The following is a 57671-nucleotide window of genomic DNA, read 5'->3' on the forward strand; positions in this document are numbered from 1 at the left end:
TTCATGGCTTATGGAGCTGGTTCTTTCTACATCAAACCTTTGCAGCGGGTGGATAAATGGATGTATCAGGAATCTCAGGAGCGGCAATTGGTGCCATCGAGCAGGATAGAGAACGTTGTGCAGTATGCCCCAATGGTGCTTACCTACGGCTTAAATTTGGCGGGCGTGCATGGCAAACACACTTTTGTAGATCGGACGTTGATATTGGTACTTGCGCAAGGTTTTACGCAAGGCGTGACCTCTTTTGCCAAACATCGCACTTACCGCGAACGCCCCGACGGCCGCGATAACCTTTCTTTCCCTTCAGGCCATACCAGCAACGCCTTTGCCGGCGCCGAGTTTATGGCGCAGGAGTTGGGCGATGTATCGCCCTGGTACACCGTGTTAGGTTACAGCTGCGCCACCTTTACGGCCATGAGCCGCATTACACACCGCGACCATTGGTTCAGCGATGTGATCGCGGGTGCCGGGGTCGGCATCTTTTGTACCAAGGGTGCTTACCTGCTTTATCCTTACCTGCGCAACGCGCTAACTAAAAAAGAAAAGACGAGCGATAAAATGGGGTTTATCCCGGCTGAAATAAAAGAAAGGCCGATCAAGAACAAAGTCCTTTTACCGACCTACCAAAGCGGGACATTTGGGTTGGCTTTTGTGGCGCAGTTGTAGACACTACACCGCCATGCTAAATAATTGCGTAGACGGCCTGTCCGCCCAAAGCCTCGCGTCCAGTGCCATGCATATATTCCTAAGGAAGTGTTGACCCAACTCAGTCACCTGTAACCCGTGGGAATTTAATTCTACCAGACCATCTTGCTCCAATGCTTCTAAACGTTCAATGCCGTCGAACATCGCTTCTGATGGTTCGGTATGGTGGTTCCAACCGGTCTTGTTACGGCACATGATATTGAGGATATGTTTGCGGATGATCAGGTCGTCCGTCGTTAAAACGTGCCCTTTAAATACAGGCAACTCACCGGCGTTGATCATCTGCAGGTATTCTTCTACGGTCTTAACGTTCTGCGCAAAGCCGTACCAAGCATCGCCGATCGACGATACCCCAAGGCCGATCAGTAATTGTGTATGCTGATGCGTGTAGCCCATAAAGTTGCGGTGCAAGGTGCCGTTCTGCTGTGCCACCAATAGTTTATCGCCGGGCATGGCGAAGTGATCCATCCCGATCTCTTCATAACCAAAACTGCGCAACAGACTGCGTCCTATCTCGTGCAGTTTGCTTTTCAAATGTGGTTCAGGCAGGTCAAGTTCGGTAAATTTACGCTGACCGGGTTTTATCCAGGGTACATGGGCATAACTGTAAAAAGCTATGCGATCGGGTTTTAGTCCGGCAACAAATTTCATGGTATTGATCAGGCCATCCATAGTTTGCAGTGGCAGGCCGTAGATCAGGTCGTAATTGATGGAGGTGTAGCCGACCAACCGTGCTTTTAGCGTAATATCCAACACCTGCTCAAAACTTTGCTGGCGGTTTATGATATGCTGCACCTTCGGGTCAAAATCCTGTATACCTAAGCTGAGGCGTTTAAATCCAAGGTTATATAAGGTTTGCAAATGTTCGGCCGTGGTATTGGCAGGATGCGCTTCAAAACTGAACTCCGCATCCGGATGAACGATGACATCCGCCAATAAGCCCTGTATCAGCATCTGCAGATTTTCGGCTTTAAAAAAAGTCGGTGTACCACCACCTAAATGTATCTCTCGGATGTTCGGTTTCCGCCCTAAGATCTTGCGGTACGTCCCCCACTCTTTCAGCACAGCCTCAATGTAAGGTATCTCTACGCCATGGTTCTTGGTGATGCGGGTATTGCAACCACAATAGGTGCAAAGGCTCTCGCAAAAGGGCAAGTGAACATACAGACTGACGCCTTCCTCATTATTGCTCTCGTTGAATGAGCGGGCGGTCAGCATTTCCCATTTATCGCGACTGAAAGTCGACTGATCCCAGTACGGCATAGTGGGGTAACTGGTATAGCGCGGCGCGGCCACGTTATATTTTTGTGCAAGATGCGGATGGCGATACATAGCTTACAAAGTTTGGTTGTCGACTTTAACGGGGACAGCGGCACGACAAGCATTGGCGCAGGCGCAGGTATCGCCCACACATTTCTTTTGCTGATACATGTCCAGATTGCGGATGGTCTGATCAGCCATGGCTTGCGGTTCGGTGCTGAGCACGTTGGCTAATTTGATACCGTAGCGACCTGCAGCGGGTCTGTCGAGGTGATCGGTATCTATCGACTGTGTAACGATAAATCGCACATTCAGCAAAGCTAATTGCTCTATCACCTGTGCCGAAACATCGTCGGCGTTGGATACGATGACCGCATCCTTACCCGAGGCATAGGCCACCGTCTCCACACTCAGTGGATTGGCTATGATGGTGATATCGTGTTTTTTTTGATTGGCTTTGGCCAGATACTCCTTCTCTGACGGCTTTATGCTATAAGCGACAACTTTCATCCGATGCGATCTTTATGAGCTACAAAAATATCGGACAGTAGACAAGCGCGGCGTGAGGGTGGTCAGCAGAGAAAGTGATCTTGGTCAGTTTTTCATTTTGGCCAAGCGGATCAGGTCCAGGATGGTGATCGTGCTTCCTTTTTTATCGATCAGGTGTTCATCTTTAAAATCGGTCAGCGTACGGCTCACGGTCTCGGTAGCCATGCCGGCCATAGCGGCCAGATCCTCGCGAGTAGCTTTAAAATTACCGGCCTCATCGTATTGGCGGTGTAATTTTAGCAAAGCCTCGGCCATGCGTTTGCGGACGGAGTTATAGGCCAACTGTAGCAGCTGATCTTCCTTTTCGCGGATATCGTTAGCCAGAAGTTTGATAAATTCACGGGCAACTTCGGGGTGCGCATTTAGCAATAGATCTAACTGATCTTTGGGGATCATCACCAGCTGACTATCCTCTAAAGCGGTAGCTGTGTCCGAATAGACCTCGTTAGATAACATGGCCTGCACACCTAAGTACTGATCGGCATTATAGATCCCGGTCATTAACTCACGTCCATCCTCGGCCAATTTGATGGTCTTTATCCGGCCTGACATCACCACGTACAAGCCATTGCCTTTGTCGCCCTCGTAATACACCACCTGATTCTTTTTGAACTGACGGCTTTTACGCTCGCCGATGATCTTTTTAAGTTCAGCCAGGCCTGAATTTTTGGATATCAGCGAACTAAGGCGGTCTAAAGAATTGCTGTAATAGCTTTGCTGTTGCTCCTTCTTTTTCAAGCGGGTCTCTATGGCGTTCAGTAATTCCATATCGTCGAACGGCTTGGTCAGGTAATCATCTGCGCCCATTTCCATGCCTTTGCGCAGGTCTAAACGTTCGGCTTTGGCGGTAAGGAAGATGAAGGGTATCGATGCGGTTTCGGGATTTTTATGCAGCAGATACAACACGCCGTAGCCATCCAACTCGGGCATCATGATATCGCACAGGATCACATCAGGCAGGTTCTTTTGGGCAAGTTCCACGCCGGTTTTGCCGTTATTGGCTTCAAAAACTTCGTAATTGGCTAAGCCTAATATCTCAACGATATTTTCGCGGATATCGTTATTATCTTCAATGATCAGTACTTTTTTGCTCATGACAGCGGGATCGAAATGGTAAATATGGTTCCGTGGTTGACGTCGCTTTTAAAATCAATGCGCCCACTCATCAGGCTCGCGTATCGGGCTACAATGTTAAGTCCGAGGCCTGTGCCCGGGATATTACCGGTATTGTGCGCGCGGAAGAATGCCTCAAATAAATGCTTCTGATCCGTCTCAGGTATGCCGATACCGTTATCCTGAACGGTGATCGTACACATCCCCTTGCTCACCTCGGTATTAAACTGGATAAAAGTATTCTCGCCCGAATATTTGATGGCGTTACCTACCAGATTGATCACGCAATTCTTTAACAGATTAGGATCTAACCGCACCATGCTTTCGGTGCCGGTATGCTGATAAATGATGTTTTGGTCTTGTTTAGCGATAAGTTGCATCTCCTCGGTGATCTCTTCGGACAGCTTTACCAGATCAAATTGTTGGAACGACGCCTCTACCTTACCTGCCTCCAGTTTCTCTAAAGACAAGAAATCATTTAGGATGCCCGTCAGGTTGGCTACCGAGTTTTTGATCTTAGCTACGTGCTTGGTAATATTCGGGTTGTCAAATGGTGCAGCATATTTATCGATCAGCGAAGCTGACAATTGCACAGCACTCAATGGTGTGCGGAACTCGTGCGATGCCATCGATACAAAGCGGCTCTTTAATAGACCCAACTCTTTTTCTTTCTCTAACGACTGACTTACCTCTTCTTTAGCCGAGCGCAATTCATCAACCATGTGTTTCAGCGAAATTGTCCGCTGCTCTACCAGTTCTTCTAACTGACTCGCATATTCTTTTAGTGTTTCCTCAGCTTGCTTCTCGCGGCTGAGATCATGGATGAAACCGGTATAGATCTTACGTCCGGAATATTGCACTTCGCTAACTCCCAAGCGAAAAGGAAATTTGGTGCCATCTTTTTTTAGTCCCATCACTTCCCGGCCAATACCGATGATATGTGCGTGACCTGTCTTTTGGTAACGACCGATATATTCATCATGATGCCCCCTATCCGGTTGCGGCATCAGCATAGATATATTATTGCCGATCACCTCCTCGGGCTCGTACTGGAACAATTTACAAGCGGCTGGATTGATGGATTCCACACGAGCGCGCTCATCAATAGTGATAATTCCGTCGATAGCGTTGGCGATGATGGCTTTCAGTAACAGGGCGTTCTCCATAAAATTATGATCCTTATCACAAATATGAATATTGCCGCCGAGACTAAAAGTAATTTCCTTCAGCTAAAAAAGTAACGATGGTCATATTTTGAGACACTACACCGACCTTGCAATATCGCCACCATCCACATCCAGCCTGCGCTTAGGCAAACTTTGTGGGTAATTATCTTTAAGGTACGCAACCATATTTTCGCGCACGTAACAACGCAGGTCGAATGCCTGAGATGAGTTACGCGCACTCATTAGGCAGCGTATCTCTATAACGGTCTCCTTAGTGTCGGTCACTTGTAGTACGCCTACCCGCTTGTCCCAAAGCGGAGACGCATTCAGCAGGCGCATTAGCTCCTCGCGCATTTTATCTGCCGGCGCGGTGTGGTCAACATATAAAAATACAGTTCCCAATATCTCCGATGTGGTGCGGGTCCAGTTCTGGAAAGGTTTTTCGATAAAATAATTGATAGGTAAGATCAGGCGGCGCTGATCCCAGATGTTGAGCACTACGTAGGTCAACGTGATATCCTCTACCCTGCCCCATTCACCTTCCACCACCAACACGTCATCTATCCTAATGGGTTGTGTGAACGCGATCTGGAAACCGGCCAGCAGATTCCCCAGCGACTTTTGTGCCGCGAAACCGATGATCACACCGCCTATGCCCACGCCCGTCAGCAAACCTGTACCCAGTTTCCTTACACTCTCAAAGCTTAATAAGATAATAGATACAGCGATCAAAATGATCATCACTATCGTCAGCCTTCGGATGAATTGTAATTGCGTACGGACCTTGCGCTCTTTTAAATTATCATCCTTATTAAGGTCATATTTGTGGTAGACATAATCCTCCAATATTTTGATACTGCTGATGAGTACGCTGGTAAACGATATCACCAATAAGATCCCCAACACGCGTTCTATCTTGGTCTCGTAAACATCTTTCAGCGTCAGGAAAGGAAGCACAAGCGATAGTGTTAGCAAGGGTACAAAATGGTTGAAAGGTCGGTTAAGATGGCATACGATAGACCGGATCACCGAATAGTCGGTTTGCCTTTTGTAGTGGCGCAGCAAGCGGGCAATGATCATTTTGCCAATGAAGCCTAATATCAGTACCAAACCGATCACCGCTGTGTTCCAGGCCCAGGCAGGCATCCGTGTCGACCAACTCTCTATCAGTTCGTTCATCTTTAAGTTCTTTTTTTGCTGATCAAAACCACCTGTTTAACCGCTATGTAAATAAATTGTTGTGTCTTATCAAACCCATCCTTATCTATACAAGTATCAATTTACGTATGAACATCAACAATTTATCTCTTTAAATGGGATCATTCTAAATTAAATCTTTCAATGTAGCTTAACATGGCGTTCAAATTTGGGAAACATTGCGGCTTTAGTTTTGCAAGAAATAGGAACGATACCCATGAACAAACATTTATCAACCAAAAGAACTTTAGCGACCGCTGTAGTCCTTTTTGTGGCATCGGCAGTAGCTATCACTGCTTGTAAAAAGAACAAGACCGAGGACACCCCGGTAACCCCTGCCCCGGTAGCGCAATTGCAGAACTTTTCAGTTAACCCATCGCTTCTGAAAGCAATGCCTGGTTTCGAAACATTGGCGATCACTACGCTGATCAGCTCTGACGATGTGTTGGCAGGTTCGCCAAACTTCGTATTCGGCGCACAGCCTGATGGTGCCGGTATCATTAAAGATCCTGCAAGCGACGGCTTTATCATGATCAATAACCACGAAATATTGCAATCAGTATCACGCGTATATCTGGACAAGAACTTTAAACCTACCAAAGGCGAGTACATTGTTGACTCGGACGGCGGCATGACCCGTTTGTGCTCGGCCACTATGGCTACGCCGGAAGAGCATGGTTTTGCTAAGCCGGTGTTCCTGACCGCAGGCGAAAGTGGTGTAGAATCAATGATCCACGCTATTGATCCATTGGCAACTGCCGATAAAAAGAACAATCAACGTACTGTTGCTGCCCTGGGTCGCTGGAGCGCAGAGAACGCTGTACCACTGCCAAAAGGCAGCTACCCGGGAAAAAGCGTTATACTGATCGGCGAGGACGAGAGCGATGGCCAGTTAGCCATGTACGTATCTAATACCCAAGGCGACCTGCAAAATGGCAAACTGTACGTAATGAAACGTACCAACAACGACCCTGTTGAGACCAGCATGAGCAAAGGCACATCTTACGATGTGGAATTTGTGGAACTGGATAATGTAAAAACCAGCACCGGTGCGCAATTACAACAACAAACCGTTGACAAAAAAGCCCTAATGCTTGCCCGTGTAGAGGATATAGACTACCGCAAAGGCAGCGCTGCGAACGGTCGCGAGGTTTATTTTACAGCTACCGGCGTTAGCCAGGCTGATAAGGTTACGCCGGTAAGCGGCAAAACCATGTGGGGCCGCGTTTACAAATTAGTTTTGGATGCTAACGACCCTTTAAAAGGTAAATTAGAAGTTGCAGTTGACGGCAACGACAACCCGGGTAACAGCATTGTAAACCCGGATAACTTGTGCGTAACCGAGAACTTTGTTTACATTCAGGAGGATGGTGACTCTTTCTACACCAACAACAAGCACGACGGCACCATTTGGCAATTCGGCATGGCTGATAAGTCGTTAAAAGCGATGTTGCAAATGAACCACCGCCGTACAGAGACCGCGTTCAACACAAAGTATAACGTAACCAACGACCAACGTTTAAGCACCTGGGAGTATGGCGCGATGTACGATATATCGAACCTGACCGGTATCCCTAACACTTTTGTGGTTAACCTGCACCCACACACGTGGACCGATGCTAAATACCGTAACATTGACGGTGGCACCACCCGTTTGACCAACAATAGCGAAGGTGGCCAGGTTGTCATTGTTCGCGGTGTAGCTAAATAATATTCACTTACCGTTTTATTCATCCCGGTGCGCGATCGCGCACCGGGATATTTTTGTTTAAAAACACTCCCCAAGCTATGCTTGCTAAGAACCGGCTATTTGCCATTATAACTGCATTTGTGCTGATCACTTTTTGCTTTTACTGCAAAAACGATAAGACCGATGCATCCGTCAATATCAAAAAGAATTTTGATCAGGAACTGATCCGATTACAGTCCATCGTCGACCAAAAATTATTTACCGCTGTACAAAAAGGTGATCAGGGGCAGATCAAGTCGGCCTTCTTAGATGCCCGCCGTCAGTATAAAACGATCGAATACTATATCGAATACTATTTCCCAAGCACCGCGGTAATGCTGAACGGCGCCCCCGTTGATGAAATAGAATTAGGCGAGAATCTCGTCGAAAACCCTACCGGTTTCCAGGTGATGGAAGCGATCATTTATGGCGATGAGCTTGCCGCGCAAAAAGATGACCTGCTGAACGAGGTAAAAAAGATGCAGCTGAACCTGAAACGCGTAGCCCGCTTCAACGAGCAATACCAGATCACTGACGCGCAACTGTTCGACGCGATCAGATTAGAGATGTTCCGCATAACCGGATTGGGAATCACCGGATTTGATACCCCGGATGCTCTGCAGTCGCTACCCGAGGCCGCTTCGGCTTTGGAAGGAATAGGTTACGTGTTGTCGAATTATGGAGACATGGAGCAGGATAAAGAAGTTAAGGCTGCTATAACTTATCTGAACGAGCACCTCAACTATGATAAATTTGACCGACTGACATTTATCACCGAATATCTTGATCCGTTAAGTAAGCGCATTGCTGAGGTTCGCAACAAGCTAAAGATCCCTGCCACTGCCAGCGGTTCGGCATTGCATGATGATGCTGTTACACTATTCCAACCCAATGCCTTTAACCCCGACCGCTTTGTTGGCAACGCTACCGAATTTATAAGCGATGATAAGATCGCTTTAGGCAAAACTTTATTCAGCGACGCGATCCTATCCAACAACGGCGACCGTAGTTGTATGACCTGCCACAACCCCGTATTGGCCTTTACCGACGGCCTGACCAAAGGTGCAGCCATCGGCAAAAACAAAACTTTGTTGCGCAACACCCCTACCCTAACCTATGCGGGCTTACAACGCGCTTTTTTTTATGACCTGAAAGCCGGAAGTTTAGAGGACCAGGCTTTAGACGTGGTACATCATAGAGACGAAATGAATGGCTCTTTAGAGTTGGCCTCCAAGCGCATCAACACCGATAAGCGGTACCGTTCGTTATTTAAAAAAGCATATAAAGATAGCATAGGCAAAGCCGATGCCTGGAAGATACAGCACGCGCTGGCCGCTTACATCCGCTCCTTAACGTTATTTAACTCGCGCCTGGATCAGTATATGCGTGGCGATAGAGGCAAATTGAACAATGAAGAAAAACTGGGCTTCAACCTGTTTATGGGTAAGGCCAAATGCGGTGCCTGCCATTTTGCACCGGTGTTTAACGGAACGGCACCTGCTTTATTCAACAAAAGCGAGGCCGAAGTGCTGGGCGTTCCGGCCACGTCAGACACACTGAATGCCACTTTAGATGCCGATCTTGGGCGTTACGCGCTGTCGCCTTACCCGCAGTACAAGCATGCTTTTAAGATACCGACACTACGGAACATCAGCAAAACGGCGCCCTATATGCATAATGGTGTTTTTCGCACATTGGAAGAAGTGGTTGAATTTTACAACCGGGGCGGTGGCATTGGACTGGGTATCGACGTAGCGAACCAGACCCTATCGCCCGATCCGCTTAAGCTTACCAAGGCCGAAATGAAGGCTATAGTGGCCTTCTTGAAAACTTTGGATGATCAATAAATAGCAACCGGCAGGTTACTCAAATTGCAGTTCCAACTCGTCATTACCAGCGTCTACAATACGGAAAATACGTTTTTCGGCATGACGGTCGCTGTCTGATGATTCGAGGCGAACGATGTCATGGTCGTGAAATTGGTTAGTATTAGGCACCATAATGGCGGTAAGCGTGGCCGGATCGCCGGGTACTGTTAGCGTTTTCATATCGTTTCGTTTTCTTTCTAAAACAGGTGCGGTGTGAATAAGTTTAACTTACTTTTTAGAAAAATGAACGGAAATGACTAACGCTTTCTGATTTTTTTACTTATATTTGCAGGACTACGACGGCTCAGTCCGTCTATTGTGATAAGGTTTAGGTTGAAAGTCCCCGGCGGCGAGCGCTTAGGGGACTTTTTTTGTACATATGAACCTCACACACTATTTAATCCCACATCGTCCCCGCCAAACCCAATATCAAAGACATCCACATACCGATCAGGTATCCAAGCACGCTTAGCACATAAAACATTTTTCCTACCCAACCTTCTATCTTCCGTAACGGCTCGGTAACGTCATAGCACAAACCTACGATCGCTCCTAAAAACGGGGTCAGTAATAAGGGTTTAATGCGCCAATACGGTCCCCATTGCGGATCGCCTGCTCCTGCACCGATCACAAAAACGCTGATGGCGACCAATCCAATGCCTGCGCCAAACAGTATCCTGTTGCGTAATTGACCTGTAAAATTAGGTTTGTTTGTTAGTTGTTCTGTTGTTGTCATATAGTTATAAATTAAAAGCACTTTGAATTACAAAGTTATTTGTAAAAACAACAACTCCAAATATTTTCGAGAAAATTATTCCTGTTGATGACTATCCGCCCAAACTAAAAAGTCGCGATGCACTTTTCGTACATCGCGACTTTTTGATCGTTATATATGTAAATTTATTCGTTACAGCACCCACTCCGGCCGCTCGTAATGGCAGGTGTACCCGTACGGATTTTTTTGCAGGTAATCCTGATGGTCTTCTTCGGCATTCCAAAAATCTCCGGCAGGTTCAACGGCGGTCACCACTTTGCCCGGCCATTTGCCCGATGCGTCAACATCGGCAATAACCTGCTTGGCCACATTGCGCTGCTCGTCGCTCAGGTAATAAATAGCCGAACGATATGATGTACCGATATCATTCCCTTGGCGGTTAAGTGTGGTGGGGTTATGTATCTGGAAAAAATATTCCAGCAATTTACGGTACGATATCACCGAAGGATCAAAATCTATCTCTATGCCCTCGGCATGAGTACCATGGTTACGGTAGGTAGCATTAGGCACATCGCCGCCGGTATAACCAACAACGGTATTTATAACGCCGGGTTGCTGGCGGAACAATTCTTCCACGCCCCAAAAACAGCCTCCGGCCAGTATCGCTTTTTCAGTATCCATAAAAATGTATTTTAAAAATATATTCAACTATCATACCACCGACCATTTGTCAGCTTATCCGGCAAGTATCAATAGCCTCGACCCATTCATCCTGACCGCACCTGCTACACTTACCGCCAATATGGCGTTCCTCTACATTTGCGCAACAAGTACAAGCATACTGCCCTTTTTTACTGATCGTCTTAGAACGCTCGCCGTAAGGTTTCGGCAGCACCGGCAAACCCGGTCTTACATCATCGTCCGAATAATAATAGAAACTCACCTGTCCATTGGTTTCCAGCACGGCTATGCGGATCTGCCCAACATGCTCGATACTCTTGGCGCGCATCTCGGCAAAAAATTCGTCCTTAGCAAATGTGTTATCATGCTCTTCTTCCATAGTGAACATGCCATCCTCGATAATGTACAGCGGGTCGCCTTCAAGCACGCTTTCAAACTTTTCGCTTTTGGCGGCCATGTAAGTGATCAGCCGGTAGATCCCAAGTATGATCGCAAATACCAATAAAGACGGCAATATCGCCGTGTCCTTATTGAACATCGGGTCGCCGGCTGCCGAACCTAAGGCTATAATGATGGCTACCTCAAATATCGTCAATTGCCTTACACCTTTTTTACCTGACATTCGGAGCAATAACAATACGAACCCGAACATCAGTACTGTACGCAACAGTATCTCTAACGCGTACATTGGGTCAAGGTCGTTTATAAAAATGGTATGCCAATCAAATTTCATATTGCGCAGCTGTGTATGGGACAGTTCCACAACAAGCTTATGTGGCAAATTGTTAGTTACAACAATGATCATTTTTCAGGAGAGGCACATCCATCCTAACCCGATATGTTAAAGCATGTTAAATAGTTTTGGCCTAAGCTATTAGCATTTAATTTAGCCGGCGCATCAGCAAAACCTGCCATCATGAAAATATTATCCACCATCAGTAACGTAGCCTGCCTTATCTTGCTTTCAGCCGCCTTGTTCACCTCGTGTAAACAAACGTCGGACACTAAGACAACCAATACCGTAAAAGATAGCACCAACTTTAAACTATACTCCAAAAATGTGCAGGATAGTTTCTTCATCTCGGTGCAGTTACCCTTAGCATATCCAGAGCAACCTAAAAAGAAATACCCGGTGGTAGTGCTTACCGATGCCAATTTCTATTACCCTATGCTTGCCCCGGTACTTCAACAGTACGAACAAGGTGGCCTGCTGCCGCCAATGATCTTGGTGGGAATAGGCTACAAGTCATTTCAGGCGATGGACTCACTTCGCCAGCGCGACTATCTGTATCCGAAAGCCATCCCATCCGATGAAATGAAAGCACCCGGCGGCGGTCAAAATTTTTACCGCTTTATTACCGGCGAACTGCTGCCGTATATCAATAAGAATTATCCTACCATGAGCACCGAACGGACCTTACTCGGTCATTCCTTTGGCGGATATTTTACGCTGTATAGCCTGCTGGAGCAATTGAATACCAAACGCGCCGACTTCAGTGGTTTCGTTGCCGCCAGTCCGTCGCTATGGTATAATAACTTCTATCTGTCCCGCATCCCAGAGCAACTGAAAACATCAGCAGTCACAGATACATTGAGCCTCCACCTCACGGTTGGCCAATTAGAAGACCCAAAATGGTCGGTCGCTCCGGTGAATGATCTGTCGTCAATGCTGAAAACCGACAAACGTTTAAAATTCAGTTCGACTATTTATACCGACCTCGACCACATGGATGTCGGTTTGATATCCTACATCCGCGGATTGCAAAAGATCTATAACAAATAACACCTAAAGCATATCACTAATTTCAGATCCCCAAGATCAGCAGTAAACAACAAAGCCGCCTTGCAAATTGGTACAAGGCGGCATTTTTTTATTATTTCTTTATAATGATATTGATCTGTCCGCCCGGAATCATCAGGCATTTAAAGCTTCACCACCTCACCCGTTTTTACCGACTCATCACAAGCAAAAGCGATTCGGAGACTATTGATCGCGTCTTCGGTAGGGTCCGTCAGATCCAGGTCCTCGTGAATAGCTTTAAGGAAGAAACGCTGTTCACGGTTGCAAAGCTCCTGGTGGTCGGGTTCATCTTGCAGGTTGATAAACTCGTCTTGTTTAGCGAATTCATCTTTGCCATCCAAAGCGGCATGGTGTATTTTGATCGATTCGGTCTGTGTATGCAGGTCAACAGAATCGGACATGCCGGCTTGCGATGCTTCTTTAGCTACGATCGATACAGCCCCTTTCGGACCAAATACGTCCTTGATAAAGAACGCCGTCTCGCTCACCATCGGCCCCCAACCGGCCTCGTACCAACCGATAGAGCCATCCTCAAAACGGATCTGTAGCTGACCGTAATTATAATTCCAATCCGGGATATCGTCGGTCAGGCGCGCGCCGATGGCGGTTACCTGAGTGGGTTTAGAACGTGTCATTTGGCACATCACATCAATGTAATGCACGGCACAATCTACAATGGGGCTGAGGCTTTTCATCAGGTTGCGGTGAACCGTCCACATATTGCCATGGCTTTGCTGGTTCAGGTTCATACGCATTACCAGGGGTTTACCTACGGTCTGCGCCAGTTCGATGAATTTCTCCCATGACGGATGGTACCTCAGGATATACCCTACCACCAACTTTTTACCGGCCTTCTCAGCTGCTTCCGCTACCCGGACGGCTCCCTCAACCGTATCGGCCAAAGGTTTTTCGATGAATACGTGCGCACCTTTTTCAAAAGCGGCGATGGCAAATGCCTCGTGCGTATCAGGGTAAGTGGATATACAAACCGCATCGGGGTTTGTAGCCTCCAAAGCTTCGTAATAATCGCTATACAGCGCATAACCGCCGCCCAATTTCTCGTTCAGTACTACTTTACTGTTACCCGTAGTTACGATACCACAGATCTCGAACCCATCCATATTGTGGTAGGCAGTCGCGTGCGATGCACCCATATTGCCGGCACCTACTACCAGTACTTTTATTTTCTTTTCAGACATATTTTTAGTGATCGGTGACTGGTGACCGGTGATCAGTAACCGTTGTTTGTCAACTGGTCACTGGTCACCGATCACTATTTTTCCTTGGTTCTTGATTCTTGACTCTTATTTCTTCCCCGCCAGATCTTTGATCCTGATATTCTTAAATTTCACTACCGAGCCATGGCCTAAAAAGCCGATGTGGCCGCTGTCGCGTTTAAGGCCGGGGTGGTCTTTGCCATCGGCAGCACCTTTGGCGCGGGCCTCGGTGATATCGGCATCCAGGATCACTTTGCCGTTGAGCGTTACTTTGATCTTCGGTCCGCGCACTTCAACCTCCTGGTAATTCCATTTGCCGGTAGGTTTTAAAAAGCCGCGTTTGGCGGGGATAGTACCGTAGATAGAGCCATGATATTGATACACATGCAGATCCTTATACATCGGGGCTTCGTTATCCAATATCTGTAATTCCATGCCGGTGTAGGCCGCATCGCCCTCCAACGGTGCGCGGATACCCAAGCCATTATTAGCGCCCGGTGTCAATTGGAACTCAAATCGGAAAATAAAATCGCTGTACTCATCTTTAGTGTACAGGTTACCGCCCGAACCTTTGCCGGGTTTAGGGTGGATGGCCAGTGTGCCGCTGTCCAAAGTATAGTCGACCATGTTGCCCGTCCAGTTGAACATATTCGTTCCGTCGAACAATACTTTGTAGCCTTCCTTCACCTCTTTCTTGCTCAACTCAAATGGTTTTTCAGACGGTATCTCGCGAATATAAATATCGCGATAAGCCACCGGCGATCCGTGGGCCTGCAGTTCTATTTGTTCTTCGGCAAAGATCGGGATCTTGCGATTCCAGTAGTTCTCCAGGATCACATTGTCGGTCACCAGTTCACCATTCAGGTAAACGGTCACACGGTCGCCTGTCATTAGTATGCGGAAAGTGTTCCACTCATCCAATTTATTATCAGCTACTTTTAGCGGCTTGCTTGGCTGCACCTGATTGTTATACAAACCACCCGAGCCAACCTGCGCGCCTACATTGGTACGGGCAAGATCCCACATTTGCACCTGCGGCGAACCACGCAGATAGATGCCTGCATCACCCTCCCCTTTCTTATCGTCGATGATCTTCCAATCAACAAACACCTCTACATCGCGGTACTTTTTCACGGTAGCCAGGTTATTACCTTTCGACATAAAGTGCAGCTCGCCATTCATCACCTTCCAGCTTTCTTTGGCTTCTGCATCCGCTTTGGCTTGCGCGTCGGCTAAGGTTTTGGCATCCATAGCGGCACGTTTGATCGGGTCGGCAACCAGGCCTTTCCACCCGGTCAGGTCAGTCCCGTTAAATACCTGTACCAGGCCTTCGCCACCTTTCATATCGGCCAGATATTTTTCGGCTATCTCTTTTTGTTTAGCATCTGCGTTAGCCATCGGCAGGGCCTTGCTGAATAAACCTTTAATGAGGTCACCGCTGTAATTACCTGCCAAAACCGACGCTACCACCGCGTTAGCGGCATTAGCTTTCAGATCGGCGTCGTCCAGATATTTACCTGCAAAGATGAGCGTGTTGAAGCACGGCGCTTTGATCATTTCTTTCATGATCTGCTGTTTTTGCTCGGCCGATCTGGCCAACGCAAACCCTTCACGCAGTTTTAAAAACTTATTCTCGGGAGTGGTTTTATCTTGCTTAATAGCTTGAAGATATTTTTCGATAGCCAGCTGGTTTACCGCAGCATCGTTTGATCTCGCCAACGTTAACAACCCTTGCTTGGGATCATTACCCGGACCGGTGTACAAGAATACCAATGCATCCTGAACAGCAGCCCGCTCTTCTTCTTTACCCTCTTTAAGCAAAGTGAACAATTGCTTGGCATTGTCTTTGGTAGCGATGTGACCAAGCACACCGTAGGCCGCCGCTTTGGTACGTTTATTCGGGCTGTTCAATAACGACCAAACAACAGGCCATTGCGCGTTGTCCTTACGCGAGTCGATGATATCGATCAGCGCTACCTGCATCCTTTCCGGAGCGGTCGGCAGCACTTTGCCAATGCGCTGGTTGATGCCATCGCCCTTCATGTGGGTGATCCCGGCGGCCAGCATATCTACATCGTCAGCCGTGCCGGTAGCCATCATTTTAAAGAACTCGTCGAGCACCTGGTCGTTACCGATATCGACAGCCGCATTAATAGCCGCTTGTTTCACCGCATCGTTCTTGCTTTTAGCCAAGCCGAGTATCGTGGGCAGCGTACTCTTTTGCCCGGACTGACCTAACATGAACAGGATATCTACCTTAGCTTCATCGCTTACGGTCGATAGCTTTTTTACCCATGCGCCAACGTTTGCAGCCGTGACGTAAGGCAAGGCGTAGCGCAAAGCGGCCGCGCGATAGACCGGATCTGCATCACCGGCGGCAGTTAACAAGATCGGCTGACTACCTTTGGTAGCATCCACCGACAATTTTAAGGCGGACGCACGGGCTCCTACCACGGCTTTACCTTTAGTAGACAGATCGGCTGATATTTTTTGTGCGATAGCTTTGTGACCCTTTTTAAGGACTGTTTCGGCATAACGCACGTACATGGCCATGGCGTTGGTCGGCTCGTATTTGTAGCCGGCTTTTGAGGCGGCGGACGACAATACGGTTTGTGATGATGGATCAGCAATGTTAGCTAAAGCATATAAAGCCGACTTTGCTTCTTCGGTATTCCCGCTCGCGGCTATTTTATTTAGTGCTGATACCGCAGGCTGATATTTTGCGTCGCCTAAAGCATCTATGATCAGTTGTTTGGGTTTTCCGGTAGCGGTCGGCAAGGCACTTAGTAATGCCTTGTTAGATGACGCGGTATTGATCTTCACTAAAGCACGAGTAGCCGCATCAACAAGGTCAGCATCAGTTAGATAACCTTGTAAAGCAGGTACAGCCTCATCGGTCCCGACAATATCGAACTGACTGATGATGAATTGCTTATTCTGTTTATCGCTAAGCTTTTGGAGAGCTTTGATGTAAGCCCCTACCGCCAACTCGCGGGCAGCCTCGTTACCGGGCTTGGTGGCATATGCCGAAAAACCGCCTACGGTATATTCTATTTCAGCTTTTTTAACCTTTCGGGGGTCATTTAAAGCACTAATGAGCATCACATAACCATCTTTGCTCATAGTGGCCACTTTAGCCATACTATTATTAAATGTTACAGCATTTTTTGCCGGCAATTGCGTTAACAAGGAGATGATCGCATGTTCGTCGTCATGACTAACCTGTGCCGACGCAACGTTTTGCAGGCAAGCCGCTGCGATCAGTAAAAAGCTTAATTCTTTTATCTTCATAACGGTGAAAGACTTAAATAGTGTAAGGTGCGCGCATTACGGGGTTGATCAAACGATCAGCGGCCTCGTCGCCAATAAACTCCATTTTTACAGGGTCGAATTTCAACGAACGGTTCAACTTCAGGGCGATCAATCCCATGTTGACCAGGTTGCAAGATCGCAGACCATTCTCCTCGTTCAGCGTAAACTTTTGGCGCGACTTTACCGAATCGCTAAAGATGATGTTTTGCGGCGCAGGATCAGGGAAGGTAGCCAGCTTACGCTCCAGATCCGGAATGTCCGACTTAAAGCCCGGGTACAATTTTCCTTTCGGGCCTTCAATATAAGCGGCCTTATCGTCGGTGCCTTCGCCATCTAAAATGATCTGGCAGCCATCGGTATATGTATAAGTAATGCGTCGCCAGGTGCCTACCGCGTCGGTATGTTGCTGCGGGGCATCCACCTCTACCGATATGGGATTGGTATCGTCCTTACCCAAAAAATATTGTACAGGATCCAGGTAATGCTGGCCCATATCACTTAAACCGCCGCCATCGTAATCCCAATATCCGCGAAAGGTTTGGTGCACTCGATGTGCATTGTAAGGCTTGTATTGCGCCGGACCAAGCCACATTTCGTAATCCAGTTCGGGTGGTACGGGTTGCGGCTCCAGGTTGTCTTTGCCTACCCAGTAAAATTTCCAATCGTAGCCGGTGTGTTTGCCAACCGTCACCTTTAAAGGCCATCCTAACAAGCCGCTCTCTACCAATTTCTTGATCGGTTTAACGGGTGTACCCATGCCGTAAAACACATCCTTGAAACGGAACCAGGTATTCAGGCGGAACATGCTGCCATTCTGCTGAACAGCTTCCAGTACGCGCTTGCCTTCGCCAATGGTGTGCGTCATGGGCTTTTCGCACCAGATGTCCTTACCCGCGTTAGCCGCGTCGACAGCGATGATGCCGTGCCAGTGCGGCGGGGTAGCGATGTGAACGATATCGACCTCGGATAAGGCTAGAACCTCGCGATAATCGGTAAAGGTTTTAGCATTTCCTTTTAACATGGCTGATGCTTCGGACAAGTGCTTTTTGTCGACGTCGCAAATAGCCACGGTAGGTGTGCCCTCGTAAGAGAAATGGCCGCGGCCCATACCGCCAACGCCTATTACAGCCTTGGTCAGTTTATCGCTCGGGGCCAAAAAACCGTTGCCGCCCAGTACAAAACGGGGCACAATGGTAAATGCGGCAATGCCGGTAGCAGCTTTCTTAACAAAATCGCGGCGGGAGTTACGGGTCTGATCTTTATCGGATTCCATTTTTCGGTATTGGTGACGTATGGCCTGCCTAACAGGCCTAACAAGGTACAATTATTATTTTAACGGATCATCTGCCTGCCAAAATTCCTGATAGCTACCACTTTTTTTTAGGTAGCCCCACAGCTATAGCTGTTCAGGTCTTATTGTAAAAGAATGTCCGAATGCAAATTGGTTAGCTCTAAATTAAGAGGATGTACACCAGCAGCCAAACATTTTTAAAAATATTTTTAAAATAGATCATCTTTTATAAAATATTTAAATAAGTTTACAAAACATGTCTTAATAGTTCTCAATTCAAGTGGTCAACTTTACATGGATGATATACAACCTTCTGCTGCGGTAATCTTAGACAAGGGCAAACTGACCAAAGACGAGCTTAATACCCTTGGGCTGATATTTGAACTTGGCCAGGCTACCAATGCCCAGATCTGTGACCGCCTGAACTTGAGTTTACCCAGCGTTAACAAGATCCTGAAACAACTGCAAACCGCTAAGCTGATCCAACCCGGCGAACAGCAGGGATCATCGGGCGGGCGGCGACCGTCGACGGTTAAGCTTTGCCCGGGGCTGTTCTACATTGTGGCGGTGGACATTGAGGTTTTCGGGACCAGGGTGGCGGTTTACGATAATAATCTTATGCTGCAATGCCAAGCCGAGATCCCTTTTACGCTTACGAAATCGCGCGATGGCTTACCCCGGCTGGCCGATCAGATCAATGCGTTCATATCCATTAATAACTATCAGCGGCGGCAACTCATCGGCATAAGCTTTAGTATAGTCGGCCTGATAGACGAAAAGAACGGCGAAAGCTGCTTTTACCTACGCGACGAGGCGGACGGAGTGCCGATCAGGGACTATCTGCAGGATCTATTCTCCCTGCCGGTCACCATCCATAATGACGTTAACGCCGCTGCACAGGCCGAACTGATGTTCGGCGAAGCCAAAGGTAAAACCGACGCGCTGGTATTATCAATGGATATTGGCGTAGGCCTGGGTATTATCCTTGACGGGGCTGTCCGTAAAGGGGCCAAAGGTTTTTCGGGCGAGATAGGGCACATCCCCATGGCGCAGGAAGGCGAACTTTGCTATTGCGGCAAGCAGGGCTGTTTAGAAACCGTAGCCTCAGGTTCATCGCTGATCAAAAATGCCAAACAGGCCATAGCGGCAGGGCAAAACACCATGTTATCCCAACTGTGCGGCCACAACCCCGACCATTTGCAGATAGCCATGGTAATAGAAGCGGCCAACAAAGGCGACCTGTTCGCTATCGAATTGCTATCGCAAGTGGGCAGCACCATGGGGCGGGCCATATCTACCATGATCCAGATATTTAACCCCGAGATCGTGATCCTTGGCGGCAAGATCGCTAATGCAGGCCAATACATGACGCTCCCCATGCTGCAAGCCCTCAACACCTATTGCATGATCCAGATCCGCGAGCAAACCCAGATCACCGTATCTAAATTAGGTGATAATGCCAAACTGCTGGGTGTGGCTTACTGGGGGGTAAAAAACTTTTTGAGATAACAAGTCAGATCTCTAAGTCTGACCGCCCCATGCCGTACACTCATATCTTTGATATTGCTTTGGTGCGATATACTGATCGCTATACTTAATGGCAATATCCAAGCGTGTAGTTTTGAGATAAAATTTTTAAAGGTTGCTAATAACTACAGAATCATAATTCCAATAAAGTAGAGAAAGTGAAATAGCAGTATGGAAGTAAGGTTTGACTCACATACGGCATGTAACGTAAAGCTAAGACTTGATGAATCATTATCCAACCTTAACAACCTATAACAAAAAAGCCCTCAACTTTCGTTGAAGGCTTGCTGTGGTACCAACTGGGATCGAACCAGTGACACAAGGATTTTCAGTCCTTTGCTCTACCATCTGAGCTATGGTACCATCCGTTTGGGAGTGCAAATGTAGTTTCTTTTTTTTGGTAACAAAATTTTTTTTTAAGTTTTTTTAGGGCAAGGTGCAAGGCCTGGGGTGCGGGCAGATGTAAACATTTGGAGATCTGAATGATAGGGTCGACATCATTATGAAAAAATATTTTCAAATTATTTTTAACGATCCTAAATTGCCCCGTGCACCCAAAACTTTAATGGTTTTGCGGGTTTTATAAAAACTATTTTTCTACTTTAGTCATTATTACTATGCACGCATAATGATAGGCCAAATTATATTCATCATCATCCTGGGCTTTGCCGTTTACCTTTTCAGTAAAAATGCTGCCAAGGTGCGCCGTAACATTTTATTGGGTAAGGATACCGACCGATCAGATCAACCGGCCCTGCGCTGGAAGACCATGGCAAAGGTAGCCCTTGGCCAAACCAAAATGACCAAACGCCCTGTTGCCGCGGTGTTGCACTTCTTCATTTACATCGGTTTTGTGATCATTAACCTGGAGGTGTTAGAGATCATGATCGATGGCATTTTTGGCTCGCACCGCATATTTAGTGGGCCGCTGGGTAGCTTGTATAGCGTACTGATCGGCAGTTTTGAGATATTGGCGCTGTTAGTACTGATTTCTTGCGTAGTTTTCCTTATCCGCAGGAATATTTTAAAATTGAAACGCTTCAGCGGCGTGGAGATGAAAGAATGGCCTAAAAGCGATGCCAACTACATCCTGTGCATAGAGATATTGCTGATGACCGCCTTCCTCACCATGAACGCGGCCGACTATAAACTACAAACGGTACATTTTGGTCATTACCTTGCGGCCGGCAGTTTTCCAATAGGTAGCCTCATCGCCCCTATCCTTCCCAATGGCCCGCACGTGTTAGCGGGTATCGAACGCGGTTGCTGGTGGTTCCATATTGTGGGTATTTTGGCATTTTTGAACTATCTGCCCTACTCCAAGCATTTCCACATTATGCTGGCCTTCCCAAATACGTATTACAGTAACTTGAACCCTAAGGGTCAGTTCACCAATATGGCATCGGTGACCAACGAGGTTAAGGCCATGTTGGACCCATCATTCGTGCCCGAGAACACGGGCGAGGTTAGCCGCTTTGGCGTTAAAGACGCTACCGACCTGACCTGGAAGAACCTGATGGAAGCTTATACTTGCACCGAGTGCGGTAGGTGTACATCAGTATGCCCGGCTAATATCACTGGCAAGCTATTGTCACCGCGCAAGATCATGATGGATACGCGCGACCGCATCACCGAGGTAGGCAACAACATACACAAGCATGGCAAGGACCACGTAGACGATAAAACTTTATTGGACACCTACATCACCCGCGAAGAGTTATGGGCCTGTACAAGCTGTAATGCCTGCGTAGAGGCCTGCCCGGTCAACATCAACCCGCTCGAGATCATTACCGAAATGCGACGCTACATTGTAATGGAAGAATCGCAAGCGCCGGCCAGCCTGAACAATATGTTCGGTAACGTGGAAAATAACGGCGCGCCATGGAAATATAGCCAGGCCGATAGATTAAATTGGGCGGAGAAGGGTAATTAGTCCATAGACCATGGTCGATGGTCCATAGTAAGAAATTTTTAGGGAGTAAATTACATGTCACAAGACACTGCAACGATAGATAATAAATACCAGCTGTTTGTAGAAAGAGCAGCGGCTACCAAAATGGTTTGGGGATTGATGGGTAAAGGTGGCTGGGCTAACACCCATGCCGGTGATGACGAGGAAGTAACACTGATCCCTTTTTGGTCGGACCGTGCGCTGGCCAAAGCTTGTGCGCGTGATGACTGGAAAAGCTTTACGCCAACATCCATTCCGCTGGGTGAATTTTTAGAGACCTGGTGTACCGGCATGGCCGAAGAAGGTAACGTGGCCGGTGTTAATTTGGATACCCATATGCATGGTACCGAAACCGAGGCGTATGCCATAGCGCTTGATGTTTTAGAGCAGATCAAAAGCATCAACTCTACCGTATCACTTAAAAACTACCCGGGCGTTGACGAATTGATAGCCGACCTTAACCAAATTACTGACCAAGAAGAAGAATAACCGAATGACCGAGCTGAACATACCTACCATGGCCCAAATGGTGGCCGAAGGCAAAACCCCTGATATTTTATTTTGGGTAGGTTGCGCGGGCAGTTTTGACGAGCGCGCCCAAAAGATCACCCGCGATATTTGCAAGATCCTGCAACACGTAGGCATTAGCTACGCCGTGTTGGGTACTGAAGAAAGCTGCACCGGCGATCCTGCCAAACGCGCGGGTAACGAATTCCTGTTCCAGATGCAGGCGATGATGAATATTGAGGTTTTGAATGGTTACGAGGTGAAAAAGATAGTGACCGGCTGCCCGCATTGCTTTAATACCATCAAGAACGAATACCCAATCCTGGGTGGCAATTACGATGTCATCCACCATACCCAACTCATTCAGCAATTGATAGACGAGGGCAAACTAAAAGCCGAAGGCGGCGAAAGCTTTAAAGGCAAACGCATCACCTACCACGATCCATGTTACCTTGGCCGCGGCAACGGCGTGTACGAGGCTCCGCGACGTACACTGGAAATTTTAGATGCCGACCTGGTAGAGCTGAAACGCTGCAAAAGCAATGGCCTGTGCTGCGGCGCAGGCGGTGCACAAATGTTCAAAGAACCCGAAAAAGGAAACCGCGAAGTAAATATGGAGCGTATGGACGACGTTCTGCAAAGCCAGGCCACCGTAGTAGCCGCCGGTTGCCCATTCTGCATGACCATGCTGAGTGACGGCGTTAAACACGCCGACAAAGAAGGCGAGATACGCGTGCTGGATATTGCCGAGATCACCGCGAGGGCGAACGGATTGTAAGGATCATTTGGCGAGGGTATATTCTCCCCATAGATCTGTAGGAAATATCTTATCGGCATGAGTACTTCGATCACCGTTCATTATAACGCCCGTTCCGTCGGCTTTGATAAGCGAAAAATAACCGGGCCTAAATTCCTGAACCCCGGCATAGTAATAGGATACGCCGTTCAATTGTATGTTATAATAAAACTTGCCCGACGATATGCCGAGGCCAAGGCTTTTTAAGGGTATTGCCAATTCGTAATTATAACTAAGCTCGCTATCCATTGCAGAAGCTGTTTTTATCCCTTCGTCGTTATAAGCAGATATCAAACTATCAGAGATGCCTTTAAGGTTGATCGTTCCGATCCATTTAAAATATTCGGATAAAGTTTTGTTCTTAAGCCGCGCCAACGAATCACCTACACGTTTATTCGTCGTTGCGTCACCCGTTAATTCGGCCTTGCTGTCAATTATCTGGAAATACTTTGGACCGGGCTTTTCATACATGGGGAAAGTTATTTCGGGCAATGTTTTGTCTTTACGTTTAGCCTGGGGGTTAACGGTAAGCGTAACTCCACCCTTGGTGATCTTGTCAATGATCACATACGACTGCGCTTTAAGCACCAGATATAGATATTGCTTATCGTTAGCCATGGTGTAATAAACCTGCGTAGCTTTATTATAAGCTTTTAGTTCACCCCACTCAGTGGTCTTACCATCTATTTTAACGTTGGCAGGCGCGTGCACCCCACCTTGCTGTATGTTTGGCAACTTTTGGCCAAAGCCTAAGTTGGTCAACAGCACTAATGCTGCTAAAAAAAATATCCTCTTCATCGTGTTCTATTTGATCAAGGTGTAGGTCCCCCAAAAGTCGGTAGGGTAATTTAGTTCCATATTACGCGGATCGTTCCTGCCAAGGCCCAGCACCTGGCCGCTTGCACTGGTGAACATCAGCACATCATCTCTTCCGTTGAGCGTATGTACCTGCCCGCCATTGGCCATTATCCCTGTCAGCTTAACGTTGTAATTGAACTTCTTTTTATCCGCAACATTTAAGCCCAGATATTTTAAAGGCACGGCCAATTCATAAATAAAATTCATATCCGCATCAAACCTTGCAGCAGCCTTTATACCCATGTCGTTGTATAGCGAGATCAGGCCGTTAGGTAGTCCCTGCAATTCACTCACTCCGATATCTTTCAAACGCTCGCTGATCATTGTATTACGGATCATCACGAACGAGTCGGTGCGCATTGGCCGGGTGGGAATGATCAACACCTGTTTCTCATTCTCGTATTTGGGGAAAGTGACCGATGGGGCGTCTTTCGTATTCTTTTTGCTTTCCAAATTAACGCCAAGCGTTATGCCACCACGAATAACCTTACTGGCTATCTCGGTATCGGTGATCTTGGCTATCAGATATAGATTGCTTTCATCATTGGCAACGGTATAAGCTATAGAGGTGGCTTTATTGTAGGCTTTCATCTCGCCCCATTCTTCGGCCTTGCCATCTACCTTAACATTGGCAGGCGCACGTACCGGAAGGATTTGAACTGCCGGCAGTTTTTGAGCGTTAGCCAGTTTGACGGCCAACAAGCAGATGATTATAAATAAGGAGGTCCTCATAGCGGTCGGTTTAAATTGGATACCACCAAACTATAAAAATAGTTTGATACATTAACTATGGTCTCAATTTTTCTTACCTCTTAGTCAGGAAAAGCGATGAGGTCAATGTTCCTCTCCCCCGCTTTTAAAAAGCTGAAAAGTTTTGTAAAGAGTATCCAATTGCTCGGTCTGGATGTTTTTCAACGGGATGCTGAAAGAGGTAGCCATCGAGTCGACATTACCTTTTTTATCGCCGTGGGTCTGCACGATCACGTCGTCGGTCTTGGTGTTGATACGGATGATGCCTTTATCGGTGTTGCCCAAATAGGCTACATCGGCAACAGAAGTTAAGTGCAGTGAAAAATACTCCTGCTTGCCGGTTTGAAAAGTTTTACGCAGACGAAGGAAGTGGTCTTCGGTCACGCTTAGTTCCCATTTCTTAAGTTTCACCTCGCCGGCTATGTCGTAAACCTGCGCCAATATCTTGTTACTGCTGTGTATGAACAAAGCGGCCTCCGGCTCGGTCTTAAATGCCGACGCGACCAACACTACACCTGTCAGCACAACAATTTTAAGCGTTCTCTTCCACACTGATCTAAGCATTTGATATCATGAAGTTTTACGAAGATATAAATTGATAAATTTGCGCATGCAATTTTCTGCACAAAAACAAAGTTTAACTAAAAGCACAACGCACGATCGTTATATTTGAATATGGAAACGTTGATCATTAATATTCCTGAAACAAATTGACCTTGGTAAAACAACTTTTAAAAGAATTGGGCGTAAGTGTAAGTTAAGCGCCCAGGTCGATGACCGACAAAAAAACGCCTAACAAGTTGACGGTAAAGACCATTGATGATGCCCGTAACGGCATTGGTTTGGGTGAGCCTATTAAAGACGTTAGCAGCTTTATCGATTCTTTGTAATGTTTATACTGATACCCACAAATCAGTCCAAAAAAGATATCAAGACCTTAAAAAAGCGGTCGACAAAGAATGCTGCATGGATAAGCGCTTTTTTAGAACAACTGGCCAAACAGGTGCCGATGGGATCGATAAAAAACATCGCCCGCATAAACTCTCGGGCAGCTATAACGATAATTGGGAAGCCCACATCAAACCAGACCTATTGATCATTTGGTTCGAGATAAACGAAAAGTAGGAGATCATTTTATTAAGGACAGGCACACATGCCGACCTTTTTTAACGATTCTGTTGACCGTTCCTCCCCTTTACAATAAACCGACCTTTACATTTAACTTTATTGATAAATTTGCACATGCAATTTTCTGAAAATTCAAGGGTTTGGGTTTATCAATCCAACCGCGAACTTACCGCTGCCGAAGCTGCTGAGATACAGACCGAAATGGACAGTTTCACCATCAGTTGGACAGCTCATAGCAGTCAGCTTAAAGCCAAGGCCGAGATACGCTACAACCGCTTCCTGATCCTTATTGTTGACGAAAGCCAGGCCGGGGCAAGTGGTTGTTCTATTGATAAGTCGGTGCATTTTATGCAGCATATCGAACAAAAATTCGGCATCAGCCTGTTCGATCGTTTTAATTTAGCTTATCGCGACGGTCGGGAAGTTCTATCGTTGCCCCGCCAGGGATTTGAGGATAAGATCAAGCAAAAACAGATCGGTGCCGATACCATCGTGTTTAATAATATGGTGCAGAACTTAAAAGAATTGAATACCAAATGGGAGGTGCCTTTTAAAGACAGCTGGCACATTCAACTATTTGACAATTTATTAACCGACCGATAATAACGGGAAACAATATCCACACTACCACCCCAGGTTGTATACCCAACCCGGGGTTTTTATTTTACAGCAAAAAAGCCATTTTATGATCAGACTGCCCATTGAGCAATGTAGCAGGAAAATATTAGATCGGCGTTAAAATTGTATCTATTCTGTTACCAATTTACATTAACTTAGTACGTCAGAAAAATGGATATGCGCTTAAAAAATTACACCGGATATATTTTAGCAGCTACGATAGCTTTGTTTTGGATATTAGGCCGTGTGATAGAGCAGTCCCATCTTTCAAAAAAGGTAGTTACCCAATTGACCGAATACGATCACTGGATAATTTTGGCGCTGATCGCCATTGCCATTTTTGGGCAATTATTCAAAAACCGCTCATCATACAGTCATTCGCGCGAGTGGTAGTTAATTAATTTATTATCAGCGCAATATCCATTTTAAGGCATTAAATTTGCTGCGTTAAGGTTACATCTGTAAAACCATCGCCGCTATGAGAGTACTGACCTGCACATTTTTAGCCACCATTTTCCTGGCATCTACAGCCGCCGCTCAGCAGAACGGTAACTGGCAAACCATACCAACAAGCAACAACACCGAAGGCCGGTCCGAATGCGGCTTTGCTGCTGCCAATGGCAAGCTCTATCTTTTAGGCGGTGATAACCCTGCCAAACCGATTGAAGAATATGATCCGGCAACTAATAAATGGTTGGCCAAGGCGATAGCGCCAAGTATTATGCACCATTTTCAGGCGGTGACCATTGGCGATGAGATCTACGTTTTGCAAGCTTTTGCCGACCGTAACTACCCCAACCAAGTTCCTACACCCAATGCTTATAGTTACGATACCAAGACCGACACCTGGCAAACTCTCCCTGCCCCTGCTGCCGACCGTCGTCGTGGTGGAGCCGGGGCCGCCGTTTACAAAGGCAAGGTCTATTTGGTAGGTGGCATTACCAACGGGCATACCAAGGGCACCAATGGAATGCTCGACGTTTATGACCCTAAGACTAATATCTGGACTGCTTTGCCCGACGCGCCGCATATCCGCGACCATAGTCAAGCTGTTGTTGTAGGTGATAAACTTTACGCTCTCGGCGGCCGTAACACCAGTTTGCATGATGCTAATAACTTTATGTCCTTTTTTGATAAAGTAGTATTAGAGGTTGATCAGTACGACCTCAAGACCGGCAAATGGACCACCCTAACAGCCAAACTCCCGCAAGGTACAGGCGGCGGCACGGCGGTGGCCGTAGATGGCAAGATATACTTCATTGGCGGCGAACGTGCCACCAGCACTAAACCTAATGGCCCGCAAAAAGACGTTTACTACATCGACCCTGAAAAAGATACCCAGTGGACCAAAGGACCCGACCTTAATCATGCCCGCAACGGCGTAGGCGGCGCGGTACTGAATGGCAAGATCTATATCGCCGGCGGCGCTAACGGCGGCCCGCAATTAGAAGTATTTAATATCAAATAGGCTTTGCGAATTTAGCTGTATATGAGCAAACTCGATATCCGCCTTACGCTGACCATGCAAAAAATACCGGTTAAAGGCGGCTGGACGTACGTCAGTTGGCCGGGGTCTAAAGAATTTTTCGGGACGGGTGGTTATGTTAAGGTCGCGGGAACGGTAGATGGTCATCCCTTCCAAAGTTCATTCATGCCCATGGGCGACGGGACCCAATTACTACCCATCAAAACCGAGATACGCAAAGCGATCGGTAAAGACGTAGGCGACAGCGTAGAACTGCACCTGCAGGAATGCTTGAGCTGGCTATAAGATAAACCCGTTGTTCTGTTGAAAGTTATGCACTTTGATCTCGAACATTTCGGCGATCTTCTCTGCGCGCCATTTGGCTTCGTCGGCTTTCTCGCCGGTAAAGAGTTCGTCTACGGTCTCCGTAAATAGTTTTATCCATCGGGCAAAATGCTCATGCGCTACAGGCAAAGTAGCGTGCGGCGGGAAAGGGCGGCCACTGTAGGTATGCTCGCCTAACAAGGTGGTCTGCCAAAAGCTATACATCTTGCCTAAATGATGCTCCCAGCGGTCCTGGATGCGGGAGTGGAATATCGGGCCAAGCAATTCGTCCTCACGTATCTTTCCGTAAAAAGTATCTACCAGGTTCTTGATATCATCTAAACTCAATATGGGTACGCGCTCTTCCATCTGCTTTATTTAATGGCCGCAAAGTTACCAGATATTGATGCTAAGTATTGTTAACACAATGCAATTCTATCCGAAAGTGACGAATATCACCAATGACAGCAAAGCAATGACGCGAAGCAAATGACTCAATGACAGCGAAGCGAATGACCCAATGATGCTTAGCAGAATGACAGCGAAGCCATTAAAAATCCAGCGGACCTAACCTCCGCATACTCTTCAATATCAGATACTGATGCCGCTGTACCCTTGCACTCGGCTTGGTTGGCGACCATTTTAATGGACTCGGGAATATGGACGCGATAGCCGCCGATTGCTTTTTGGTGAGTTGCGAGGCGTGTTTGTGGTAATAGGCTTGCGCGGCTGCCTCTACCCCGTATATGCCGTCGCCCATCTCGATCACGTTAAGGTACACCTCCATAATTCGTTTCTTGCTCCAGCAGATCTCGATCAGCATAGTGAACCAAGCCTCAAAGCCTTTGCGGATGAACGACCTCCCCTGCCAAAGGAAAACGTTTTTGGCCGTTTGCTGCGATATGGTGCTTCCGCCGATCAGCTTCTTGTTCTTCTTTGCGTTATTATCGATGGCATGCTCCAGGGCTTTAAAATCGAACCCGAAGTGGCCTAAAAATTTTTGATCTTCGGCAGCTACGGCGGCACGTTTCATCGGGTCGGCGATGGAGTCAAAGTCTACCCATTGCTTGTCTATCTTCCATTCTTTGCCGTCGGCTTTGCGCTCAAAGCCACGCGATATCATTAGCCAGGTTACAGGTGGGTTAACAAACTTAAAAAGCAGTACAAAGAACAGGCTTATCCCCACAAAAAGGAAGAATGCCAGCTTAACCACACGCCAGATCAGCTTGCCGATACCATTAAATTTCATGGGAACGAAAATAAGGGTTTGAATGCGAAAGGCGAAGTGAATTTAAGGAATGCGAAGTGCGAAATGTCAAATGCGAAATATCACCCCGATTTGTCATTGCGAGCGTAGCGCGGCGATCTCATAGGACAAGTGGTCGCAATGTTCAGCGACATTTGCTTCTCCGGAATGTCCTATCAGATCGCTGGGTCGCCCCACTACACCGCCTTTCCCTTCGCTCTTAGCCATGACATATTGATCGAAAATGCATTAAGTCTCGCTTCCCCGCTTGAGCGGGGTCAGGGGTGTGTCCTTCATTTGCAAGGTCTGCAAAAGGACACACCCCTATCAAAGGTTCTGCTTGATGTTCGTGCAGTGCTTCCCCGCTCAAGCGGGGAAACTTGGGCTTATCATCTCAACTTCAAAGTCCTATCGGAAATCTATAAACTCGTAATAACAAGAAACAAAAAAAGCGCCCCGAAACTCGGGACGCTTTTATATCATTTCGCGATCGGCATTCCGCCTTTCGCATTAAGCCTTACTCAGCAACAACTTCGAAAGGTACTTGTACCTTTACTTCTTTGTGCAAGTTTAAGTTAGCTACGTATTCGCCAACAAATTTAGGCTCAGTTTCGAAAGTGATACGACGACGGTCAACCTCGAAACCTTGTTTTTTCAAGGCGTCAGCTACCTGGATAGTGTTGATCGCACCGAAGATCTTGCCGCTTTCGCCTGCTTTAGCACCGATAGATAATTTAACACCTTCCAATTTAGCAGCGATAGCATCAGCGTCTTTGCGGATCTTCTCTTGTTTAAATTGAGCTTGTTTAATGTTCTCAGCTAATACTTTACGAGCCGAAGGAGTTGCCAAATGAGCAAGACCTTGAGGGATCAAAAAGTTACGGCCGTAACCTGGCTTAACGTTTACGATATCGTCTTTCTCGCCCAGGTTCTTAATATCTTGTTTTAAAATAACTTCCATTGTCTTACCTCCCTATTATTTTAAAGCGTCTGTAACGTAAGGTAATAAACCAATGTGGCGTGCGCGTTTAACCGCCTGGGCCACTTTACGCTGGAATTTTAATGAAGTACCGGTCAAGCGACGTGGTAATAATTTACCCTGATCGTTAATGAACTTTAATAAAAAGTTAGCGTCTTTGTAATCGATGTACTTGATACCGTTCTTTTTGAAACGGCAATATTTTTTACGGTTATCGTCCACCTTGGGAGCAGTAACGTATTGGATCTGATCGTTTGCCATGGGGATTATGCTTCGGTTTTAGCTGCAGGCTTTTTGTTGAATGCACCGCTACGTTTCTTGTCGTTGTATGCAATGGCATGTTTGTCCAAAGCAATTGTCAAGAAACGAACAACGCGCTCATCACGCTTCAGGTCAATTTCCAGTTTGTTAATTAGTTCACCCGGGGCCTTGTATTCAGTTAGGTGATAGTATCCTGTAGTTTTCTTTTGGATAGGATACGCTAATTTTCTCAGACCCCAATTGTCCTCTTGGACAATTTCGGCTCCGTTAGCAGTTAAGATACCTGTGAATTTGGCAATTACCTCTTTCGCAGCTTCTTCTGATAACAACGGGGTCAGAATGATCACGGTTTCGTACTGTTGCATTGATTAATTTGTTTTTTATCCCGCTATAAAGGGGCTGCAAATGTAGTAAGTATTTTTTAAGTTTCAAAGTACTGGTTTTAAATTTATTGGACCGCTGACCGACCATTTTAGCTATGATCTCGCTGATGCCGCTGAACCTTGCTAACTGATCACTGGTTAACTTGTCACTGATACCTGGATCATGGCGATGCCTGTGGCCCGGGCTCTTCGTTCCAAGTCCTCGCCTTTGCATGCCCGCTATTCCCCCGCTCGGCTGTGGGCTTTCCTCTTCGATCCCTATCGCGGAAAGATCATCAAACAAATCATCCACATCACCTGTCTATTTCCTATCTTTCGGACTTTCCGGACCTCCCAACTTCCGGACTTAAAAGAAACCAATTATGTTAGATAAACAAGGCATCGCCAAACGCATCGCGCGCGAGATCAAAGATGGATATTACGTTAACCTGGGTATCGGCATTCCTACACTGGTAGCCAACTACATCCCCGAAGGTATGGACGTAGTGCTGCAGTCAGAGAACGGCTTGTTAGGCATGGGCCCCTTCCCCTTCGAGGGCGAGGAAGACCCCGATACCATCAACGCCGGCAAACAAACCATTACCATGTTGCCGGGATCGGCCGTGTTCGATTCGGCCATGAGCTTTGGGATGATCCGTGCTAAAAAGGTAAATCTGACCATCCTTGGCGCTATGGAAGTATCCGAGAACGGCGATATTGCCAACTGGAAGATCCCCGGCAAAATGGTAAAGGGCATGGGCGGCGCTATGGATCTGGTAGCCAGTGCCGAAAATATCATTGTGGCCATGCAGCACGTCAACAAAGCGGGGGAAAGTAAACTGCTGCCAACATGCTCCCTCCCACTGACAGGTGTCAATTGCGTTAAAAAGATAGTGACCGAATTAGCCGTGCTTGACGTTTTACCAGAGGGCGGATTTAAACTAATAGAACGCGCGCCGGGTGTAAGTGTAGAGGACATTGTTAACGCGACAGCCGGGAAGCTGATCGTACCGGATGATGTACCCGAAATGGTACTTTAAGATCACCTTGTAAACTACTAAGTGCAAAATTTACAAATACCTGAAAATCATATGATTATAAATTGACATTCTGAAAAATGTTAACCTTTGTAAACTTTCCCTATAGTTTAGATCAAAGCGCTTTAACAAAAAAGAAGCTGTCTTTATGAGACAGCTTCCTGGTTTTCTTATTATTGGCCCTGCCCTTCAGGGGAGGGTTGGGTGGGGTCTACTCAATATAGCTTTCCAATATCTTAAAGCCACCTTCGGTGGTCAGTTCAACCTTATCGATCGAGTTAGGGATCAGTGCGCACTCGCCCATTTTAACTGCTATCTCGCCGCCATCGTACTTAACGGTCAGGGCGCCTTCTAAGCAAACGTAGATCACGAATGAGTCCAGGTTACTGTAGTCTTTGGTCACGCCTTCGGTAAAGTCCAATACGTTGGTTGTAAAGTACGGGCAGGTCACTAAGTGAACGTCCTCATTTTTTACCGGGGTGTATTTGGTTTTGTATTCAGGGTAAACATTGTAATCGTTGGCGGCTAAAGCCAATTCAGTATGCAATTCGCGTTTTTGGCCTTTGTCGTCTACACGGTCAAAATCATAAATGCGGTAGGTGATATCCGATGTTTGTTGGATCTCGGCTATCAGCAAACCTTTTCCGATTGTATGTACACGGCCTGCAGGTAAAAAGAATACGTCGCCGGCGGCAACATCCTCTTTGTTCAGGATGTCCATAATATGGCCGCTGTTCAGTTTATCAACGTAGATCTGCTCGTCAACCTTCTCGCTAAAACCGGCGATCAGCGTCGAACCCGGATCAGCTTCGATCACGTACCACATTTCGGTCTTGCCGAAAGAGTTGTGACGCTTTTTGGCCAACTCATCATCCGGGTGCACTTGGATAGACAGGTCGTCATTAGCATCGATAAATTTTACCAGCAATGGGAAGATATTACCGAAATGGTCATAAACATGCTTGCCTACCAGCTGATCTTTATATTGCTCCAAAAGATCGGCTAAAGACTGACCGGCTAACGAACCGTTCTCAACAACAGAAACATCAGACTTAACGCCAGATATCTCCCAGGTCTCGCCGCAGTTTGGCAGATCGCCAAAATCTTTACCTAAATAGGTACGGATCTTTTGGCCGCCCCAGATCTTATCTTTATAAATGGTTTTAAATTGTAATGGATATAATGCTGACATGGTGATATTATTTTTAAGTCGCTAAGTTAGCATTTGATCATAAAAGTAACACAACTTGCCTTGGGTAAAATTAAGGCGGACTACATATCGGGCGGCCATTATTTTCTTACGGTGTAGTAAGTGCCGCTCGTAGTAATGGTCGCTCCGTTGTATCTCACAGTCTCTAAAGTATAGATACTGGCGCATTTAGTTTGTGTTTTTGAAACTTTGGTATAGATCGTATCCTGATCTGCTTGGCTAAGTTTAAGGAAAGTTGTGCGTTCGCCGGCAAATGTGCCATTTATGACAATGGTCAAGCCGCTATCCGCGGATAAATTATAATTATATATAACCAAGGACTTATTCTCTTTCTGAATAAATTCAACATCATAATGCCCGGGAGTAGTAGGCGACAGTAAATTACGGTCTTGGGCATCCTTCAACCTCAGCGATATCTGCGGCGGTGGCGCGCTGGCATAACCACACTCTTTTTCGCATGACGAGGCCAATACAGAGATGATTGCAATAACAGCAGTAAATAATTTCAGATTGATCTTTTTCATTGTTTGACAAGGTTTAATTGTTAATATCAACTAATAATAAAATTTCTATTTATTATTACCAAACAGATCCGATGATAACTTATTTTACCATCGTAAAATACCGCTGCATTGCCGAGTCGGCCAGTTCTTTGCCATTATACTTGAAAAATCTTAGCAGATACTTCGGCTCGCATTTTTGCGGCACTAACTCATACTTGGTGTAAATAGTGTCGGTATCGGTGTCGCTCAGTTTTAGGTACGCCGTTCGCTCGCCTTCTTTAAAAAACAGAATTATCCGTATAGGTTCGTTCGGCTCTTTCTCGGTGTTGGTCCTGAATATCAGATCCCGGTTAGACAACGTAACTACGTGGGTAGGGTAAAAGCCGGGAGTTTTCGGATCAAAAAGGTCGCGGCCCAGGCTATCAGTAATACTTAAAAAGTGATAAGCCGATGGCCCTGTATATCCGCATTCAACTTCCTGTACAAATGCATCTTTTTTGCAGGAGACAGCCAATGTTACAACGGCAATGCCTGATACGATAATGGTTTTTAGGTTAGTTTTTAGCATAGTGTTTATTTGATGACAGTAAAATATCCGCGCGATACCGAATCGGTATAGGTTGTGTTATTGTATCTAAAAGCGGTAAGGCGATACGACGGGCAGCAGCCTTTGCCAACTTCCCTACTGTAAGTGATGGTATCCTGATCGGTATCACTTAGCTTTAAATAAAACTTGTCGCTGGTGCCCGATGGCCAGGGGATGATCAGTTTGCGCCTGTGCCCGTTCGGGTAAAATATATGGCGGCCCAACAAGTGCACCTTGCCGGTATTAAGCTGCACGATCTTGGCGCTATCTAAATGCGCAGGCGTGGCGGGATCCAGCAGGTCGCGGCCTTGGCCATCAATAAGGTCTAAGGTAATTAAAGGCATCGCCAGGTCGCAGGCGATCATCCCGCACTCGCCACGTTCACTTTCCCTGCGGCAAGCGTTAAGCAATAAAATAAGCGCAAGGGCAAATAGCCCGATAAGGTAGTTGTATTTAGACATTATAAGTGGTCTTATAATATCCTTACGCTACCCGGAAGAAATACGCTACATCTCCTGTTTAAATTATTTTACTATTGTATAAAGTGCCACTTTACCAACAGAATCGGCATGCGATGTATTGTTGTATTTAAAGGCGGTCAGCCGGGTATCGAAAGCGCAATTATTTTTACGGGTACTTGTCATGTCGGTGAACAAGGTATCGGTATCCGTAGCGCTTAGCTTTAAGTAATAGGTCATACTCTTGCCTACTGGTATCACCAAAGTTGTTTTACCGGGATAGCCCAGGTTACGTTCGGCAGCTATGACCTGTACAGCCGGATTGTAGCCCTTAATGTAGGCTGTGTCGATAAAGTTGGGGGTATTTTTATTGAACAGGTCGCGCTTTTGCTTGTCCTGAAACTGCAGCTCGATGGCTTGTAACGGCTGGGCATTTATAATGCCTTCGCACGGATCTTGCTCGGTCTTATTGCAGGTAAATAATGATGCGATAACGAAAGCTCCAGCGATCGCCGGCGGCAAAAAATGTTTTTTAGATAAGGTGTTAGTCATACCACAAAAATAAAAAACCCTGCCATATTTCTACAGCAGGGTTTTTATTTTATCAGCTTAGCAAAAATTATTTGCTCAATTTAGCTTTCAGGTTCTCGTTAATAGCTTCCAAAAATTCTTCGGTGTACAGGTAATCGGTACCGTGTTCAACCTTAGGTTTAATGGTGATCGCCAAGTCCTTGGTCATTTTGCCGCTTTCAACTGTCTCGATACAAACAGCCTCTAAAGCTTTACAAAAATCGATCAGCTCCTGGTTACCGTCAAGGATGCCACGGAACTCTAAACCACGTGTCCATGCAAAGATAGATGCGATAGGGTTTGTTGAAGTTGGGTTACCTTTTTGGTGCTCGCGGTAGTGACGGGTCACTGTACCGTGTGCAGCTTCGGCTTCCATTACGGTGCCATCAGGTGTAACCAAAGTTGAGGTCATCAAACCTAATGAACCGAAGCCTTGCGCTACGGTGTCAGACTGTACGTCGCCATCATAGTTCTTACAAGCCCAAACAAAGTTACCGTTCCATTTCAGGGCCGATGCAACCATGTCGTCGATCAGGCGGTGCTCGTAAGTAATACCTGCCTCGGCAAATTTGGCTTTGTAATCGTTTTGGTAGATCTCTTCAAAAATGTCTTTAAAACGGCCATCATATTTTTTCAGGATGGTGTTTTTGGTAGACAGGTATAAAGGCCAGCCTTTCATCAATGCCTGGTTAAAACAAGCGTGAGCAAAGCCAATGATAGACTCGTCGGTATTGTACATGGTTAACGCTACACCGTCACCTTTAAAGTTAAATACTTCAAAAGATTGTGCTTCGCCGCCGTCCTCTGGGGTGAAGGTTACGGTAAGTTTACCTTTACCTTTTGTTAAAAAATCGGTAGCGCGGTACTGATCGCCAAAAGCGTGACGACCGATGCAGATCGGCGCGGTCCAGTTAGGTACTAAACGTGGTACGTTGCTCATAACGATGGGCTCGCGGAATACAGTACCATCTAAAATGTTACGGATAGTACCATTGGGCGATTTCCACATTTGTTTCAGACCGAATTCTTTTACACGCTCCTCGTCAGGAGTGATGGTAGCGCATTTAATGCCTACACCATATTGCTTGATCGCGTTAGCCGCGTCGATAGTAACCTGGTCGTTAGTTTCATCACGGTACTCGATACCTAAGTCGTAGTATTTGATATCCAGTTCAAGGTACGGCAAGATCAGCTTATCTTTAATGAACTGCCAGATAATACGGGTCATCTCATCGCCATCCAACTCAACTACAGGATTAGCTACTTTAATTTTTGACATATGGAATTTATTTAAAGGGCTGTTTTTAAAATTGTCCAAATATATGAATTGAAGATAACCGACGTAGACCTGAACATAATTTTTATTGTGAATGTAAAAAAATACATACATTTGGGATAACATACGCCCGTGTAAGGCGTTTGTTAGGTATTATCTTACAAGCTATCACTTATCCCTTGAAAAAATTAATTTTCTCTTTATTGATATGCTTATCGGCAGTGGCCGCTAAAGCTCAGATAGGTTACAACTATTCGCAATACGAATTGGGCTTTACAGCCGGTGTTAACACCCAACATACCGACTTTATAAAAAAGAACAGCACTTACGCTTTTGGCGGGCAGTTCACTTACAACTTTACACCGTACATCAATTTTATGGCCGAGGTAAATGTGGGCGCTTTAAGAGGCGACTCTATCATTACTTCGTTACCATCTAACTTTGCGTATAACAATGATTACACCTCTGTAGCATTTAGAGCGCAGTTACAAGCAGGCGAGCTGTTCGATTACTCCCGTTCTCCATTTGGCAATGCTTTAAAGAACTTTTATATCAGTGGTGGTGTAGGTGTGCTATATACCGATCTTAAGGTTTATGATACCGGGCAATTATCGGCCGAAAGCAAGGGCAGCAGCATTTTTATACCGGCAAAACTTGGCTACGAGTTCAAATTTTTCAACAGCTATAACGAGCCTTTTTTAAAGTTAGACCTTGGCTATCAGCTCAATTATATCATGAGCGATAATTTTGACGGCTATACTTCGGGCAAGTACAGTGATGCCTTTACCCAATTTTCGGTAGGCTTACGTTTTGCTATCGGCGGCACCACGTCTTACCGCAAAGCGATCCACTGGTAAGTCGATCATCGGGTTAGTGGAGTTTTTGGCAGGGTTTTTACTGTGAATAGTTAAAACAATCTACCATGAACATACCTAACATAGACCCTGCTTTTGATAACGAAGAACAAGACAGGGACCGCACACTGAAAGATGATCTGGGCGAGACCATTAATGCCGAAGATCTTAATTATGACGAGGCGACCAACAGCTACGAGTTAGATGTTAAAGGTGACGACCCCGATTACGACCATCCCGACCCTTACGATACCACCGTACCCAATGGCGACGACATCAGCTCGACCTACGACGAGGCCAATCCTTATGATGTGAACGGCGAATACGATAGCAAACGCTCTATCGAAACCGACGTTGACAAATTAGGTATGCATATAGATGACGGGGATATTGTAGAAGTTGATCCGGCCGATAAGGCCCTCTCTCATACGCCCGAAGATGACCGTGATGACCTGGATGAAGAAGGGTACCCTAAGAATGACCGTCCTTAGTGAGCTCGCAGTTAGTAGTTTGCAGTTAGCTTTTTGACTGAGCTGCAAACTGCTAACTCATAACTGCCAACTAAAACCTATTCCGGTTCAAGCCCGAACCTTCTGCGCAGTTCTATCAACTGCGGGTTTTTATTGGCCATGTATTGGAATTTTTCTATAGCGGTGTAAGGCCGTTTGCTTTTGATCTGCTCATCTACCCGGGTGGTTACATTAATGTCGAAGTTTTTCAGCGCTGAACGCAAATAATTCAAGGTATCCGGCTTTTCGTCGCGGAACCAGGCTTCTTGTGTGCGGTTGCTTACCGGCACTTCAAAATCGTAAGGCTTTAGCATCACGGGGGCCTCTCCCGTAAATATGGAGACCAAACCTGCCGACTTACCCTCTTTTTTTATCTTGGCCGCATAATCGCTCCAGCATTTCAGAAACTGGTCAATCGTAAAGGCCTCTTTATCGGTACCTTTCAGATAGGGGTCATCATCCTTGGCCATTTCTTCTTCGGCCTGTTTACCCATGTCTTTAAACGATGGTATTTTGATCGAAGTAGTACCGCTATTCAGGTTAGGGATAAAGATCGCGGGCTTCTCAGCGGGTGGGGCTGCAGCTCCCTGAGCAACGGGCTGACTATCCTTTACCGGGGCAACAGGCTCTGTTCTTACAGCTTGTTGTACAGCCGGAGTACTGACCGCCAATGGCTCAACAGGCACGATATTTTGCACCGGAGGGGCGGTATTTTGGGCCTGCGGTGCCGCTATTGCTGAGGTATCAGGTTTTTTTTTTAATTGACCGTCTCCGGTCATTGCATTTGCGGGCATATTTGCCGCGTTAAAAGCGGCGGGCAAATGGCATATCTTAAGCAGCGCCAGCTCGACTTGCAAGCGTTGGTTCTTGCTGAGGCGATAATTCAGATCGCACTGATTGGCAATAGCCATAGCCGATAGCAGGAAAGATACCGAGGTAGCCGACGATTGCTGCAGATATTTAGCGCGGATACCCTCGCTCACCTCTAATAATTTCAGTGTATTGGGGTCCTTTCCTACTAACAGGTTACGCAGGTGTCCTGTTAGTCCGGAGATGAAATGCGCGCCGTCAAATCCCTTACTCAGGATCTCATCGAACAGCAGTAATGTTTTAGCGGTATCCTCTTTTAGCAAACTATCAACGATGTTGAAATAGTAATCGTAGTCGAGTATATTGAGGTTATTAATGACCGAGCTATAGGTAACGTTAGCGCCCGAGAAGCTCACGATCTGGTCGAACATCGACAGCGCATCGCGCAAACCGCCATCCGCTTTTTGGGCGATGATATGCAGGCCGTCAACTTCATATTGGATGTTTTCCTTACCTGCGATCGAAGCCAGGTGATTGGCCATATCCTCAACCTTAATGCGGTTAAAGTCAAATATCTGGCATCGCGACAGGATGGTCGGTAGTATCTTATGTTTCTCGGTAGTGGCCAGGATAAAGATGGCATAATGGGGCGGTTCTTCCAGCGTTTTCAGGAACGCGTTGAAAGCCGCTTGCGATAGCATGTGCACCTCATCAATAATGTACACTTTATAACGCGCACCCTGCGGCGGTATGCGCACCTGATCGATCAGGTTACGGATGTCATCTACCGAGTTGTTAGACGCGGCATCCAATTCGTGGATGTTAAATGAATTCCCGTTTTGGAACGACTTGCACGAACCGCACTGACCGCAAGCCTCGCCGTTAGGCTGAAGGTCCTCGCAATTGATGGTCTTTGCCAGGATACGTGCGCACGTTGTTTTGCCCACTCCACGCGGTCCGCAGAATAAAAATGCCTGAGCCAGCTGATTATTTTTGATGGCGTTCTTAAGCGTGTTGGTTATATGTTGCTGACCAACAACGGTATCAAAAGTAGCAGGACGGTATTTACGGGCCGAAACAATGAAATTCTCCACAGATGCTAAGGTAGTAACAAGTAGCGATCTTTTGAGGGGGTGTTTGTTCTTTTTTGGAGAGCCGGTTTTCTTTAGAAGAAACTACAAAGCGCACAAAGTTTTTCACAAAGGGCACAAAGGCTTGTCTTGAAGTTGCATGGCTTTGTGTTCTTTGTGTTTTTCCCTTTGTGCGCTTTGTGGTTATATTGACATCAACGTAGATGTTAATTACTTACGTCATCATTATTAATACCGCGTTTATTCTTTTTGATCGCCTCTTTCAACTTGCCGAATTTGTAGTTCAGCGACGCACCGAACACCCTGAAATTTTGCTGATCATTGCTCAACTGATCAAAGTTTGGCCCAAAAGCGTTGGTCACGTTAAGGCGGTATTTATCGAACGGATTATTAACCAATGCCGAGAACGTCAGCTTATCTTTAATGATATCCTTGCTGGCATTTAAAGTAGTGGTTACGTAAGCGTTAGATCGTTGTTGAACCGTCAATTGGCCGCCATTCAAGTAAGCATTGGCGCCCACGCGCCAGCCGTTGTTCAGTTTTAAATTGGTAGCCAGGTTGCAGTTATACATAAACCCGCGGTTCTTGATCGGTTGGCCGTTGCTGATACCGTCGGCCCAACCATGCACCAAACTACCATTAAGGCTAAGGCCTAATGCCGGGCTTATCGGATAAGTAAAATTGATGTTGGTACCTGCCGCAATGGCACCGCCGGTATTTTCAAAGCGGGTACGGGTGATGGTGGTTGCCTCATCGTATTGCGAGACAGGGAATATCAGCCCGTTTATCCAATTGCAAACCAGGCTGGTGACCAAATTCCATTTGCCCGTGCGGTCAAAACCTATTCGGATCTGGTTGCCCTGCGTCGGGCGCAGATCGGGGTTACCTGTGGTCTCGAACGATGGGTTAGATCGGTCCACAAATGGGTTCAGCTGATTGATCCCCGGCCTTTGGATGCGTTGGTTCCAGCCAAAAGTGATGCCTGTAGTTTTAAACCTGCGACTAAATACGACCGACGGTACCACGTTAAAATAGTTTTGCTTCACCTGCGTCGCCGTAGTTAAAAAGTCGGCATCGATAATGGTATTCTCTAACCTGACCCCCGCTTTAACCGACCAACTTTTTGCGCTGTACTGGTACGAGCTATAAGCAGCCAGGATGGTTTGCATGTTATTGAACGTGTTTGTTTTGGCCGGATCGATAGCATAGTTATCGGCAGCGTCGGCAGATAGATATTTAAAATCACTCTCGTTAGTACGATATATCGCTTTTGCTCCCGCCTCGATGCTCGACTTATTTATCGGGTAAACATGATCCAATTGCACCGTGTGCTCGTTCATGATACTTCTATTGGCCTGCCTAAAATTGGGCAGATCATAGTCTAAACGGTTGGCAAACCGCTGATCGGCGTTCTGCTCATTGGCAAAACCAAAGTAGCGGTATGATAGCGTGGTCAATTGGTTTTTGTGCCTGCGGTAGCCTTTTTGATAATTGATGGCCGCATCAGCTCCACGGCCGTTATTGTCGTTTTGATTGAACAGATCATAAACCTGCTCCACCACGCCATTGTTCCGCAATACCGAGTTTTGGAATATGCTACCGGTTCCCTTGCTCCCGTTGATATTGAACTGGCCTGATAATAGGTCCAAAGAATCCAACTCATAACTCAACTCAATGCCCAGGTAAGCGTTCCGGTCATCTTTCTCGCGGTCGCCATATTGGAACAGCGCCGATGTAGCGCCATTTTTACCGGTACGGGCTATATCATTTGTAGTGGTTGGCGTATTTGCCGATCCCGCGCCGCCAAATAACGATAGCCCTAACTTGCCCGACTTGGTACTATACGCCCCACCTACCGACGGCCCACCCAACGGAAGTCGATGATTAAGACTGATGTTGGCATTATATCCATCGGCAAGGGCCTTATTGGTCACGATGTTGATGATACCGGCTACACCTTCGGCATCGTATTTAGACGACGGCGTAGTGATCACCTCGATCTTTTGGATAGATGATGCCGGCATGCTCTTCAGCACATCCTTAGCGTTACGTTCCATCAAACTTGATGGCTTGCCGTTGATAAAGATACGCGCGCCTGAAGCGCCGTTCAATTGCACATTGTCTTCGCCATCAACGGTCAACATCGGTACTTTGCGCATCATCTCTAACACGGTACTATGCTTACCTGCCGGGTCGGCCTGCACATCGTAAGCCAAACGGTCAGCCTCCTGACTGATAACCGGGCGGGCGGCTTTAACCGATACGGTCTTTAACTGTTTGGATGCGGTATTGATGACTATCTCGCCAAGATCAAGCAGTTGTTTGCTGTTGTCGATAGTGACATCAATGGTTTTAGTATTATAACCCAACAGCAAAAAATTCAGCACAAATTTTCCGTGTTGGATATCGGTCATAACAAAGGTGCCGTCGATTTTACCGGCTACAACTTTTATTTGCTGTTTATTGGTGTTGCTAAGGGATACGGTAACAAATTCGGCAGGTTTGCGCGTGGCGCTATCTATCAGTCGGCCTCTGATGGCGCTTTTGCCGGGGATGCCTTGTGCAAAGGAAGCTACTGATCCTATCATCAGAAATATCAGCGCTAAAATGGTTTTGAGTTTCATGTTCTAAGTTCGATTTGACACTTAGACTACACCCGCCTGTACTATGTTACACATAGTACTAAAATAATGCAATGTTATATGTTATGCACTTTGATCATAATGCACACAAAATCCTCAATATCAACCACTATCGCAACAAAGCCGCCCGATAAAAATTACAAGGCGGCTTTAAAATGTTAAAATTTATTTACGTATCAGCGCATCCTGACCTATTATTCAGCCAGTTTTAACAAGCCTTCCACATCCAGTCTGCGGGTGTACATGGTCAGTTTACCATCAGCATCTAAAGGCCAATCTTCCTTAGGGCGATCCCAATAAAGTTCAACACCGTTCTCGTCAGGATCATTCAGGTAGATCGCTTCAGACACACCGTGGTCCGATGCTCCTGTTAACGGATAGCCGGCATCGATCAGTCGCTTCAGGATAACGGCCAGGTCTTTACGTTCCGGATACAGGATAGCAGTATGATACAAGCCCGGCGCATACTCAGGCGCAGGACCAGCCCCTTTGCTGTGCCAGGTATTTAAGCCGATATGATGGTGATACCCCCCTGCGGAGATAAATGCCGCCTGATCGCCATATAGCATCACCTTTTCAAATCCCAGTAATCCGCTATAAAAATCAAGCGACTTTTGCAGATCGCTTACTTTTAAATGCACATGGCCAATACGGGTTTGGGCGGGTATTTTATAATCGTTCATAAATTACGTGTTTAAACATACAAATTTAGAAACTGGTTAAATAATTGGTGTTATCGCAACGTAATTTTTGATCGTCAGCACCATTTTATTTATTGGCAGTTATTGCCAGATCCAACTCATTATTACCCTGTTTATCAAGCTTTATTGAAAATCCCTTTCCCATCAGACTGCCCATGTTAGGGGCATTATTATTAACGATATTTCCTTTGGCATCTATAATAATATAATGCGGTATGCCCTCTACATTGTAAGCTTTACAGGCAGGATCGGCCGGAGAGGGCGCTCTTAAATTAATGCCATCAAACTTAAGATCCGCTATACTTTTCTTCCATTCGTTAACGCCTGCGTCCACACAAATATTTAAAAACACCACGCCTTTATCTTTATACTTTTGATGAAATTCGACACCATAGGTTTTGATATCGCCAATGCACGGCCCGCAATACACGCCCCAAAAATCCATAAAAACAACTTTGCCTTTAAAGTCGCTTAATGATACCGTTTTGCCGTTCTCATCTTTCAGGCTAATTATTGGTGCGGGGTTGCCGGGTTTCAACGTATGCATGGCTTTGTAATAGGCTGTAAGCTCGTCTTTAAAGGCCGCGGTCTTCATTTCCGGTAACATCCTTTTATAGGCCGCCTCCACGTGGTCAAAAGGATAATACCCAAAGCCGTCGATAATAGTATGGGCCAAATACCAATCAAGGATCAGCGGGGACAAGTTCAATTTTGCTATTGCGCCATAACAATTCAATAATGTAAAATTTGATTCGGTGTTCTCATGGGCCGGGCCTTCATACGTCACGGTAGAGAAAGGGCGTTCACCTTGTACCTTGCTAACCAAAAAGTCGCGGTATTCGTGCGATGCCATAAACATCGTTTCGTCCAACACTTTATCAATATAGCCCCAGCTTTCGGTCTGATAAAAATTGGCTGTACCGAACATCCCTTTTAAATTATCCGGAATGGCAGCAGCTAATGGCAGCACGTAATTGGTCTTGCTTGTTTTATTTAGCTTGCTGATCATATCCAAATTTCTAAAATAGATATCGTACAAAATCTTTTTGGAGTTGCCGGTAACAGGCCCTTTAACCAATAGCTTAACCTCTCCCGTGAACAACTCGCTGATCTTGTTGAATTTCTCAACATCTGCAATATCTTTTGATCGTAACGCAGTTACGGCATCCATCATTGGTTTGCGGTATTGCTTAGACAGTTGCAGCAACAGATCTAATTCTTGCTGACGCTCGCCCGAATTAGACGTTATCTTAAAAGTATCATCAATGTCTTTATTATCCCACTCAACGGTCAGCGTATCGCCGGGCTTGGCTAAGGCCGATAGCCCTTCACCAAGATAAAAATGAATGTCTGACGTGTTGCCTGTCTCCATAGTTTTAAAGAACGAACCATCAGCTTTGACGGGAACATCGATCACCAAATTCTTAAAAAGACCACTGGAAAAATAGCTCCAAAATGTCTCGGTAAAGTTTTTTACATTGCCTTTGATAACGTATGTTTTCAAGGCGGCGACCGGCGCCTGGGCCGAAACTTTAGCGGCGGGTTTGGCAGCAGGCTGTTTCTTTGACTGAGCCGAAACGTTGATACTTGTTAAGCCAATAGCAAGTACCATAAAAGATCTGAGGAAAGTTCGTGTCATTTGTGATAAGCGTTTATGAGGTGCAAGATAGTTGATAAGTTCCTTTTGTGTTCCTGAGCTCGAAACTAAATTATGGATCGACGGTTTATTAAAGCCACGCTGTTAACGTTTGATAACATATTTTAAGTATTGTTACAAGTAAGGCATCGTACACGTCGGGCTTTTGGATGCAGCCGAACACGCCGCTTAAAGCCATTAAATTTAGAACTGTCTACTTTGCGTCATACCATCAAAGCAGATCACAAAAACTGCTGTCTTTAGATCATCACTATTTTGAGGGGTCGGCGCTGTCTATAATATTGCGAATAACCTTATCTAACTCATTCGCCGAAGTTTTAATATAGCCGATGATCTCCTCCTTCTCTACAGGGGTAGTATTGATGTTCTCCAAAAGGTTTACCAGTCCCATAATTCGGGATAAGGGCGATCGGATAACATGCGACTGCATCCATGATATGTCCTGAAGTTTACGATTGCGATCTTCGATAGCCGTCAAATGCTGTATCTTCTCGGTAACATCCATTGCTGATACGATCCGAGCAGGCCGTCCATAATATTCAAGAGCGTTACTTTGTATCTCTACCTCTATAATGGTACCGTCTTTTTTTCGATGCTTGAAGTTACCAGCTTGAAACAAACCACTGTTCACCTTCCTTTGTGATGCGGCCTTTAAAAGATCATCCACAGTTTCAACGGGGCGGATATCTTTTAATGTCATTGTTAAAAACTCCTCGTAACTATATCCATAATGCTTTACCGCGGCCTGGTTGACATCCAAAAAATATAAAGTCTCAGTATCAAACACCCATTTAGGCAGCGGGCTTAACTGGAATAGTTGTTCATATCGTCGGCTGGCCATTTCCAATTCGGCGTTGAGCTGACGCAAACGCAGATCGTTCTCCTTCCGCACTGTGATATCTTTAAAATATACCGAAAGTCCGTGCGTAGATGGATAGGCGCTAATACCGAACCACTTGTTAACTATTGGGTAGTGATCCTCGAAATGGGCGGCCTTGCCCTCGTTCAGCACTTTATAATAATAATTGTACGACAGTCGTTCTTTGGCGCTTGGGAACTCGGCCCAAAGGTGTTTGCCTAATATCTGCTCTTTAGGTTTATCCAGCATTTTGGCCGCCGCTGTATTCCAGTATGTTACAATAAAATTATTATCCACCGAAAAGAAACCATCACCGATACTTTCAAGTATGGTGTCTTTTTCAGACAGGGTGGCCAATAATGCAAGTTCGGTACGCTTTTTATCGTCAATATCCTGAAAGCTTCCATAAACCCTTACACACCTACCGTTCTGTTGTTCCGTTTCTGCGATCATCCGTACCCATCTCCTTTTACCAAGATAAGTTGTCATCTCCAATTCAATATCAAAGGCTTCGGCCCTTGTTATTGCCAAGCGGATCGCCTGCCTTAACATTTTACGCTCTTCAGCGCCATAAAACCGCAAAATATTATGCTTATCGGGCTTAAAAGATAATGGGGCCTGGTGCAATTCCCGGTCTATCTCTGACCATGTAATGGTCCCATTGATCACATCCATATCCCAGCTTCCTATACCTGCAAGCCTGCCGGTCTTTAGCAAGCGATCTTCTAAGATCTTCCGGTCAGAAATATCCTTGGCCAGGCAATATAATACATTACGTAGTTGTCCTTTGGTTGCAGTCCATCCTAAATGTACAATAGATCCGTTCTTCCGCACATAACGGTTCTCGAAATAAAGCTCCAATGCCCCCCCGTCCACAAAAGCTTTCATTCGTTCCCGGCTTATCTCCACATCATCTGGGTATATCAAACTATCGATCGGCATCGATAATATCTCTTTTTCTGTGAAACCCAATATACGGCACATTGCAGGGTTTATTTTTTTAAAGAACCTGTCTGTTCCAACTACACATATAATATCGGGTGCTGAAGCAAAAATGTCATTCAATTCCTGCTCGGTACGTTTTCTTTTCGTTACATCGCTTATAAAAATAGTAAGCCCCTGCTTGCCAGGGTAGATCCGGCTCTCATGCCAAATACCTAAAGGTTCATAATGATCTTCGATCACGACCGGTTCGCCGGTCGCGACAGAACTTTCTATAGCGTAATAAGTTGGTGAGCCTACTACATCAGGAAATACATCCCAAATATATTTTCCGATCAGCTCATCGATGGTCTTACCCATTATGGCGCAAACCTGGCGGCCAACAAAACTGTAGCGCATTTGCTTGTCGAGCATTAAAAATCCATCCTCTATATTTTCCGACAAGGTATCGAGTACCGCCGAGCTACGATAGCAGAGGCATAGGAAGTTACCCTTACAAGCTTTCAGAAATAATTTGATCTTTTGGCTGCCATTGATCACAAATGTCGCCTCGTTCTGCGGCTCTTTGAAAAAGGCTTGGGTATATACTCCGCCGAGCAAGTTATCTAAGGGCTTTCCAACCGCAGCACTTTTATCTGTATCGAAGAACTGATAAGCACCATCGTTCCAGTTCAACACCAACCCATTGCGGTCTAACGTAATTGTAGCGAGATCCGGAAGCCCTGATGACAAAAGTTCTAAAAGTTCAGGATCAAAGTTAGAGGTGATTATCATAATTTTAACTGATCTGAACTTGGTCAACAGCGATCAGTACCAGTGTTAGTTATATTTTATACGGTTCTGTATCTTAAATTGTTGCGCACTGTCAAGGATAGATCTGCAAATATTCTGCTATCGGTCTAAATGCCTACCTTTGCGCCATGATCATTAAAACAGCCGATTTTATTTGCAGCAATACGCAGGTATCAAAACTGCCGCCACCGGTTAAGCCCGAGTATGCCTTTATCGGAAGGTCTAACGTAGGCAAATCTTCGCTGATAAACATGTTGGTGGGCAAAAAAGGCCTGGCCAAAACATCTCAAACACCGGGGAAGACCCAACTGATCAACCACTTTCTGATCAACGAGAACTGGTATCTGGTGGATCTGCCGGGTTATGGTTACGCCCGCATATCTAAAAGCAAAAAAGAAGATTGGGATAAGTTCATCCGCAATTATTTGAACAAGCGCGAAAGCCTGCAATGTGTAATGGTACTGATCGATAGCCGCCTTGAGCCGCAAAAGATAGACCTGGAGTTTTGCAATATGTTGGGCGAAAAAGGCCTGCCTTTTGTACTTGTGTTCACCAAGGCTGATAAGCAATCTTCTATCAAAACAGATCAGAATGTGGCTAAGTTCCGTAAAGCGCTGTTGGCTTCATTTGAAGAAGTGCCTGATATCTTCATCACATCGTCCGAAGAAGGCACAGGAAAAGAGGACATCCTGAACTTTGTACATGGCATCAATCAAAATTTTGAGATACCTGAATATAAAACTTTCGACGAGTAGTTTTTAGATCCACAACTTGATAAAATAGCAAAGGCCACGAGTGATCGCGGCCTTTGCTATTTTATGATGAGCAGTAATTATCTGCTGCTGATATCGGTATAATCCCTTGTGGTAGGGCCGGTATAGATCTGGCGAGGACGGCCGATCGGCTCTTTGTTTTCTTTCATTTCTTTCCACTGGGCTATCCATCCCGGCAAACGGCCTAAGGCAAACAACACGGTGAACATTTCGGTCGGGAAACCTAAAGCGCGATAGATGATACCCGAGTAAAAATCTACGTTAGGGTATAACTTGCGCTCCACAAAGTAAGGGTCGCTCAGGGCAACCTCTTCCAGGCGTTTGGCAATTTCCAAAACCTCGTCATTAATACCCAGGTCCTCTAAAATATCATCGCAAGCTTTTTTGATGATCTTGGCACGCGGATCAAAGTTCTTGTACACCCGGTGGCCAAAGCCCATCAAACGGAAAGGATCATTTTTGTCCTTCGCTTTAGCTATCCATTTGTCGGTATCGCCGCCATCGGCTTTGATCTTCTCCAACATCTCTATCACGGCCTGGTTAGCGCCGCCATGCAGCGGGCCCCACAACGCAGATATACCTGCCGAAATTGAAGCATATAAGTTAGCGTCAGATGAACCAACGATACGCACGGTCGACGCCGAGCAATTCTGCTCGTGATCGGCATGCAGGATCAGCAATTTATTCATCGCGCTCACTACTACCGGGCTTATCTCAACCTCTTCGGTACGCTGACCGAAGGTCATGTGCAGGTAGTTAGAAACGTAGTCGTATTTGTTTTGCGGGTAAATGAACGGGTGGCCCAAAGATTTTTTGTAGATCCATGATACCAGCGTGCTCATTTTAGCCAGCAGTTTAATGATCTCGTCATCAACCTCAGCGGCAGTTAAACCCGGTTTTAACGATAACGGGTTAAAAGCGGCCAAAGCACCTATCAGCGACGATAACTGCCCCATTGGGTGTGATCCTGCAGGGAAACCGTCAAAGAATTTTTTCATGTCCTCGTGCACCAGGGTGTGGCGGCTTATCTTGGTCTCAAAATCCTTCAATTCGTCGGCGGTAGGTAACGCGCCGTAGATCAGCAAGTAAGCCACCTCGGTAAAGCTCGACTTTTCGGCCAGCTGCTCTATGGGGTAACCACGATATTTTAATATCCCTAATTCACCATCTAAAAAAGTAATAGCACTTTTGGTAGCACCAGTATTTTTATAACCTACGTCAAGCGTTACATAACCGGTCAGGTCCCTCAGCTTGGCAATGTCGATAGCTTTTTCATGTTCCGACCCTTCGATAACCGGCAGGTCGTATAACTTCTCACCTATTTTTAATTGTGCTGTTTCAGCCATAGAATATAATTGTATGCGAACAAATGTAGAAAAATCTGTGTATTCTTCGTATTATTACAGGCCTTTATAGGTTACATTTTTGTAAATTTATTGCTGGCAATATTGGCACGCAACGCTAATTTATCCTAAATTGCTCTGTTTCATTATTTAATGTACGCTAAATTCGGTAACATCCCTGCTGTCCCTAATGGAATATCCACCAATATTTTGATATTGGCGGGCTTCGCTTTGGTGCTCATTATAGCAGGCGCGGTAATGTTGCTGATCAAATTTCGCCGTTTACGCAAGGAGGATGAAGGTTATGACGATGATGACGCATCCGGCCCAAACAATGCAGGCTCCCGTCCTTTTATTAAATTGCCGCCCTTATCCCCGCCCGAAAAGCAAACCCTTTACAACGAAAAAACGCCTGCATCTAACGTAGCGCAGTTCACGGCTGCCATATCAGTGCCAGAACCGAGAACCATTTTAAGGCCAGTTGTTGACGATACACCCGCTCCTACCCCGATAGTTCCCGAGCTTGTTAAGCCCGACACTATTGTACCCACACCTGTGGCGGTTACCGAGACCGAGATAAAGCCTATAAGCGACGCTAAGAACATCGCCCTGCTTAAAAGCCTGAATGAGGTTAATGCGGTGATCAGTTCTTTATCTGATGTGGTATTTGAGTACGATGAGGACCAGATCTGTGTGAACCTGTGGTATAATAAACTGCAACCCGGCGCGGCCGAGCTGGAACGTTTCCGCGGCAAAAAACCGGGCGATCTGCTTGCACCTGATACTACCAAGGCGCTTAAAGATGCGATAGATATATCTGCTGCTAATGGTGTTTCTACCGATGTGGAGTTCCGCTCGTTTTATGGCGATGGCAAATGGTCAAGGGCTTATGTTAGCCCGGTGTTTGATAAAGACAATGTTTTTACCGGTCGCACTACTGCCCTTATTATAGATATTACAGCTGAACGCGAAGAAGCCGAAAAGGCCGGTGCTGAATATCAGCGCGCGCTGGATGCCCAAAAGGTTGCCAAACTTGGCGATTGGTGGTACGATCTGGCTACCAAAGAGACCTATTGGGCCGATAACCTGTACAAGCTTTTAGATATAGATGCCTTGCCTAAGGGCACAACGCATTTTGAATATTATGCCAGCAGTGTAGTATCCGAGGATCGCCGTGCGGTGTACCAGTTCTTTGCCGATGTGGAAGGTAAGCAGCATAACGAAAGCCAGCATGGTATCACCACTGCTAAAGGCAATTCGCGCTATTTCCGCATTGTACGTGGCGAACCTGTGCGGAATGCTCAAGGCAATATCACCCGTGTTACCGGCATTATACAGGACATTACCGAAAACAAATCGATAGAGCGCACGATCAAACGCAGTCAAGCCGAGTTATCGGAAGCACAGTCCGCGGCCAAGATCGGTAACTGGAAGTGGTATCTTGGTCAAAAGAACATCAGCTGGTCCGATGAGGTTTACCATATTTACGAGGTCGATCCGTCAAGCTTAAAGACCGGACTGAGCCACTTTAAACTCTTGTTGCAATATGTACATCCTGAGGATAAGGTTATCCTGCTGACTTTCCTGAAAAACCCGGCAAACCTGCGCCGCACCTCGTACGAGTTCCGCATCATTACCCCTACCGGTAAACTAAAATTCCTGAGCCTGATCATTGCCAAGATCAAAGACGGCGAGGATGGTAGCGTGAAGAGCGTAATGGGCACCCTGCAAGATGTGACCGACCGCAAACGCGCCGAACTGAACATTCGCGAGACCGAAGACAATTATAAGGAGATACTTGACGGGGTTAAACTGGCGGCCGTATCCTTAGACCGTAACGGTAATATCCTTTTCTGTAATAAATATCTGGCCGGCTTACTGGGCTATCCGCAAAGCAAGCTGGTCGGCCTCAAATGGTACGAACAATTTATATCAGAGAACCTGCAACCCGTATTTGCTAAATGGGCCGAGGATAGCCAAGCCGAACCTAACTACATTAACCCGGTGATCTGCCGCAACGGCGAGGAACGTGTTATCAGCTGGCAAAATACTACCATTTACGATGAGGATGGGCAAATAAAACAGATCACCTGCATTGGCGAGGACGTAACCGACCAGCAAAAGGACCGCCAGCAACTGATAGATGCTAAGAACGACGCGGAACGCGCATCAATGTTCAAGTCGGAGTTCCTGTCGACCATGAGTCACGAGATCCGTACACCGATGAACGCGGTGATCGGCACGACCGAACTGTTGCTGGAGGAAAACCCGCGTGCAGATCAGATCGGCTATCTGAATACACTGAAATTTTCGGGCGAGAACTTATTGGGCATCATCAATGATATCCTTGATTACAACAAGATAGAAGCCGGTAAATTAGAGCTGACCCGCACCCAATTGAACATCAATAAGCTGGTCGATAATATTAAGCAGTCATTCGCGGCTAAAGCTGCCGAGAAGAAACTGAGCATCAATATCGAGATGGCCAATACCATCCCGCAAAACATTACCGGAGACCCTATCCGTATCACCCAGATCTTGAATAACCTGGTAAGCAATGCCATCAAATTTACCCACAAGGGCGGCATTACTATCCTGATCCGCGAAGATTCGCGCACCGAGAATAAGGTGAAGCTGAATTTCACTGTAGCTGATACCGGCATAGGCATCGAACCTAAAAACTTGGATAAGATATTCGAGCCATTTGTGCAGGAATCGCAAGAGCGCCGCGACTATGGCGGTAGTGGCCTTGGCTTAGCTATTATTAAACGGTTGATCCAACTGCATGGCAGCGATATTAAAGCCAGCAGCGCCTTAGGCAAAGGCACCCAATTTAATTTTGTTATCGAGTTTGAATACCAGGCCGAACCTGTGAAGAAACCGGTACTGAACGCCGTACAAAAAATGCAGGAGGGCGACCTATCCGGCATGAAGGTATTGGTGGTTGACGATAACAAGATGAATATCCTGATCGCGAGCCGTTTCCTTAACAAATGGCATATAAATATCAGCGAAGCTAATAACGGACTTGTGGCCACCCAAATGGCCGAAAATAACGATTACGATCTGATCCTGATGGACCTGCAAATGCCTGTAATGGACGGCTTTGAGGCTACCCAGATCATCAAAAGCAAGCAACCCCGCCTGCCGATCATCGCCCTAACCGCCGATGCCATGCCCGAAACCTTTGCCAAGACCCGCAACTACGGTATGGACGATTACCTCACCAAACCATTTATGCCCGAGATCTTGTTCGAGAAGATAGCCAGGCATTACAGGATGGCGGTGTAGGCACCCTGGATAATTAACTTAAACTATAAGCAACCAAGAATTAACTTACTGACATACAGCATTTAAAGCAAAGCATATACACTTGCACACACGCGCTGTATACACCCCTATATACACCTACCCTCTCATCCCCAACAATAACTCCCCAATAGCGATATCCTCCGGATAAGTGACTTTTATGTTCTGATAGTTGCCTTCGGTCAAATGGATCATCACACCGTCTTTCTCTACCACACTGGCATCATCGGTAAACCCATCATTAAATTCTTGCAGGTAAGCTTTTTTTAAGATATCCGCACGGAAGGTCTGCGGGGTTTGCACCAGATAGATCTCATCGCGCAGCATACTTTCAGACCGGCCATTGCGCACAGCACGCACGGAATCACGACTTTTAACGGCCACTACGGCGTTGCCAAGCTCTTGCGCTTGATGATAGGCATGGTCAATGATATCGACGCTTGTGAGCGGCCTAACTGCGTCCTGAACGGCTACCAAACCATCTTCGGTCACCAGGGCCAAACCGGCTTTAACTGAATGGAAGCGGGTCTCGCCGCCATCAGCCAAAACATGCGGGATGGCGAAATTATGCTCAACGCAAAGCTCCTGCCAATAGGTATGAAAGTTGGGGTGCATCACCACAATGATCTGTGGTTGATATGTGGAATTATAAAATGCCTCGATGGTGTACATCATCAACGGCCGGCCATTCAGCAATAAGAATTGCTTAGGGACTACCGACTGCATGCGTGTGCCCGAGCCGCCCGCAACGATGAGGGCGTAAGCTGAGATGCGAGATGTGAGATCTGAGATATGAGACATGATATTTCTAAGAAGCGCAAATCTAATTAACCATATGTCATATCTCAAATCTCACGTCTCAAATCAAAACGCAAAAAAAAGTGAGACCGATTTCCCGGTCTCACATCTCATATTTGTCTCACATCTAATTAGATGATCAGCATGGCATCGCCATAGCTGTAGAAACGATATTTCTCTTTCACCGCAACTTCGTAGGCGTTCATTACGTGGTCGTAACCTCCAAATGCACAGATCATCATCAACAAGGTCGATTCTGGTGTGTGGAAGTTGGTGATCATGGTGTTAGCGATGCTGAACTCGTATGGCGGGAAGATGAACTTGCTGGTCCAGTCATTCACCGGTTTTAAGATACGGCCTGCTGATACGGCAGATTCTACAGCACGCATAGATGTTGTACCAACAGCGCAAACACGTTTTTTATTTTCGAGACCGCGGTTAACGATATTAACCTGAGATTGTTCGATGATGATCTGTTCCGAATCCATCTTGTGTTTGGTCAGATCCTCCACCTCAACCGGGCGGAAAGTACCTAAACCTACGTGCAGGGTAACCTCGGCAAAATTTACACCTTTTAACTCTAGGCGTTTCATCAATTCGCGGCTAAAGTGCAATCCTGCAGTAGGAGCGGCAACAGCACCTTCGTGCTTAGCAAAAACGGTTTGATAACGCTCTTTATCCTCGGCGGTAGCTTTACGTTTGATGTATTTTGGTAACGGTGTCTCACCCAAGATCTCGATATTGCGACGGAATTCTTCGTCGGTACCGTCGAACAGGAAGCGGATGGTACGGCCACGAGAAGTGGTATTATCCACAACTTCAGCGATCAGCAGGTCATCCTCGCCAAAATATAATTTATTACCCACGCGGATCTTACGGGCAGGATCAACCAAAACGTCCCACAAACGCAGCTCTTTGTTCAGTTCGCGAAGCAGGAAAACCTCGATAGTGGCACCGGTCTTCTCTTTGTTGCCGTACATACGGGCAGGGAATACCTTGGTGTTGTTCAGGATCATTACGTCCTGATCGTCAAAATAATCCAAAACATCTCTGAATATCTTATGCTCGATCTTGCCTGAATCTTTATGCAGAACCATTAAACGGGCCTCGTCACGACGCTCGGCAGGAGTATGCGCAACAAGCGATTCAGGAAGATTGAATTTGAATTGAGATAACTTCATGTTTGTTAAAATATGATTTTAGGGCGCAAAGGTATGAAATCTTACTGACATTAAACGTATAAATAGGGTGTTTGTGTGGCAGTTAAGTCATAATAAATAAAATTGCTGATACTTGTAACCAGAAGGGCGCAGCGGTGTCTAACCAACATTACGGTATGATATTTTTTAAATTATTCAGAGAGAGTTTCCTGTTCGCTTACGATGCCCTGCGTCAGAACAAGTTGCGCACCACGCTGTCCCTTTTGGGGGTTACTATCGGTATCTTTACTATTATAGCCGTTTTTTCGGCCGTGGATACGCTGCATAATAACCTGCAATCCAGTATAGATAAGCTTGGCGATAACAGCGTGTACGTGAGCAAAATGCCATGGATAATGGACGGCAACTCGCCCTGGTGGAAATTTATACAACGGCCGACCACTAACCTGCGCGAATTTGAGAAGTTGAAGCAACGCTCGCAGACCGCAGCCGGTGTTACTTATCAATTGGGCCTGGCCAACCGTACCGTAAAATTTCAAAGCAATTTTGTAGAGAACGTTGACATTTCGGCCGCATCTGCCGATTACCATATCACCCGTAACTTTGATATACAGGACGGCCGCTATTTCACCGACGGCGAATCGCGTACGGGTGCCCCTGTGGTTTTGATCGGCGCTTCGGTCTCCGAAGGACTTTTCCCGCATTTACAGCCGATAGGGCAACGCATCAAGGTAATGGGCAGGTATGTGACCATTATTGGCGTATTTGCCAAAGAAGGCGAAAACATGATGGGTATCACATCTGATGAGATGATCCTAATGCCGCTGAACTATGCCCGCAACCTGGTTGATGTACAGAGCGACAGATACGGCCCCGAGATCACCGTAAAAGGTAAAGCAGGTATTTCGTTGATTGAAGTTAGCAGTGAGTTACGTGGTTTAATGCGCTCTATCCGCCGGCTGGGGCCTGCGCAAGAGGATAATTTTGCCCTAAATGAATCTACCATTTTAACCCAAGGGTTTGATCAGTTGTTTGGCATTGTAAATATTGCCGGTTGGATCATTGGTGGTTTCTCTATCCTGGTAGGCGGTTTTGGTATCGCTAATATCATGTTCGTATCGGTAAAAGAACGTACCAACATCATAGGCATCCAAAAATCACTTGGGGCTAAAAATTACTTTATTTTACTTCAATTCTTGTTAGAAGCTGTGGCCTTATGCTTATTAGGCGGATTGATCGGCCTGGGGCTGGTCTATCTCGGCACGATCGGCGTAAAAGCCGGTACCGATATAGAGATCGTGCTGGATCTTACCAACATGATGCGGGGCATCACTATCTCGGTAGTGATCGGTATCATCTCGGGCATCGTACCGGCCTGGTCGGCATCAAGGATGGACCCTGTAGAGGCAATAAGGACGAATTAATTTTTTGCCGAGGTGTCTATCTTATCTTTAACGACCTCCAGTTAGACACCGGGAAAACAATAAAAAAGAAAGGGCCATTGATCATCTCAATGGCCCTTTACATATGATATAAATTCAGTTTTAGGCTTCTGCCAAAATTTCTTCTTTAGCTTTGTAATGGCCAGCTTTCAGTTTCTCTGAGATATCACTGAATGCATCCAGCGTGCGTTGTACATCCTCCAACGTGTGTACCGCAGTTGGGATCAGCCTTAATTCTATTAGGCCTTTAGGGATCACCGGATAAACTACGATAGAGCAGAAGATATGAAAACGCTTACGCAGGTCCATGGTTAAACTTGTAGCCTCGTGCAGGTCGCCTTTCAGGAATACCGGGGTTACCACGCTATTGGTGATACCGATATCAAAACCATGATCTTTTAAACCGCCTTGCAGGGCACGAGCGATGGTCCATAGTTTCTCCCGCAGTTCGGGTTGCGACTTTAACAGTTCAAAACGTTTTTTCAAGCCTAATACCATTGGCATTGGTAATGCCTTGGCAAAAGTTTGCGAGCGCATATTGTAGCGCAGGTAGTTGATAATAGTTTGGTTCGACGCCACAAATCCGCCGATACCGGCCATTGATTTAGCGAAGGTACCAAAGTAAACATCTACCCCGTCTATGCAGTCCTGAGCCTCGTGAGCACCCGCACCGGTAGCACCTAAGGTACCGAAACCATGCGCGTCATCTATTAGCAAACGGAACTTGAATTTATCTTTAAGCGCGATGATCTCTTTCAGTTTACCTTGCGCACCCGACATACCGAATACACCCTCAGTGATCACCAGAATAGCCCCGCCACTTTGCTCTACCAATTTGGTAGCACGTTCCAATTGTTTGGCACAGCTATCGATATCGTTATGCTGGTAAACAAAACGTTTGCCCATGTGCAAACGCACACCGTCGATGATACAAGCATGTGATTCGCCGTCGTACACGATCACGTCGTTACGG

General features: G+C 46.3%; 54 protein-coding genes and 1 tRNA gene (2 of these 55 cut by a window edge). 19 read left to right on the plus strand and 36 right to left on the minus strand.

The features are described from left to right. Positions 1 to 666, plus strand: partial view of a phosphatase PAP2 family protein gene (locus IRJ16_RS21540; RefSeq protein WP_194113811.1) — the 3' portion only. 177 nt of this gene lie to the left of the window's left edge; the window shows 666 of its 843 coding nt (coding positions 178-843); its start codon lies beyond the left edge, outside the window; it ends in the stop codon at positions 664 to 666. 3 nt (positions 667 to 669) lie between these two features. Here the strand turns inward: IRJ16_RS21540 and hemN are convergent, their stop codons facing one another. From hemN to IRJ16_RS21565, 5 genes are all read right to left on the minus strand, one after another. Then, on the minus strand, positions 670 to 2037 hold the full coding sequence (hemN, locus tag IRJ16_RS21545; protein WP_194113814.1) for an oxygen-independent coproporphyrinogen III oxidase: 1368 nt from the start codon (positions 2035 to 2037) through the stop codon (positions 670 to 672). A 3-nt stretch (positions 2038 to 2040) separates the two neighbouring features. Further along, positions 2041 to 2475: a Rossmann-fold NAD(P)-binding domain-containing protein gene (locus tag IRJ16_RS21550; protein WP_194113816.1), complete on the minus strand. Its 435-nt coding sequence runs from the start codon at positions 2473 to 2475 to the stop codon at positions 2041 to 2043. An 84-nt stretch (positions 2476 to 2559) separates the two neighbouring features. Further along, complete coding sequence (locus IRJ16_RS21555) at positions 2560 to 3609, minus strand: response regulator (protein WP_194113818.1); 1050 nt, start codon at positions 3607 to 3609, stop codon at positions 2560 to 2562. Beyond that, the gene (locus IRJ16_RS21560) at positions 3606 to 4793 is read right to left on the minus strand and encodes a PAS domain-containing sensor histidine kinase (RefSeq protein ID WP_194113819.1); all 1188 of its coding nucleotides are present in this window, start codon (positions 4791 to 4793) and stop codon (positions 3606 to 3608) included. The genes IRJ16_RS21555 and IRJ16_RS21560 overlap by 4 nt, the downstream gene beginning before the upstream one ends. A gap of 96 nt (positions 4794 to 4889) precedes the next feature. Continuing rightward, the gene (locus tag IRJ16_RS21565; protein WP_194113821.1) at positions 4890 to 5972 is read right to left on the minus strand and encodes a mechanosensitive ion channel family protein; all 1083 of its coding nucleotides are present in this window, start codon (positions 5970 to 5972) and stop codon (positions 4890 to 4892) included. Positions 5973 to 6207: 235 nt separating this feature from the next. On the opposite strand from IRJ16_RS21565, the gene IRJ16_RS21570 reads away from it, so the two are divergent. Together IRJ16_RS21570 and IRJ16_RS21575 are read left to right on the plus strand one after the other, a co-directional pair. After that, positions 6208 to 7701, plus strand: coding sequence for a PhoX family protein (locus IRJ16_RS21570; protein ID WP_194113823.1), 1494 nt, complete (start codon positions 6208 to 6210; stop codon positions 7699 to 7701). A 77-nt stretch (positions 7702 to 7778) separates the two neighbouring features. After that, positions 7779 to 9566, plus strand: a complete 1788-nt coding sequence (locus tag IRJ16_RS21575) for a cytochrome c peroxidase (RefSeq protein ID WP_194113825.1) — start codon at positions 7779 to 7781, stop codon at positions 9564 to 9566. 15 nt (positions 9567 to 9581) lie between these two features. Here the strand turns inward: IRJ16_RS21575 and IRJ16_RS21580 are convergent, their stop codons facing one another. The 4 genes from IRJ16_RS21580 to IRJ16_RS21595 form a co-directional block, all read right to left on the minus strand. Next, positions 9582 to 9767 carry a hypothetical protein gene (locus IRJ16_RS21580; protein WP_194113827.1) on the minus strand — a complete coding sequence of 62 codons (186 nt, stop codon included), beginning with the start codon at positions 9765 to 9767 and terminating at the stop codon, positions 9582 to 9584. Positions 9768 to 9984: 217 nt separating this feature from the next. Continuing rightward, entirely contained in the window at positions 9985 to 10323 is a 339-nt protein-coding gene (locus IRJ16_RS21585; protein ID WP_194113828.1) for a potassium transporter KefB, read from the minus strand. A 171-nt stretch (positions 10324 to 10494) separates the two neighbouring features. Further along, the gene (msrA, locus tag IRJ16_RS21590) at positions 10495 to 10983 is read right to left on the minus strand and encodes a peptide-methionine (S)-S-oxide reductase MsrA (RefSeq protein ID WP_194113830.1); all 489 of its coding nucleotides are present in this window, start codon (positions 10981 to 10983) and stop codon (positions 10495 to 10497) included. Between the two features lie 49 nt (positions 10984 to 11032). Beyond that, the gene (locus IRJ16_RS21595) at positions 11033 to 11764 is read right to left on the minus strand and encodes a DUF421 domain-containing protein (RefSeq protein ID WP_228080405.1); all 732 of its coding nucleotides are present in this window, start codon (positions 11762 to 11764) and stop codon (positions 11033 to 11035) included. 135 nt (positions 11765 to 11899) lie between these two features. On the opposite strand from IRJ16_RS21595, the gene IRJ16_RS21600 reads away from it, so the two are divergent. Beyond that, a complete protein-coding gene (locus IRJ16_RS21600; RefSeq protein ID WP_194113832.1) occupies positions 11900 to 12766 on the plus strand; it encodes an alpha/beta hydrolase in 867 nt (288 codons plus the stop codon). 140 nt (positions 12767 to 12906) lie between these two features. Here IRJ16_RS21600 and IRJ16_RS21605 read toward each other — a convergent pair whose 3' ends face one another. The 3 genes from IRJ16_RS21605 to IRJ16_RS21615 all read right to left on the minus strand — a co-directional run bounded on the left by IRJ16_RS21605 (position 12907) and on the right by IRJ16_RS21615 (position 18586). Next, positions 12907 to 13983 carry a Gfo/Idh/MocA family protein gene (locus IRJ16_RS21605; RefSeq protein ID WP_194113834.1) on the minus strand — a complete coding sequence of 359 codons (1077 nt, stop codon included), beginning with the start codon at positions 13981 to 13983 and terminating at the stop codon, positions 12907 to 12909. 105 nt (positions 13984 to 14088) lie between these two features. Continuing rightward, positions 14089 to 17292: a DUF1080 domain-containing protein gene (locus tag IRJ16_RS21610; RefSeq protein WP_194113836.1), complete on the minus strand. Its 3204-nt coding sequence runs from the start codon at positions 17290 to 17292 to the stop codon at positions 14089 to 14091. A 13-nt stretch (positions 17293 to 17305) separates the two neighbouring features. Further along, entirely contained in the window at positions 17306 to 18586 is a 1281-nt protein-coding gene (locus tag IRJ16_RS21615) for a Gfo/Idh/MocA family oxidoreductase (RefSeq protein ID WP_194113838.1), read from the minus strand. 312 nt (positions 18587 to 18898) lie between these two features. Between IRJ16_RS21615 and IRJ16_RS21620 the strand changes: the two genes are divergently transcribed. Beyond that, positions 18899 to 20113: an ROK family transcriptional regulator gene (locus tag IRJ16_RS21620; protein WP_194113840.1), complete on the plus strand. Its 1215-nt coding sequence runs from the start codon at positions 18899 to 18901 to the stop codon at positions 20111 to 20113. A 308-nt stretch (positions 20114 to 20421) separates the two neighbouring features. On the opposite strand, the gene IRJ16_RS21625 is transcribed toward IRJ16_RS21620, so the two are convergent. Beyond that, positions 20422 to 20494 (minus strand) — tRNA-Phe (locus IRJ16_RS21625). Positions 20495 to 20759: 265 nt separating this feature from the next. Between IRJ16_RS21625 and IRJ16_RS21630 the strand changes: the two genes are divergently transcribed. The 3 genes from IRJ16_RS21630 to IRJ16_RS21640 are packed head-to-tail and all read left to right on the plus strand — an operon-like array spanning position 20760 to position 23367. Next, positions 20760 to 22064, plus strand: coding sequence for a (Fe-S)-binding protein (locus IRJ16_RS21630; RefSeq protein WP_194113842.1), 1305 nt, complete (start codon positions 20760 to 20762; stop codon positions 22062 to 22064). Positions 22065 to 22118: 54 nt separating this feature from the next. Continuing rightward, positions 22119 to 22571 carry a DUF2750 domain-containing protein gene (locus IRJ16_RS21635; protein ID WP_194113844.1) on the plus strand — a complete coding sequence of 151 codons (453 nt, stop codon included), beginning with the start codon at positions 22119 to 22121 and terminating at the stop codon, positions 22569 to 22571. A 4-nt stretch (positions 22572 to 22575) separates the two neighbouring features. Continuing rightward, entirely contained in the window at positions 22576 to 23367 is a 792-nt protein-coding gene (locus IRJ16_RS21640) for a (Fe-S)-binding protein (protein ID WP_194113846.1), read from the plus strand. Between the two features lie 3 nt (positions 23368 to 23370). On the opposite strand, the gene IRJ16_RS21645 is transcribed toward IRJ16_RS21640, so the two are convergent. The 3 genes from IRJ16_RS21645 to IRJ16_RS21655 all read right to left on the minus strand — a co-directional run bounded on the left by IRJ16_RS21645 (position 23371) and on the right by IRJ16_RS21655 (position 25557). Beyond that, positions 23371 to 24183 (minus strand): hypothetical protein, encoded by an 813-nt coding sequence (locus IRJ16_RS21645; protein ID WP_194113847.1) that lies wholly within the window; start codon positions 24181 to 24183, stop codon positions 23371 to 23373. Positions 24184 to 24189: 6 nt separating this feature from the next. Then, positions 24190 to 24975: a hypothetical protein gene (locus IRJ16_RS21650; protein WP_194113856.1), complete on the minus strand. Its 786-nt coding sequence runs from the start codon at positions 24973 to 24975 to the stop codon at positions 24190 to 24192. Between the two features lie 102 nt (positions 24976 to 25077). After that, positions 25078 to 25557 carry a hypothetical protein gene (locus tag IRJ16_RS21655; RefSeq protein WP_194113858.1) on the minus strand — a complete coding sequence of 160 codons (480 nt, stop codon included), beginning with the start codon at positions 25555 to 25557 and terminating at the stop codon, positions 25078 to 25080. A gap of 402 nt (positions 25558 to 25959) precedes the next feature. Here IRJ16_RS21655 and IRJ16_RS21660 point away from each other — a divergent pair, with 402 nt between their 5' ends. From IRJ16_RS21660 to IRJ16_RS21680, 5 genes are all read left to right on the plus strand, one after another. Continuing rightward, positions 25960 to 26118 carry a type II toxin-antitoxin system YafQ family toxin gene (locus tag IRJ16_RS21660; RefSeq protein ID WP_194113869.1) on the plus strand — a complete coding sequence of 53 codons (159 nt, stop codon included), beginning with the start codon at positions 25960 to 25962 and terminating at the stop codon, positions 26116 to 26118. Between the two features lie 117 nt (positions 26119 to 26235). Then, the gene (locus tag IRJ16_RS21665) at positions 26236 to 26724 is read left to right on the plus strand and encodes an ABC transporter ATPase (RefSeq protein WP_194113871.1); all 489 of its coding nucleotides are present in this window, start codon (positions 26236 to 26238) and stop codon (positions 26722 to 26724) included. Between the two features lie 186 nt (positions 26725 to 26910). After that, positions 26911 to 27132, plus strand: a complete 222-nt coding sequence (locus tag IRJ16_RS21670; RefSeq protein WP_194113873.1) for a hypothetical protein — start codon at positions 26911 to 26913, stop codon at positions 27130 to 27132. An 85-nt stretch (positions 27133 to 27217) separates the two neighbouring features. Then, positions 27218 to 28207 (plus strand): Kelch repeat-containing protein, encoded by a 990-nt coding sequence (locus IRJ16_RS21675; RefSeq protein WP_194113875.1) that lies wholly within the window; start codon positions 27218 to 27220, stop codon positions 28205 to 28207. 21 nt (positions 28208 to 28228) lie between these two features. Beyond that, on the plus strand, positions 28229 to 28510 hold the full coding sequence (locus tag IRJ16_RS21680) for a DUF1905 domain-containing protein (protein WP_194113877.1): 282 nt from the start codon (positions 28229 to 28231) through the stop codon (positions 28508 to 28510). Here the strand turns inward: IRJ16_RS21680 and IRJ16_RS21685 are convergent. The 5 genes from IRJ16_RS21685 to rpsF form a co-directional block, all read right to left on the minus strand. Beyond that, positions 28505 to 28897: a group III truncated hemoglobin gene (locus IRJ16_RS21685; RefSeq protein ID WP_194113879.1), complete on the minus strand. Its 393-nt coding sequence runs from the start codon at positions 28895 to 28897 to the stop codon at positions 28505 to 28507. The two genes, IRJ16_RS21680 and IRJ16_RS21685, sit on opposite strands and share 6 nt — an antisense overlap. 181 nt (positions 28898 to 29078) lie before the next feature. After that, positions 29079 to 29777 carry a monofunctional biosynthetic peptidoglycan transglycosylase gene (gene mtgA / locus IRJ16_RS21690; protein ID WP_194113881.1) on the minus strand — a complete coding sequence of 233 codons (699 nt, stop codon included), beginning with the start codon at positions 29775 to 29777 and terminating at the stop codon, positions 29079 to 29081. Positions 29778 to 30291: 514 nt separating this feature from the next. Then, entirely contained in the window at positions 30292 to 30735 is a 444-nt protein-coding gene (rplI, locus tag IRJ16_RS21695) for a 50S ribosomal protein L9 (RefSeq protein WP_194113883.1), read from the minus strand. Positions 30736 to 30750: 15 nt separating this feature from the next. Further along, positions 30751 to 31014 carry a 30S ribosomal protein S18 gene (gene rpsR / locus IRJ16_RS21700; protein ID WP_194113885.1) on the minus strand — a complete coding sequence of 88 codons (264 nt, stop codon included), beginning with the start codon at positions 31012 to 31014 and terminating at the stop codon, positions 30751 to 30753. 5 nt (positions 31015 to 31019) lie between these two features. Continuing rightward, on the minus strand, positions 31020 to 31379 hold the full coding sequence (gene rpsF / locus IRJ16_RS21705; RefSeq protein WP_194113887.1) for a 30S ribosomal protein S6: 360 nt from the start codon (positions 31377 to 31379) through the stop codon (positions 31020 to 31022). Between the two features lie 380 nt (positions 31380 to 31759). On the opposite strand from rpsF, the gene IRJ16_RS21710 reads away from it, so the two are divergent. Next, complete coding sequence (locus IRJ16_RS21710; protein WP_194113888.1) at positions 31760 to 32416, plus strand: 3-oxoacid CoA-transferase subunit B; 657 nt, start codon at positions 31760 to 31762, stop codon at positions 32414 to 32416. A gap of 208 nt (positions 32417 to 32624) precedes the next feature. Here the strand turns inward: IRJ16_RS21710 and IRJ16_RS21715 are convergent, their stop codons facing one another. The 6 genes from IRJ16_RS21715 to IRJ16_RS21740 form a co-directional block, all read right to left on the minus strand. Continuing rightward, positions 32625 to 33605, minus strand: coding sequence for a type I phosphomannose isomerase catalytic subunit (locus tag IRJ16_RS21715; protein WP_194113890.1), 981 nt, complete (start codon positions 33603 to 33605; stop codon positions 32625 to 32627). A gap of 98 nt (positions 33606 to 33703) precedes the next feature. Beyond that, positions 33704 to 34147, minus strand: coding sequence for a hypothetical protein (locus IRJ16_RS21720; protein WP_194113892.1), 444 nt, complete (start codon positions 34145 to 34147; stop codon positions 33704 to 33706). A 79-nt stretch (positions 34148 to 34226) separates the two neighbouring features. Beyond that, positions 34227 to 34694 carry a hypothetical protein gene (locus IRJ16_RS21725; protein ID WP_194113893.1) on the minus strand — a complete coding sequence of 156 codons (468 nt, stop codon included), beginning with the start codon at positions 34692 to 34694 and terminating at the stop codon, positions 34227 to 34229. 5 nt (positions 34695 to 34699) lie between these two features. Continuing rightward, positions 34700 to 35173 carry a hypothetical protein gene (locus IRJ16_RS21730; protein ID WP_194113895.1) on the minus strand — a complete coding sequence of 158 codons (474 nt, stop codon included), beginning with the start codon at positions 35171 to 35173 and terminating at the stop codon, positions 34700 to 34702. Positions 35174 to 35236: 63 nt separating this feature from the next. Next, positions 35237 to 35722 carry a hypothetical protein gene (locus IRJ16_RS21735; protein ID WP_194113897.1) on the minus strand — a complete coding sequence of 162 codons (486 nt, stop codon included), beginning with the start codon at positions 35720 to 35722 and terminating at the stop codon, positions 35237 to 35239. A 67-nt stretch (positions 35723 to 35789) separates the two neighbouring features. Continuing rightward, a complete protein-coding gene (locus tag IRJ16_RS21740; RefSeq protein ID WP_194113899.1) occupies positions 35790 to 37019 on the minus strand; it encodes an NADP-dependent isocitrate dehydrogenase in 1230 nt (409 codons plus the stop codon). A gap of 176 nt (positions 37020 to 37195) precedes the next feature. Between IRJ16_RS21740 and IRJ16_RS21745 the strand changes: the two genes are divergently transcribed. Both IRJ16_RS21745 and IRJ16_RS21750 read left to right on the plus strand, forming a co-directional pair. Next, the gene (locus IRJ16_RS21745) at positions 37196 to 37873 is read left to right on the plus strand and encodes an outer membrane beta-barrel protein (RefSeq protein WP_194113900.1); all 678 of its coding nucleotides are present in this window, start codon (positions 37196 to 37198) and stop codon (positions 37871 to 37873) included. A gap of 65 nt (positions 37874 to 37938) precedes the next feature. After that, positions 37939 to 38361, plus strand: coding sequence for a hypothetical protein (locus IRJ16_RS21750; protein WP_194113902.1), 423 nt, complete (start codon positions 37939 to 37941; stop codon positions 38359 to 38361). A 77-nt stretch (positions 38362 to 38438) separates the two neighbouring features. On the opposite strand, the gene IRJ16_RS21755 is transcribed toward IRJ16_RS21750, so the two are convergent. The 5 genes from IRJ16_RS21755 to IRJ16_RS21775 all read right to left on the minus strand — a co-directional run bounded on the left by IRJ16_RS21755 (position 38439) and on the right by IRJ16_RS21775 (position 47855). Next, on the minus strand, positions 38439 to 40283 hold the full coding sequence (locus IRJ16_RS21755; protein ID WP_194113904.1) for a DNA polymerase III subunit gamma/tau: 1845 nt from the start codon (positions 40281 to 40283) through the stop codon (positions 38439 to 38441). A gap of 203 nt (positions 40284 to 40486) precedes the next feature. Beyond that, a complete protein-coding gene (locus IRJ16_RS21760) occupies positions 40487 to 42904 on the minus strand; it encodes an outer membrane beta-barrel family protein (RefSeq protein WP_194113905.1) in 2418 nt (805 codons plus the stop codon). Positions 42905 to 43116: 212 nt separating this feature from the next. Then, entirely contained in the window at positions 43117 to 43605 is a 489-nt protein-coding gene (locus IRJ16_RS21765; protein ID WP_194113907.1) for a VOC family protein, read from the minus strand. 85 nt (positions 43606 to 43690) lie between these two features. Next, a complete protein-coding gene (locus IRJ16_RS21770) occupies positions 43691 to 45262 on the minus strand; it encodes a TlpA family protein disulfide reductase (protein ID WP_194113909.1) in 1572 nt (523 codons plus the stop codon). A 268-nt stretch (positions 45263 to 45530) separates the two neighbouring features. Then, positions 45531 to 47855 (minus strand): PAS domain S-box protein, encoded by a 2325-nt coding sequence (locus IRJ16_RS21775; protein ID WP_194113911.1) that lies wholly within the window; start codon positions 47853 to 47855, stop codon positions 45531 to 45533. 146 nt (positions 47856 to 48001) lie between these two features. On the opposite strand from IRJ16_RS21775, the gene yihA reads away from it, so the two are divergent. Continuing rightward, complete coding sequence (yihA, locus tag IRJ16_RS21780; RefSeq protein ID WP_194113913.1) at positions 48002 to 48628, plus strand: ribosome biogenesis GTP-binding protein YihA/YsxC; 627 nt, start codon at positions 48002 to 48004, stop codon at positions 48626 to 48628. A 77-nt stretch (positions 48629 to 48705) separates the two neighbouring features. Here the strand turns inward: yihA and IRJ16_RS21785 are convergent, their stop codons facing one another. After that, positions 48706 to 49992, minus strand: a complete 1287-nt coding sequence (locus tag IRJ16_RS21785; protein ID WP_194113921.1) for a citrate synthase — start codon at positions 49990 to 49992, stop codon at positions 48706 to 48708. A gap of 150 nt (positions 49993 to 50142) precedes the next feature. Here IRJ16_RS21785 and IRJ16_RS21790 point away from each other — a divergent pair, with 150 nt between their 5' ends. Then, positions 50143 to 53280 carry a PAS domain-containing hybrid sensor histidine kinase/response regulator gene (locus IRJ16_RS21790; RefSeq protein ID WP_194113924.1) on the plus strand — a complete coding sequence of 1046 codons (3138 nt, stop codon included), beginning with the start codon at positions 50143 to 50145 and terminating at the stop codon, positions 53278 to 53280. A 117-nt stretch (positions 53281 to 53397) separates the two neighbouring features. On the opposite strand, the gene IRJ16_RS21795 is transcribed toward IRJ16_RS21790, so the two are convergent. Both IRJ16_RS21795 and queA read right to left on the minus strand, forming a co-directional pair. Continuing rightward, positions 53398 to 54099: a 2-C-methyl-D-erythritol 4-phosphate cytidylyltransferase gene (locus IRJ16_RS21795; protein WP_194113926.1), complete on the minus strand. Its 702-nt coding sequence runs from the start codon at positions 54097 to 54099 to the stop codon at positions 53398 to 53400. 128 nt (positions 54100 to 54227) lie between these two features. After that, positions 54228 to 55277, minus strand: a complete 1050-nt coding sequence (gene queA, locus IRJ16_RS21800) for a tRNA preQ1(34) S-adenosylmethionine ribosyltransferase-isomerase QueA (protein ID WP_194113928.1) — start codon at positions 55275 to 55277, stop codon at positions 54228 to 54230. Between the two features lie 155 nt (positions 55278 to 55432). Here queA and IRJ16_RS21805 point away from each other — a divergent pair, with 155 nt between their 5' ends. Further along, the gene (locus IRJ16_RS21805; RefSeq protein ID WP_194113930.1) at positions 55433 to 56680 is read left to right on the plus strand and encodes an ABC transporter permease; all 1248 of its coding nucleotides are present in this window, start codon (positions 55433 to 55435) and stop codon (positions 56678 to 56680) included. Positions 56681 to 56800: 120 nt separating this feature from the next. Here IRJ16_RS21805 and IRJ16_RS21810 read toward each other — a convergent pair whose 3' ends face one another. Further along, positions 56801 to 57671, minus strand: partial view of an aminotransferase class I/II-fold pyridoxal phosphate-dependent enzyme gene (locus IRJ16_RS21810; RefSeq protein WP_194113933.1) — the 3' portion only. It continues 380 nt past the right edge of the window; only the last 871 of its 1251 coding nucleotides appear in the window; its start codon lies beyond the right edge, outside the window — the gene reads right to left on this strand; the stop codon is at positions 56801 to 56803.

The sequence above is a fragment of the Mucilaginibacter myungsuensis genome (assembly GCF_015222005.1).
Lineage (GTDB): Bacteria > Bacteroidota > Bacteroidia > Sphingobacteriales > Sphingobacteriaceae > Mucilaginibacter > Mucilaginibacter myungsuensis.

Excerpts from the sequence above, each read along its gene's own strand:
- rplI (WP_194113883.1), bottom strand. The coding sequence starts at position 30,735 with ATGGAAGTTATTTTAAAACAAGATATTAAGAACCTGGGCGAGAAAGAC.
- queA (WP_194113928.1), bottom strand. The coding sequence starts at position 55,277 with ATGAAGTTATCTCAATTCAAATTCAATCTTCCTGAATCGCTTGTTGCG.
- IRJ16_RS21635 (WP_194113844.1), top strand. The coding sequence starts at position 22,119 with ATGTCACAAGACACTGCAACGATAGATAATAAATACCAGCTGTTTGTA.
- hemN (WP_194113814.1), bottom strand. The coding sequence starts at position 2,037 with ATGTATCGCCATCCGCATCTTGCACAAAAATATAACGTGGCCGCGCCG.
- IRJ16_RS21610 (WP_194113836.1), bottom strand. The coding sequence starts at position 17,292 with ATGAAGATAAAAGAATTAAGCTTTTTACTGATCGCAGCGGCTTGCCTG.
- IRJ16_RS21765 (WP_194113907.1), bottom strand. The coding sequence starts at position 43,605 with ATGAACGATTATAAAATACCCGCCCAAACCCGTATTGGCCATGTGCAT.
- IRJ16_RS21565 (WP_194113821.1), bottom strand. The coding sequence starts at position 5,972 with ATGAACGAACTGATAGAGAGTTGGTCGACACGGATGCCTGCCTGGGCC.
- IRJ16_RS21785 (WP_194113921.1), bottom strand. The coding sequence starts at position 49,992 with ATGGCTGAAACAGCACAATTAAAAATAGGTGAGAAGTTATACGACCTG.
- IRJ16_RS21575 (WP_194113825.1), top strand. The coding sequence starts at position 7,779 with ATGCTTGCTAAGAACCGGCTATTTGCCATTATAACTGCATTTGTGCTG.
- IRJ16_RS21660 (WP_194113869.1), top strand. The coding sequence starts at position 25,960 with ATGGATAAGCGCTTTTTTAGAACAACTGGCCAAACAGGTGCCGATGGG.
- IRJ16_RS21630 (WP_194113842.1), top strand. The coding sequence starts at position 20,760 with ATGATAGGCCAAATTATATTCATCATCATCCTGGGCTTTGCCGTTTAC.
- IRJ16_RS21730 (WP_194113895.1), bottom strand. The coding sequence starts at position 35,173 with ATGTCTAAATACAACTACCTTATCGGGCTATTTGCCCTTGCGCTTATT.
- IRJ16_RS21655 (WP_194113858.1), bottom strand. The coding sequence starts at position 25,557 with ATGCTTAGATCAGTGTGGAAGAGAACGCTTAAAATTGTTGTGCTGACA.
- yihA (WP_194113913.1), top strand. The coding sequence starts at position 48,002 with ATGATCATTAAAACAGCCGATTTTATTTGCAGCAATACGCAGGTATCA.
- IRJ16_RS21675 (WP_194113875.1), top strand. The coding sequence starts at position 27,218 with ATGAGAGTACTGACCTGCACATTTTTAGCCACCATTTTCCTGGCATCT.
- IRJ16_RS21710 (WP_194113888.1), top strand. The coding sequence starts at position 31,760 with ATGTTAGATAAACAAGGCATCGCCAAACGCATCGCGCGCGAGATCAAA.
- IRJ16_RS21645 (WP_194113847.1), bottom strand. The coding sequence starts at position 24,183 with ATGAAGAGGATATTTTTTTTAGCAGCATTAGTGCTGTTGACCAACTTA.
- IRJ16_RS21615 (WP_194113838.1), bottom strand. The coding sequence starts at position 18,586 with ATGGAATCCGATAAAGATCAGACCCGTAACTCCCGCCGCGATTTTGTT.
- IRJ16_RS21740 (WP_194113899.1), bottom strand. The coding sequence starts at position 37,019 with ATGTCAAAAATTAAAGTAGCTAATCCTGTAGTTGAGTTGGATGGCGAT.
- IRJ16_RS21560 (WP_194113819.1), bottom strand. The coding sequence starts at position 4,793 with ATGGAGAACGCCCTGTTACTGAAAGCCATCATCGCCAACGCTATCGAC.
- IRJ16_RS21585 (WP_194113828.1), bottom strand. The coding sequence starts at position 10,323 with ATGACAACAACAGAACAACTAACAAACAAACCTAATTTTACAGGTCAA.
- IRJ16_RS21750 (WP_194113902.1), top strand. The coding sequence starts at position 37,939 with ATGAACATACCTAACATAGACCCTGCTTTTGATAACGAAGAACAAGAC.
- IRJ16_RS21770 (WP_194113909.1), bottom strand. The coding sequence starts at position 45,262 with ATGACACGAACTTTCCTCAGATCTTTTATGGTACTTGCTATTGGCTTA.
- IRJ16_RS21580 (WP_194113827.1), bottom strand. The coding sequence starts at position 9,767 with ATGAAAACGCTAACAGTACCCGGCGATCCGGCCACGCTTACCGCCATT.
- IRJ16_RS21570 (WP_194113823.1), top strand. The coding sequence starts at position 6,208 with ATGAACAAACATTTATCAACCAAAAGAACTTTAGCGACCGCTGTAGTC.
- IRJ16_RS21550 (WP_194113816.1), bottom strand. The coding sequence starts at position 2,475 with ATGAAAGTTGTCGCTTATAGCATAAAGCCGTCAGAGAAGGAGTATCTG.
- IRJ16_RS21725 (WP_194113893.1), bottom strand. The coding sequence starts at position 34,694 with ATGCTAAAAACTAACCTAAAAACCATTATCGTATCAGGCATTGCCGTT.
- IRJ16_RS21600 (WP_194113832.1), top strand. The coding sequence starts at position 11,900 with ATGAAAATATTATCCACCATCAGTAACGTAGCCTGCCTTATCTTGCTT.
- IRJ16_RS21620 (WP_194113840.1), top strand. The coding sequence starts at position 18,899 with ATGGATGATATACAACCTTCTGCTGCGGTAATCTTAGACAAGGGCAAA.
- mtgA (WP_194113881.1), bottom strand. The coding sequence starts at position 29,777 with ATGAAATTTAATGGTATCGGCAAGCTGATCTGGCGTGTGGTTAAGCTG.
- IRJ16_RS21790 (WP_194113924.1), top strand. The coding sequence starts at position 50,143 with ATGTACGCTAAATTCGGTAACATCCCTGCTGTCCCTAATGGAATATCC.
- IRJ16_RS21775 (WP_194113911.1), bottom strand. The coding sequence starts at position 47,855 with ATGATAATCACCTCTAACTTTGATCCTGAACTTTTAGAACTTTTGTCA.
- IRJ16_RS21720 (WP_194113892.1), bottom strand. The coding sequence starts at position 34,147 with ATGAAAAAGATCAATCTGAAATTATTTACTGCTGTTATTGCAATCATC.
- IRJ16_RS21650 (WP_194113856.1), bottom strand. The coding sequence starts at position 24,975 with ATGAGGACCTCCTTATTTATAATCATCTGCTTGTTGGCCGTCAAACTG.
- IRJ16_RS21795 (WP_194113926.1), bottom strand. The coding sequence starts at position 54,099 with ATGTCTCATATCTCAGATCTCACATCTCGCATCTCAGCTTACGCCCTC.
- msrA (WP_194113830.1), bottom strand. The coding sequence starts at position 10,983 with ATGGATACTGAAAAAGCGATACTGGCCGGAGGCTGTTTTTGGGGCGTG.
- rpsR (WP_194113885.1), bottom strand. The coding sequence starts at position 31,014 with ATGGCAAACGATCAGATCCAATACGTTACTGCTCCCAAGGTGGACGAT.
- IRJ16_RS21715 (WP_194113890.1), bottom strand. The coding sequence starts at position 33,605 with ATGTCAGCATTATATCCATTACAATTTAAAACCATTTATAAAGATAAG.
- IRJ16_RS21555 (WP_194113818.1), bottom strand. The coding sequence starts at position 3,609 with ATGAGCAAAAAAGTACTGATCATTGAAGATAATAACGATATCCGCGAA.
- rpsF (WP_194113887.1), bottom strand. The coding sequence starts at position 31,379 with ATGCAACAGTACGAAACCGTGATCATTCTGACCCCGTTGTTATCAGAA.
- IRJ16_RS21640 (WP_194113846.1), top strand. The coding sequence starts at position 22,576 with ATGACCGAGCTGAACATACCTACCATGGCCCAAATGGTGGCCGAAGGC.
- IRJ16_RS21760 (WP_194113905.1), bottom strand. The coding sequence starts at position 42,904 with ATGAAACTCAAAACCATTTTAGCGCTGATATTTCTGATGATAGGATCA.
- IRJ16_RS21805 (WP_194113930.1), top strand. The coding sequence starts at position 55,433 with ATGATATTTTTTAAATTATTCAGAGAGAGTTTCCTGTTCGCTTACGAT.
- IRJ16_RS21735 (WP_194113897.1), bottom strand. The coding sequence starts at position 35,722 with ATGACTAACACCTTATCTAAAAAACATTTTTTGCCGCCGGCGATCGCT.
- IRJ16_RS21680 (WP_194113877.1), top strand. The coding sequence starts at position 28,229 with ATGAGCAAACTCGATATCCGCCTTACGCTGACCATGCAAAAAATACCG.
- IRJ16_RS21605 (WP_194113834.1), bottom strand. The coding sequence starts at position 13,983 with ATGTCTGAAAAGAAAATAAAAGTACTGGTAGTAGGTGCCGGCAATATG.
- IRJ16_RS21670 (WP_194113873.1), top strand. The coding sequence starts at position 26,911 with ATGGATATGCGCTTAAAAAATTACACCGGATATATTTTAGCAGCTACG.
- IRJ16_RS21665 (WP_194113871.1), top strand. The coding sequence starts at position 26,236 with ATGCAATTTTCTGAAAATTCAAGGGTTTGGGTTTATCAATCCAACCGC.
- IRJ16_RS21685 (WP_194113879.1), bottom strand. The coding sequence starts at position 28,897 with ATGGAAGAGCGCGTACCCATATTGAGTTTAGATGATATCAAGAACCTG.